The 57,671-nt window shown below is 64.8% G+C and carries 52 protein-coding genes, 1 tRNA gene and 2 riboswitches (1 of these 55 running past the window's edge); of the genes, 31 read left to right on the top strand and 22 right to left on the bottom strand.

The window, feature by feature from the left end; all coding sequences use genetic code 11:
- From HHL27_RS18305 to HHL27_RS18270, 8 genes are all read left to right on the top strand, one after another.
- Positions 1–948: the 3' portion of an FAD-dependent oxidoreductase gene (locus tag HHL27_RS18305; protein ID WP_206069696.1), read on the top strand. 294 nt of this gene lie to the left of the window's left edge; only the last 948 of its 1,242 coding nucleotides appear in the window; the start codon falls outside the window, past its left edge; it ends in the stop codon at positions 946–948.
- A complete protein-coding gene (locus tag HHL27_RS18300) occupies positions 936–1,559 on the top strand; it encodes a sigma-70 family RNA polymerase sigma factor (protein WP_338114945.1) in 624 nt (207 codons plus the stop codon). Before HHL27_RS18305 ends, HHL27_RS18300 begins: the two co-directional genes overlap by 13 nt.
- Positions 1,556–1,765: an anti-sigma factor family protein gene (locus HHL27_RS18295; RefSeq protein ID WP_169494834.1), complete on the top strand. Its 210-nt coding sequence runs from the start codon at positions 1,556–1,558 to the stop codon at positions 1,763–1,765. Before HHL27_RS18300 ends, HHL27_RS18295 begins: the two co-directional genes overlap by 4 nt.
- Complete coding sequence (locus HHL27_RS18290; protein ID WP_169494833.1) at positions 1,762–3,912, top strand: FAD-dependent oxidoreductase; 2,151 nt, start codon at positions 1,762–1,764, stop codon at positions 3,910–3,912. Before HHL27_RS18295 ends, HHL27_RS18290 begins: the two co-directional genes overlap by 4 nt.
- Positions 3,913–4,030: 118 nt before the next feature.
- A complete protein-coding gene (locus HHL27_RS18285; protein WP_169494832.1) occupies positions 4,031–5,743 on the top strand; it encodes an MFS transporter in 1,713 nt (570 codons plus the stop codon).
- Entirely contained in the window at positions 5,740–6,858 is a 1,119-nt protein-coding gene (locus HHL27_RS18280; protein ID WP_169494831.1) for an HlyD family secretion protein, read from the top strand. Before HHL27_RS18285 ends, HHL27_RS18280 begins: the two co-directional genes overlap by 4 nt.
- Entirely contained in the window at positions 6,855–8,228 is a 1,374-nt protein-coding gene (locus tag HHL27_RS18275) for an efflux transporter outer membrane subunit (RefSeq protein ID WP_169494830.1), read from the top strand. Before HHL27_RS18280 ends, HHL27_RS18275 begins: the two co-directional genes overlap by 4 nt.
- 82 nt (positions 8,229–8,310) lie before the next feature.
- Positions 8,311–9,000, top strand: coding sequence for an aspartate/glutamate racemase family protein (locus HHL27_RS18270; RefSeq protein ID WP_169494829.1), 690 nt, complete (start codon positions 8,311–8,313; stop codon positions 8,998–9,000).
- Here HHL27_RS18270 and egtB read toward each other — a convergent pair whose 3' ends face one another.
- On the bottom strand, positions 9,001–10,206 hold the full coding sequence (gene egtB, locus HHL27_RS18265; RefSeq protein ID WP_420874079.1) for an ergothioneine biosynthesis protein EgtB: 1,206 nt from the start codon (positions 10,204–10,206) through the stop codon (positions 9,001–9,003).
- Positions 10,203–11,156: an L-histidine N(alpha)-methyltransferase gene (egtD, locus tag HHL27_RS18260; protein ID WP_169494828.1), complete on the bottom strand. Its 954-nt coding sequence runs from the start codon at positions 11,154–11,156 to the stop codon at positions 10,203–10,205. The genes egtB and egtD overlap by 4 nt, the downstream gene beginning before the upstream one ends.
- Positions 11,157–11,372: 216 nt before the next feature.
- On the opposite strand from egtD, the gene HHL27_RS18255 reads away from it, so the two are divergent.
- Positions 11,373–12,626: an MFS transporter gene (locus tag HHL27_RS18255; RefSeq protein ID WP_206069703.1), complete on the top strand. Its 1,254-nt coding sequence runs from the start codon at positions 11,373–11,375 to the stop codon at positions 12,624–12,626.
- Positions 12,627–12,674: 48 nt separating this feature from the next.
- Here HHL27_RS18255 and HHL27_RS18250 read toward each other — a convergent pair whose 3' ends face one another.
- Positions 12,675–14,696 (bottom strand): M13 family metallopeptidase, encoded by a 2,022-nt coding sequence (locus tag HHL27_RS18250; RefSeq protein WP_169494826.1) that lies wholly within the window; start codon positions 14,694–14,696, stop codon positions 12,675–12,677.
- 135 nt (positions 14,697–14,831) lie between these two features.
- On the opposite strand from HHL27_RS18250, the gene HHL27_RS18245 reads away from it, so the two are divergent.
- Positions 14,832–15,782, top strand: coding sequence for a hypothetical protein (locus HHL27_RS18245; RefSeq protein ID WP_169494825.1), 951 nt, complete (start codon positions 14,832–14,834; stop codon positions 15,780–15,782).
- Positions 15,783–15,795: 13 nt separating this feature from the next.
- Here HHL27_RS18245 and HHL27_RS18240 read toward each other — a convergent pair whose 3' ends face one another.
- From HHL27_RS18240 to HHL27_RS18230, 3 genes are all read right to left on the bottom strand, one after another.
- Positions 15,796–16,608, bottom strand: a complete 813-nt coding sequence (locus HHL27_RS18240; protein ID WP_169494824.1) for a ChbG/HpnK family deacetylase — start codon at positions 16,606–16,608, stop codon at positions 15,796–15,798.
- Complete coding sequence (locus tag HHL27_RS18235; RefSeq protein WP_338114944.1) at positions 16,580–17,494, bottom strand: glycosyltransferase family 2 protein; 915 nt, start codon at positions 17,492–17,494, stop codon at positions 16,580–16,582. The genes HHL27_RS18240 and HHL27_RS18235 overlap by 29 nt, the downstream gene beginning before the upstream one ends.
- A gap of 186 nt (positions 17,495–17,680) precedes the next feature.
- Positions 17,681–18,370, bottom strand: coding sequence for a response regulator transcription factor (locus tag HHL27_RS18230; protein WP_206069695.1), 690 nt, complete (start codon positions 18,368–18,370; stop codon positions 17,681–17,683).
- Between the two features lie 208 nt (positions 18,371–18,578).
- Between HHL27_RS18230 and HHL27_RS18225 the strand changes: the two genes are divergently transcribed.
- From HHL27_RS18225 to HHL27_RS18210, 4 genes are all read left to right on the top strand, one after another.
- Positions 18,579–19,844 (top strand): efflux RND transporter periplasmic adaptor subunit, encoded by a 1,266-nt coding sequence (locus HHL27_RS18225; protein ID WP_169494822.1) that lies wholly within the window; start codon positions 18,579–18,581, stop codon positions 19,842–19,844.
- Entirely contained in the window at positions 19,841–23,026 is a 3,186-nt protein-coding gene (locus HHL27_RS18220; RefSeq protein WP_169494821.1) for an efflux RND transporter permease subunit, read from the top strand. Before HHL27_RS18225 ends, HHL27_RS18220 begins: the two co-directional genes overlap by 4 nt.
- Positions 23,026–24,480, top strand: a complete 1,455-nt coding sequence (locus tag HHL27_RS18215) for an efflux transporter outer membrane subunit (RefSeq protein ID WP_169494820.1) — start codon at positions 23,026–23,028, stop codon at positions 24,478–24,480. The genes HHL27_RS18220 and HHL27_RS18215 overlap by 1 nt, the downstream gene beginning before the upstream one ends.
- A gap of 89 nt (positions 24,481–24,569) precedes the next feature.
- Complete coding sequence (locus tag HHL27_RS18210) at positions 24,570–24,890, top strand: hypothetical protein (protein ID WP_169494819.1); 321 nt, start codon at positions 24,570–24,572, stop codon at positions 24,888–24,890.
- 103 nt (positions 24,891–24,993) lie between these two features.
- Here HHL27_RS18210 and katG read toward each other — a convergent pair whose 3' ends face one another.
- The 12 genes from katG to HHL27_RS18150 all read right to left on the bottom strand — a co-directional run bounded on the left by katG (position 24,994) and on the right by HHL27_RS18150 (position 36,747).
- Positions 24,994–27,186, bottom strand: coding sequence for a catalase/peroxidase HPI (gene katG / locus HHL27_RS18205; protein WP_169494818.1), 2,193 nt, complete (start codon positions 27,184–27,186; stop codon positions 24,994–24,996).
- A gap of 82 nt (positions 27,187–27,268) precedes the next feature.
- Entirely contained in the window at positions 27,269–27,841 is a 573-nt protein-coding gene (locus HHL27_RS18200; RefSeq protein ID WP_169494817.1) for an NAD(P)H-dependent oxidoreductase, read from the bottom strand.
- Positions 27,838–28,176, bottom strand: coding sequence for a GNAT family N-acetyltransferase (locus HHL27_RS18195; RefSeq protein WP_169494816.1), 339 nt, complete (start codon positions 28,174–28,176; stop codon positions 27,838–27,840). The genes HHL27_RS18200 and HHL27_RS18195 overlap by 4 nt, the downstream gene beginning before the upstream one ends.
- Positions 28,177–28,251: 75 nt before the next feature.
- A complete protein-coding gene (cobU, locus tag HHL27_RS18190; RefSeq protein WP_169494815.1) occupies positions 28,252–28,761 on the bottom strand; it encodes a bifunctional adenosylcobinamide kinase/adenosylcobinamide-phosphate guanylyltransferase in 510 nt (169 codons plus the stop codon).
- A complete protein-coding gene (locus HHL27_RS18185) occupies positions 28,758–30,215 on the bottom strand; it encodes a cobyric acid synthase (RefSeq protein WP_169494814.1) in 1,458 nt (485 codons plus the stop codon). Before HHL27_RS18185 ends, cobU begins: the two co-directional genes overlap by 4 nt.
- Positions 30,203–31,117, bottom strand: a complete 915-nt coding sequence (gene cbiB / locus HHL27_RS18180) for an adenosylcobinamide-phosphate synthase CbiB (protein WP_169494813.1) — start codon at positions 31,115–31,117, stop codon at positions 30,203–30,205. Before cbiB ends, HHL27_RS18185 begins: the two co-directional genes overlap by 13 nt.
- The gene (cobD, locus tag HHL27_RS18175) at positions 31,110–32,093 is read right to left on the bottom strand and encodes a threonine-phosphate decarboxylase CobD (protein ID WP_169494812.1); all 984 of its coding nucleotides are present in this window, start codon (positions 32,091–32,093) and stop codon (positions 31,110–31,112) included. Before cobD ends, cbiB begins: the two co-directional genes overlap by 8 nt.
- A complete protein-coding gene (cobS, locus tag HHL27_RS18170; RefSeq protein ID WP_169494811.1) occupies positions 32,090–32,812 on the bottom strand; it encodes an adenosylcobinamide-GDP ribazoletransferase in 723 nt (240 codons plus the stop codon). Before cobS ends, cobD begins: the two co-directional genes overlap by 4 nt.
- Complete coding sequence (locus tag HHL27_RS18165) at positions 32,809–33,375, bottom strand: histidine phosphatase family protein (RefSeq protein ID WP_169494810.1); 567 nt, start codon at positions 33,373–33,375, stop codon at positions 32,809–32,811. Before HHL27_RS18165 ends, cobS begins: the two co-directional genes overlap by 4 nt.
- Before the next feature lie 2 nt (positions 33,376–33,377).
- Complete coding sequence (gene cobT, locus HHL27_RS18160) at positions 33,378–34,397, bottom strand: nicotinate-nucleotide--dimethylbenzimidazole phosphoribosyltransferase (RefSeq protein ID WP_169494809.1); 1,020 nt, start codon at positions 34,395–34,397, stop codon at positions 33,378–33,380.
- Complete coding sequence (locus HHL27_RS18155; RefSeq protein ID WP_169494808.1) at positions 34,394–34,801, bottom strand: DUF1636 domain-containing protein; 408 nt, start codon at positions 34,799–34,801, stop codon at positions 34,394–34,396. The genes cobT and HHL27_RS18155 overlap by 4 nt, the downstream gene beginning before the upstream one ends.
- A complete protein-coding gene (locus tag HHL27_RS18150; protein WP_169494807.1) occupies positions 34,801–36,747 on the bottom strand; it encodes a TonB-dependent receptor plug domain-containing protein in 1,947 nt (648 codons plus the stop codon). Before HHL27_RS18150 ends, HHL27_RS18155 begins: the two co-directional genes overlap by 1 nt.
- Positions 36,748–36,959: 212 nt before the next feature.
- Positions 36,960–37,151: riboswitch (cobalamin riboswitch) on the bottom strand.
- Between the two features lie 58 nt (positions 37,152–37,209).
- Positions 37,210–37,411: riboswitch (cobalamin riboswitch) on the top strand.
- Positions 37,412–37,628: 217 nt separating this feature from the next.
- On the opposite strand from HHL27_RS18150, the gene HHL27_RS18145 reads away from it, so the two are divergent.
- Genes HHL27_RS18145 through HHL27_RS18135 form a run of 3 tightly spaced genes read left to right on the top strand, consistent with a single transcriptional unit; the run spans position 37,629 to position 40,104 of the window.
- The gene (locus HHL27_RS18145) at positions 37,629–38,198 is read left to right on the top strand and encodes a hypothetical protein (RefSeq protein WP_169494806.1); all 570 of its coding nucleotides are present in this window, start codon (positions 37,629–37,631) and stop codon (positions 38,196–38,198) included.
- The gene (gene cobO, locus HHL27_RS18140) at positions 38,195–38,809 is read left to right on the top strand and encodes a cob(I)yrinic acid a,c-diamide adenosyltransferase (protein ID WP_169494805.1); all 615 of its coding nucleotides are present in this window, start codon (positions 38,195–38,197) and stop codon (positions 38,807–38,809) included. Before HHL27_RS18145 ends, cobO begins: the two co-directional genes overlap by 4 nt.
- A 2-nt stretch (positions 38,810–38,811) precedes the next feature.
- The gene (locus HHL27_RS18135; RefSeq protein ID WP_169494804.1) at positions 38,812–40,104 is read left to right on the top strand and encodes a cobyrinic acid a,c-diamide synthase CobB; all 1,293 of its coding nucleotides are present in this window, start codon (positions 38,812–38,814) and stop codon (positions 40,102–40,104) included.
- A 12-nt stretch (positions 40,105–40,116) separates the two neighbouring features.
- On the opposite strand, the gene HHL27_RS18130 is transcribed toward HHL27_RS18135, so the two are convergent.
- On the bottom strand, positions 40,117–40,791 hold the full coding sequence (locus HHL27_RS18130) for an anti-sigma factor (RefSeq protein WP_169494803.1): 675 nt from the start codon (positions 40,789–40,791) through the stop codon (positions 40,117–40,119).
- Positions 40,788–41,216, bottom strand: coding sequence for an RNA polymerase sigma factor (locus HHL27_RS18125; protein WP_338114943.1), 429 nt, complete (start codon positions 41,214–41,216; stop codon positions 40,788–40,790). The genes HHL27_RS18130 and HHL27_RS18125 overlap by 4 nt, the downstream gene beginning before the upstream one ends.
- Before the next feature lie 143 nt (positions 41,217–41,359).
- On the opposite strand from HHL27_RS18125, the gene HHL27_RS18120 reads away from it, so the two are divergent.
- The 5 genes from HHL27_RS18120 to HHL27_RS18100 all read left to right on the top strand — a co-directional run bounded on the left by HHL27_RS18120 (position 41,360) and on the right by HHL27_RS18100 (position 47,669).
- Complete coding sequence (locus HHL27_RS18120) at positions 41,360–42,604, top strand: S8 family serine peptidase (protein WP_169494802.1); 1,245 nt, start codon at positions 41,360–41,362, stop codon at positions 42,602–42,604.
- A gap of 99 nt (positions 42,605–42,703) precedes the next feature.
- Positions 42,704–43,564 (top strand): hypothetical protein, encoded by an 861-nt coding sequence (locus HHL27_RS18115; protein WP_206069692.1) that lies wholly within the window; start codon positions 42,704–42,706, stop codon positions 43,562–43,564.
- A 102-nt stretch (positions 43,565–43,666) separates the two neighbouring features.
- Positions 43,667–44,479, top strand: a complete 813-nt coding sequence (gene otsB, locus HHL27_RS18110; RefSeq protein ID WP_169494801.1) for a trehalose-phosphatase — start codon at positions 43,667–43,669, stop codon at positions 44,477–44,479.
- Complete coding sequence (locus tag HHL27_RS18105) at positions 44,476–46,260, top strand: glycoside hydrolase family 15 protein (RefSeq protein WP_169494800.1); 1,785 nt, start codon at positions 44,476–44,478, stop codon at positions 46,258–46,260. Before otsB ends, HHL27_RS18105 begins: the two co-directional genes overlap by 4 nt.
- Positions 46,257–47,669: an alpha,alpha-trehalose-phosphate synthase (UDP-forming) gene (locus HHL27_RS18100; RefSeq protein WP_169494799.1), complete on the top strand. Its 1,413-nt coding sequence runs from the start codon at positions 46,257–46,259 to the stop codon at positions 47,667–47,669. The genes HHL27_RS18105 and HHL27_RS18100 overlap by 4 nt, the downstream gene beginning before the upstream one ends.
- On the opposite strand, the gene HHL27_RS22815 is transcribed toward HHL27_RS18100, so the two are convergent.
- Both HHL27_RS22815 and HHL27_RS18090 read right to left on the bottom strand, forming a co-directional pair.
- A complete protein-coding gene (locus tag HHL27_RS22815; protein WP_169494798.1) occupies positions 47,655–49,235 on the bottom strand; it encodes an HWE histidine kinase domain-containing protein in 1,581 nt (526 codons plus the stop codon). The genes HHL27_RS18100 and HHL27_RS22815 overlap by 15 nt on opposite strands.
- Positions 49,208–49,297, bottom strand: a tRNA-Ser gene (locus HHL27_RS18090). Before HHL27_RS18090 ends, HHL27_RS22815 begins: the two co-directional genes overlap by 28 nt.
- A 185-nt stretch (positions 49,298–49,482) precedes the next feature.
- Here HHL27_RS18090 and HHL27_RS18085 point away from each other — a divergent pair.
- Genes HHL27_RS18085 through HHL27_RS18045 form a run of 9 tightly spaced genes read left to right on the top strand, consistent with a single transcriptional unit; the run spans position 49,483 to position 57,549 of the window.
- Positions 49,483–50,463: a lytic murein transglycosylase gene (locus HHL27_RS18085; protein WP_338114941.1), complete on the top strand. Its 981-nt coding sequence runs from the start codon at positions 49,483–49,485 to the stop codon at positions 50,461–50,463.
- Positions 50,447–51,421, top strand: coding sequence for an SPOR domain-containing protein (locus tag HHL27_RS18080; protein ID WP_169494796.1), 975 nt, complete (start codon positions 50,447–50,449; stop codon positions 51,419–51,421). The genes HHL27_RS18085 and HHL27_RS18080 overlap by 17 nt, the downstream gene beginning before the upstream one ends.
- A gap of 34 nt (positions 51,422–51,455) precedes the next feature.
- On the top strand, positions 51,456–52,643 hold the full coding sequence (locus HHL27_RS18075; RefSeq protein ID WP_240959996.1) for a D-alanyl-D-alanine carboxypeptidase family protein: 1,188 nt from the start codon (positions 51,456–51,458) through the stop codon (positions 52,641–52,643).
- Entirely contained in the window at positions 52,643–53,272 is a 630-nt protein-coding gene (gene tmk / locus HHL27_RS18070; protein ID WP_169494795.1) for a dTMP kinase, read from the top strand. The genes HHL27_RS18075 and tmk overlap by 1 nt, the downstream gene beginning before the upstream one ends.
- Positions 53,269–54,237 carry a DNA polymerase III subunit delta' gene (locus HHL27_RS18065; RefSeq protein WP_338114940.1) on the top strand — a complete coding sequence of 323 codons (969 nt, stop codon included), beginning with the start codon at positions 53,269–53,271 and terminating at the stop codon, positions 54,235–54,237. Before tmk ends, HHL27_RS18065 begins: the two co-directional genes overlap by 4 nt.
- 33 nt (positions 54,238–54,270) lie before the next feature.
- Entirely contained in the window at positions 54,271–55,833 is a 1,563-nt protein-coding gene (gene metG, locus HHL27_RS18060; protein ID WP_169494794.1) for a methionine--tRNA ligase, read from the top strand.
- A complete protein-coding gene (locus HHL27_RS18055) occupies positions 55,833–56,609 on the top strand; it encodes a TatD family hydrolase (protein ID WP_169494793.1) in 777 nt (258 codons plus the stop codon). The genes metG and HHL27_RS18055 overlap by 1 nt, the downstream gene beginning before the upstream one ends.
- On the top strand, positions 56,606–57,373 hold the full coding sequence (locus tag HHL27_RS18050; RefSeq protein WP_169494792.1) for an MBL fold metallo-hydrolase: 768 nt from the start codon (positions 56,606–56,608) through the stop codon (positions 57,371–57,373). The genes HHL27_RS18055 and HHL27_RS18050 overlap by 4 nt, the downstream gene beginning before the upstream one ends.
- Positions 57,370–57,549 (top strand): hypothetical protein, encoded by a 180-nt coding sequence (locus tag HHL27_RS18045; protein ID WP_169494791.1) that lies wholly within the window; start codon positions 57,370–57,372, stop codon positions 57,547–57,549. Before HHL27_RS18050 ends, HHL27_RS18045 begins: the two co-directional genes overlap by 4 nt.
- The last annotated feature ends 122 nt before the right edge of the window (positions 57,550–57,671 follow it).

Genomic DNA, 57,671 nt, shown 5'->3' with positions numbered 1-57,671 from the left:
GCCGGGATCGACTGCATCATTGGCTCGGTGGTGGGGATGGATGCGAACCAGCGCGAGGTCGTTCTGAACAATGGCGAGCGCTTGTCGTTCGACCTGTTGTCGATCGCGACCGGTGGAGAGATCGACACGTCGACCCTGGCCGATCTCGGCCCGAGACTGCTGCCCGTGCGGCCGATGCCCGATCTTGTGCGACGATGGCCCTTGGTTCGCGACACGGCGACAAGGACGCCGGGATTTCGCGTTGCGGTTGTTGGCGGCGGAGCGGCAGGAGTCGAATTGGCGCTTGCGATCAGTTCCACCCTTGCGGGCAGCTGCGCCGCGCCGGTGATGCTTGTTTCGGATACGGAGGCGCTGTTGCCAGGGCATTCAAGTCGTGCGCGTCGTCTGGCGCAAGAGCGATTGGCACATGCCGGTGTCGAGCTTGTGGAAGGGCATGCCTCCGCAACGCCCGATGGCCTGTTGCTGGATAGCGGCCGGCGCATCCCGGCAGGGTGTGTCGTTGCCGCGACCGGAACACGAGCGCCACGCTGGCTTCGCAATTCGGGCCTGCAACTTGACGGGCAGGGGTTCGTTTCGGTTGGCCCGGACCTGCGCAGCCAGTCGCATCCCCATGTGTTTGCCGCGGGAGATATTGCTAGCTGGCGGGATCGTCGGGGCGGTCGAACGGTGGCGCGGTCCGGCGTCCATGCCGTGCATATGGGGCCCGTGCTCGCGGAAAACCTGCGCCGAACTTTGCGCGATGCCGGTGCGCGGCTTCGCGTCTATCGCCCCCGCCGCCGGAGCCTGTATCTGCTTTCAACGGGTGATAGCCGTGCCATCCTGTCGTGGGGAAGCGTTGCGATGGCCGGGCGCTGGGCCCAGCGGTTGAAGAACCATATCGATCGGCGGTTCGTCAGGGAATGGGCAAGGCTCGGCTCCGGCGCGAAGGGCATGGCGTGGAGCAACTGATCGCAAGGCAGGCATCCGCTGGTGCGATGCAGATCGTGATCGACGATACTTTTGTGCGCGCGGTGCGTCCCGATCTTGTGCGCTTTGCCCGGCTCCAGCTTGGTAATGACGACGAAGCCGAGGATGCGGTGCAGGAAGCGATCGCGGGCGCCCTGCGCAATGCGCGGGCGTTCCGGGCGGAAGCCGCTCTCAAGACGTGGCTGATCGCGATCCTGAAGAACAAGGTGGCCGACATTCTGCGCCAGAGGCGTCGCGGGCCCCTGCCGGCAAGCCAGCTTGAACAGGAACCTGCGGACGAGCCCTTGCCCGATCTGTTCAACCGCTTCGGCGTGTGGCGCAATGCCGCGCGACCCGCGTCATGGGAAGATCCGGAAGCCGCCATTCACAGCCGCCAGTTCCTGAGAATGTTCGATGCATGCCTCAATTGCCTGCCCCCGCAGCAGGGCCGCGTTTTCCTGATGCGTGAAGTCGTGGAGCTTCCCGTCGACGACATCTGTGACGAACTCGGTCTGTCGACTGCCAATGTCTATGTCATCCTCCATCGCGCGCGCCTGGCCTTGCGCGATTGCATGGAGAAGCGCTGGTTTTCCAGGAAAGCGCCAACGCCATGAACTGCCACGATGCGACCTTCCTTCTTTCGCAGCAGCGCGAACGCAATCTGACCCGGCTCGAACGGCTGCGGGTCAAGATCCACGGTGTGGTCTGCCCGGCCTGCGCGCGCTTTGGCGAGCATGTCGACATGCTTGGAGAGGCGGCGCGCAACTACGCCACGATTGCCGAAGACGACGATCATCACTGCAACGGAACCGCAGCATGAAACGCATCGCTATCCTGCTCGCACTCGTCGTGGCGATTGCGGCATTCGTTCACTTCGATGTGGCCCAGATGCTGACGCTGGCGAATCTGAAGGCGCAGCAGGGTGCGATCGATGCGGCCTATCAGGCGTCGCCTGCCAAGGTCGCCGGGCTGTTCGTCCTGCTCTACGTCGTGCTTACGGCGATCTCGTTTCCCGGCGCCGCGATCCTTACGCTGGCTGCTGGCGCCATTTTCGGCCTGGGCGTCGGCCTCGTCCTGTCGTCAGTGGCTTCGACCGTGGGGGCGACGCTCTCGTTCCTGTCCTCACGGTACCTTTTCCGTGATGCGGTCCAGGCGCGCTTTGGCGACAAACTCAAGGCGCTCAATGCCGGGATAGAGCGCGACGGAGCTTTCTACCTGTTCTCGCTGAGGCTGGTGCCGGTCTTCCCGTTCTTCGTGATCAACCTAGCCATGGGGCTGACACCCATCCGCGTGTGGACGTTCTTCTGGGTCAGCCAGGTCGGCATGCTGCTAGGCACGGCGGTCTATGTGAATGCGGGGACGAGGCTTGCCGAGATTCAGAGCCTGAAGGACGTTGCATCGCCTGCGCTGCTGCTGTCGTTCGCTGCCCTGGGATTGCTGCCGTGGGCGGGCAGGGCGATCATGAACGCGATCAAGCGGCGCAGGGTCTATGCAGGTTTCAGCCGGCCAAAGCGCTATGATCGCAACATGGTGGTGATCGGCGCTGGCGCAGCTGGTCTTGTCACTTCGATCATCGGTGCGACGGTGAAGGCGAAGGTAACGCTGGTCGAAGCCCACAAGATGGGCGGTGATTGCCTTAACTATGGCTGCGTCCCAAGCAAGGCGCTGATCAAGAGCGCGTCCGTTGCCGATACCATCCGTCATGCCGATGCCTACGGTATTGCGGGTGCGGAGCCCCGGGTGGATTTCCGCGGCGTGATGGCGCGGGTACGCGATGTGATCACCAAGATCGAGCCGCATGACAGCGTAGAGCGCTACACGGGGCTGGGTGTCGACGTTGTTCAGGGATACGCGCGGATCGTCGATCCCTGGAGAGTGGAGATCAAGTGCGCCGATGGTTCGGTTCAGTTTCTGACGACCCGTTCGATCGTGATTGCCGCCGGCGCCGAACCGGTCGTTCCCCCGCTGCCCGGGCTTGAAGGCTCGGGATATCTCACCAGCGATACGCTGTGGGACGCTTTCTCTAAGCTCGATCGCGTACCCGAGAAAATCGTGGTGCTCGGCGGTGGCGCGATTGGCTGCGAGCTGGCGCAGGCGATGGCCCGGCTGGGCGGGAAGGTGGTGCAGGTCGAAATGGCCGAGCGTGTTCTTGCCAGCGAAGACGACGACGTTTCCGCCTTGGCAAAAGCCGCGCTTGAACAGAGCGGGATCGAGGTGCTGACCAGCCATGCCGCCGTGCGGGTCGAAGGGGCAGGTGATGCGCGCAGCCTGATCGTCAAGGGCCCGCAGGGCGAGCGGACGATTGGGTTCGACGCGCTGATCGTTGCGGTTGGTCGCAAGGCGCGGTTGTCTGGCTATGGTCTGGAAGAGCTTGGCATTTCGACCGACCGCACTGTGGTGACCGACGAATATCTCGCGACCGAATTTCCGAACATCTTTGCAGCGGGCGACGTCGCAGGGCCCTTCCAGTTCACCCATACCGCATCGCATCAGGCCTGGTACGCGGCCGTGAACGCGCTGTTCGGTCAGTTCCGGAAGTTCAAGGCCGACTACCGCGTCATTCCGCGAACGACCTACATCGACCCGGAGATTGCCCGCGTCGGGCTGAACGAGCGCGAGGCGAAGGGGCAGGGGATCGCGCACGAGGTGACGATCTACCATCTCGACCACTTCGAGCGTGCGATCATCGAAGGCGCGACCACCGGCTTCGTCAAGGTGCTCAGCGTTCCCGGCAAGGACCGTATCCTTGGCGTCACCATCGTTGGCGAACACGCGGGTGAATTGCTGGGCGAGTACGTGCTGGCGATGAAGCACGGGCTCGGGCTGAAGAAGATCATGGGGACGATCCACGCCTATCCGACGATGATCGAGGCGAATAAGTTCGCAGCCGGCGAATGGCGCAAAGCGCATGTGCCGCACCGCGTGCTGGGCTTCGTCGAAAGATACCATGCCTGGCGCAGGGGATGATGAGCCGCGCGATGCAAACATTCCGGGAACCGAGAAGCGACATCTGAGTATTCCGCGCGACGACGCTCCCGGCCCCATATGACGGCCGGGCGCCGGGCACGCTGGGGATCGGAAATACATGGCGCAGGCTGCGGCCTATGAGTTCAAGCCGCATGAGCGGCCGACTCTTCCGGGATCGCCGGCCAATCCGGATCATCCAAAGGCGCGGCGTATCGCGTACTTTGGGATCGGCGTTCTGATAGGGCTGGCAGGCGGTCTTGGCAGTGCGCTGGTGGCAGTCAACCTGCCTTTCGCACAAGGAACGCTGGGCCTCGGACCTGACGAGGCGACCTGGCTGACGGCCGCGTACCTGATGACCAACACGTCGGCCAACCTGGTGCTCGTGAAATACCGCCAGCAATTCGGATTGCAGCCGTTCATACGCTGGATGCTGGGCATCTATGTCGTTGCGACCATATTCCATCTATTCGTTCACGGGTTCTGGTCGGCAATCGCGGTACGTGCGGCCGGTGGGCTTGCGGGAAGCGCGCTATCGTCGCTGACGGTGCTTTATCTCATGCAGGCCATGCCGGCGACCAAGCGCCTGGCCGGCCTCATGATCGGCATATCCGTTCCCCAGATTGCGACACCGCTGGCGCGCGCGCTATCTCCCAGCCTGCTTTTGTCGGGCGACTGGCACATGCTCTACTGGTTCGAACTTGGGCTGGGCCTCTCTTGCCTAGCCGCGATCGTCGCTTTGCCCTTGCCGCCAAGTGAGCGTGTCAAGGCGTTCGAGAAGGGAGACATCATCAGCGTGCTGTTGCTCGTGCCGGGAATGGCGATGCTGATCGCCGTACTCAGCCAGGGGCGGATCGAGTGGTGGACCTCGCGCCCGTGGATGGGATACGCGCTGGCCGGCGGTTTGGTGATGGTGACCACCGCCTTCGTGTTCGAGCATTTCCGCAAGAGCCCACTGATCAACACCCGGTGGCTGGGCACCCGTGAGATGCTGCGGCTGATGTCGATCGCTGCGGCCGTGCGCATCCTGCTTTCCGAACAGGCGTTCGGATCGGTCGGCCTGCTGACGGCGGTCGGCATGACCAACGAACAGATGGTCGGACTGAACCTCATCATCATTGCAGCCTCGATTGCGGGGCTGGTCACGGCGCTGGTCACGCTCAATCCTGCCAACGTCACCCGCCCGATCACGATATCGCTGGTCTTGATCGCGATCGGCGCATTTCTCGATGCGGACGCTACGAACTTAACCAGGCCCGAGAACTTCTACCTCAGCCAGGCGCTGATCGGGTTTGCCAGCGTGCTGTTCCTGAGCCAGGCGATGGTGATCGGCCTTGCGCGCACGCTGCTGGCCGGCCCGCGCAACTTCGTCAGTTTCATTGTGCTGTTCAGCATGAGCCAGTCGCTTGGCGGGCTTGTTGGCGGTGCACTGCTAGGCACCTTCCAGACGGTGCGCGAGAAGATGCATTCGGCCGAGATCGTGCAAGGCATCGTGATGACCGATCCGCAGGTTGCGGCGCGCATCGCGGCGGGCGGGCGGCTTGTTGCAAGAACCATCGGCGATCCGGTTTTGCGCAGCGCCGAGGGCGCCGCGATACTTTCGCAACAGGCAACGCGCGAAGCCAATATCCTGGCCTTCAACGACGTGTTCCTACTGCTTGGCATTCTGGCCGTATGTGCGGTGGCGTGGTCGATCCTGATCCGCTGGCGCATCGTCCGGTCGGGCGAGGAATCGCCGCTGGTCAGGCTGCAGCGCATGCAGCAGGCAGCGGCAGCAGCGGCTACATCCCCTTCGCCAGCTGCGGACCCCACACCTTCAAGGACTTCCGAATGACACAACCGGCGATCGGTGCAGATGCGTCCACGCCCACCCCTCCTGCGGCCGCGGATCCGGGTCCGTCTGACAGTTGGCGACCGCAGCGGCCGACTGGGGCGCGGCTGGTGCTGGTGGTGGTGGCGCTGCTCGGATCGGTGGCGGCGATCCTCTATGCCTGGCATTTGCCGCCGTTTGCGAGCCTGTCCCAATCGACCGACAACGCGTATGTCCGCGGCAAGGTCACGGTGATCAGCCCGCAAGTCAGCGGCTATGTGACGCAAGTGCTCGTCAAGGATTTCGCCCGTGTCCGCAAGGGACAGGCGATCGCCGTCGTGGATGACCGCCAGTATCGCGCCAAGGTAGAGCAGGCGCAGGCAAACCTGGCCGCACAGGAAGCGGCACTGGCCAATTCGCAACAGAGCGAGAAATCGCGCAAGGCTGCCATTGGCGGCCAGGATGCCGCAATCGCCAGTGCGCAGGCGCAACTGGTGAAGGCGCGGGCGGACATGGATCGCGCAAGCGCGCTTGTTCGGGACGGCTCCATCTCCGAGCGCGAAAGGGACCAGACGCGCGCGGCGCTGCTGGCGGCCCAGGCGGCCGTTCAACAGGCACAGGCGGCAAGGGGCGTTGGCGAACAGGACGTCCGCAGTGTCTTGGTCGGCCGCGGCGGGCTTGCGGCCAGCGTGGAAGCCGCGCGCGCGCAGCTTCACGCCGCGCAGGTCGATCTTGAAAACACCGTGATCCGCGCACCGGAAGATGGCCAGCTTTCGGAGATCGGCGTCCGGCTTGGCGCATTCGTGACCGCCGGCACGCAGTTGCTGTTCCTGGTTCCCAACGACATCTGGGTCATCGCCAATTTCAAGGAGGCGCAGACCGCCCGAATGGCGGTTGGCCAGCCGGCCCGGTTTACCGTTGATGCGCTTGCCGGAGAGGAGCTGACCGGCCACGTCGAGAATATTTCCCCCGCTGCCGGTTCGGAATTTGCCGTGCTGAAGGCGGACAACGCAACGGGCAACTTCGTCAAGGTCGCCCAGCGCATTGCCGTGCGCATCCGGGTCGATCCGGGCCAGACGGCGGCACGCAGGCTGCGCCCTGGCATGTCTGTCGAGGCCCGCGTGGACACCTCGAAATGATCCGCGGGATCGCGCTTGTTCTCCCCTTGCTCGCGACGGCCTGCGCAGGGCCGAACGTGGAGACCGCAAAGATACCTCCGGTAGTTCCACCGCAGGGCTGGCGGCTTGACCTTGGTCCCGGCGTTCCAATCGATGCCGAATGGTGGCGAGGATTCGGGGACCCTCAGCTATCGTCACTCGTCGAGCAAGCTCTCGCCCGGAACGCGGATGTCGCGATCGCGGCGGCGCGGGTGCGCGAAGCGCGTGCGCAGCAGGATCTTGCCCGGTCCGCCCTCCTGCCGACGCTCGACACCGGCGTTGGCGCATCGGATTCGCGCAGCGTCAACGCGTTTGGCCAGCCGGTCGAACAGCGCGCGGCCCAGCCACAACTCCAGGCGGCATGGGAGATCGACCTGTTCGGCCGGCTTTCGGATCAGGTCAGCGCCGCGCGGTCGGCCTGGCTGGCAAGCGCGGCGGCGCGAGATGCGGCGCGGCTGTCGGTCGCATCGGCAACGGCTAGTGCGTACGTGGCGCTGCTGGCGCTGGACGACAGGCTCGCACTCGCGCGCCGCACTTCGGATATCCGCAAGGGCGCGCGCGATCTGATCGCGCGACGGGTCGAGACCGGCTATTCGCCCAAGCTGGAGCTTCAGCAGGCCGAAGTGGACTATCAGTCCGCGCTGCTGCTGATTCCGGCGATCGAGCAGGCGAGGGCTCGCCAGGAAAACGCGCTGAGCGTGCTGGTCGGCAGGGTGCCGGGACCGGTGGAGCGGGGGCGCGGGCTTGATGCCCTTTCCCGTCCGCCGTTGCCGGGTTCGCTACCGTCCGAACTCCTGCGACGCCGCCCGGATGTGGCTCAGGCCGAATATCAGCTCGCGGCCAGCGACAGCAATCTCGCCGCCGCGCGCAAGCGCTTCCTCCCACAAGTGAAGCTTTCGGCGTCGACCGGTGCAGCGTTCTCCTCGCTGCTGTCAGGGCCCATCGCGCTTTGGTCGGTGGGCGGAAGCATCCTTGCTCCGCTGTTCGAGGGTGGGCGACTGCGGGCGGGCGTTGGGACAGCCGCAGCCCAGCGCGACGCGGCTGCCTTCGCTTACCGCAAGGCGGCCCTTACCGCCTTCCGCGAGGTGAACGATGCGCTTGCCGCCGTCGACGGACAGGATCGTCAGGTCCATATCCAGACACGACAGCGCGATACACTTGCCGAAGCCAATCGATTGGCCACCAACCGCTATCGCGAAGGGTATTCGCCCTTGCTGGAACAGCTCGACACGCAGCGCGGGTTGCTGTCGGCAGAGCTTGCGCTGATCCAGACGAAGGCCGACGCCTATTCGGCGCGAATCAGCCTGTATCAGGCGCTCGGTGGAGGGTGGTCGCCATCGGAGGGGCCGTGATGGCGGCGACTGCCTGCAGACCGGCACTGGAACGGGCGTGCGAGCGGCAGCGCCTGTTGCGGAGCGCTGCAAAGGAAACGCTATGAAGTTGATCGGCGTGCTGGGCGGAACCAACTGGCCTTCGACCATCCTGCCATATCGGTTGCTCAACGAGGAGGTTGAGAGCCGCCTGGGTGAGAGGCATTCGGCGCGGATCGTGCTTTACAGCATCGACTATCACCACATCCGAAGTGCCTATTCGGCGGACTGGAGCGTGATCCCTTCACTGTTGCGGCGCGAGATCGATACGTTGATGCGCTTTGCCCCGGATTGCTGGATGATCGCCAACAACACCCTGCACAAGATCTATGACCAGCTGGCCCCCGGCTTGCCAGCAGCTCCGCCGATGTTTCACGCCATAATGCTCGTGCGCGCGCACTTGCTGGAAAGTCGTACGCACAAAGCGCTGCTGCTGGGCACACGCTTCACCATGGAGGACGGCTATTATGCCGACCCGTTGGTGGCTGCCGGCATCGAGGTGGTCATCCCGCAAGAGGAAGACCGCATCCGCATCGGCGCAATCCAGACCCGTCTTGCCAATGGCGAGATGGATGCAGCATTCACCAGCTATTTCGCGCAGTTGATAGAAGCCCACGCTGCACAAGGTTGCGAGGCAGTGATCCTGGGGTGCACCGAACTGCCGCTGGCGATCACCACAGCGTCTTCAGTGTTGCCGCTGGTCGATCCACTGGTGCTGCAATGCCGCGCCTGCGTCGACTTCGCCCTGCGCTGATCACCGGGCCAGACGGATGCCGCTGAAAGCCCAGCGGGCAGAGGCAGGGAAGAAGTTCCGGTAGGTTGCCCGCGCATGGCCGTCTGGTGTCGCCAGCGATCCCCCGCGCAGCACCATCTGGTTGCTCATGAATTTGCCGTTGTATTCGCCTACCGCGCCTTCAGGCGGCATAAAGCCCGGATAGCCAAGATAGGCTGAGGCAGTCCATTGCCAGGCGTGGTTGTAGAGGCCATGCAGCCCGCCGTGAACGCTCGCGACTTCCCATTCGGCTTCCGTCGGCAAGCGCGCGCCTGCCCAGCGGGCGTAGGCGTCTGCCTCGAATTGGCTGACGTGGAGCACGGCCTGATCTGGATCGACAGGGCGCCGGCCGCACAGCGTGAACCGGCTCCAGCCATCGGCCTCTTCTTGCCAGTAAAGCGGCGCGGTCCATCCTTCGCGCTGGACCAGGTCCCAACCTTCTGACAGCCACAGCTCTGGCCGGTGATAGCCGCCATCGGCGATAAACGCCGTGTATTCACCCGCCTTTACCAGCCGCGTCGCCATCTCGAATGGTTCCAGCCAGACACGATGGCGCGGTGTCTCGTTGTCGAAGTGAAAGCCTGCTCCGCCATGCCCGATCTCGTAAAGGCCGCCCGGCTGCTCCCGCCAGCCGAACGCCTCACCCAGCGGCTGCAGTTCGAAGGTATCCGCATAAGCGGGTTGCAGCGGATTGCTGGACAGCACGTGCTTGATGTCCATCAGGATCAACTCCTGATGCTGCTGTTCGTGCTGGCAGCCAAGTTCCACCAGCGGCCCCCAAGCCGACGGTGCCAGCTGTTCCATCAGATGTTCCATCGCGCGATTGACGTACGCGCGATAGTCCATGACTTCGTTCAGGCGGGGGCGAGTAAGAAGGCCACGATGGGCGCGCGGGTGCCGCTCTCCCACGCCGACGTAGTACGAGTTGAACAAAACCGCATAGGCCGGATCGAAAGGCCGGTAATTTGGCAGTAGCGGCTGCAGCAGGAACGTCTCGAAGAACCACGTCGTGTGGGCGAGGTGCCACTTAGCCGGGCTGACGTCGGGCATTGACTGCACCTGGCAGTCCTCTGGCGATAGCGGCGCGACTAGTGCCTCAGTGTAGGCGCGAACTTCGCGGAAGCGCCGCAACACTTGCGTCGCGCATTCATAGAGCGTGGCCGCACCTGCAGGGACGGGCCCGCTCACGGCTGCATGTCGTCCTTGGCCGTGGTCCAGACGTGCAGCCCGAACATCTCGCGCTCGTCCGTCCAGAAGGCCAGAGGCTCCCACCCGGCGGTTCGCGCCAGCAGACGCGCTTCTGGCAGGGTGTACTTGTAGCTATTCTCGGTGTGGATCGTCTCGCCCCCGCGCATGGCGAAATGTTCGCCCGCTGCCTCGAACGTCACATCCTCGCGCGCGACCAAATGCATCTCGATCCGGCCCAGTCCGTCGTGCCAAATGGCGCGATGTTCGAATGCCTCGACGGGGATCGTGCCTTCCAATTCGCGGTTGATCCGCCGCAGCAGGTTGAGGTTGAATTCGGCCGTAACGCCGGCGGCATCGTCGTATGCGGCTTCGAGCAGGTGCGGGTTTTTGCGCGTGTCGATCGCAATCACCAGCAGGGCATCCTCGCCGAGCGTCGCGCGGAACGAGCGCAGCAGATCGACGGCTGCGCGATGTTCGAAATTGCCAATGGTTGAGCCGGAGAAAAATCCGATCCGCTCCCCCTTCAGTGGAGGAAGATCAAGCGCGTGGGTGAAATCGCCGGGCACAGCAACAACCTCCAGCCCCGGACGCGAGGCAGATAGTGCGGCGGTCGATTCTTCCAGGAAGTCGGCCGAAATATCGATGCCCACGTACGTCTGCGCCGCGACCGCATCCAGCAGCAACGGGGTCTTGGTGGCAGAGCCCGCGCCGAATTCAATCACCGTCGGATGGCGGCCCGCGAACCGCGCCAGATCGGCGGCATGGTCGCGCAGCAGGCCGAGCTCGGTGCGCGTGGGGTAATATTCGGGAAGCTGGGTGATTTCCTCGAACAGCTCGGAGCCGCGCATGTCGTAGAAATAGCGCGCAGGGATCGTCTTGCGGTGCTGGGCAAGCCCGCGCACCACATCGCGTGCGAAGGGACTGTCGAGGCGGGTAAGCGTTTCGGTCATAGTCGGCCTTCCTGCTGCAGCGGACATTTCCTGCCCGAGCGGACGGCGCAAAGTCGGCGAAGTGCTGTTCGGACTGGCCCGGTGGCCTTTTCAACACAGCCCGCGCGGCATCCTCAATTCCCCCACACCGTATTATCGCGTGAACCAGCAAAGCCTGTGTTAGTTCCTCAAGCGATGAACAGACGAGGACGAGGCGTGAACGCCCAATCATCCGTAATGTCGCGCGCCTCGCAGGGCATCGCGGCGCTTTCAACCATCGTCGAATGGTACGATTTCACGCTTTACCTCTATCTTGCTGCGGTGCTGTCGCGCGTATTCTTCGGTGCCGGGCAGTCGGGGGTGCTGGTCACGCTGGGAGGCTTTGCAGTCGCCTACCTGATGCGGCCGATCGGGGCGATCGTGTTCGGCCACGTCGGCGATCGGTTCGGCCGTCGGCGCTCAATGCTGGCATCGATGCTGCTCATGACCGTCGCCATGCTGGTAACCGCGCTGCTTCCGACACGCGATCAGGCCGGCGACATTGCCGGTGGCCTGCTCTTGCTCATCCGGTGTCTGATGGGCTTCTCGGTCGGTGGCGAATACACCGGCGTCGTCGCCTACCTGATGGAGGGGGCGCGACCGCATCGGCGCGGTCTTGTCACTTCGATTGCTTCCGCCGCAAGCGAGGTCGGCGCGCTTCTCGCCGCCGGTATCTCGGCGCTCACCGTCAGCCTGCTTAGCGACGCCGATCTCGTCGCGTGGGGTTGGCGTATACCCTTTCTGTTCGGCGCAGTCCTAGCAGGCGCGTTACTGGCAGCCCGGTTCGCGATGGAGGAATCGCCCGAATTCGAACGCCAGAGCCGTGCCGGTACGGTGCCTGTCCAGCCATTGCGGCACGCTCTTGTCCATCACCGCGCCGGCATCGTGCGCGGGTTTGCCATTTCCGCCCTTGGATCGATCACCTACTACGTCGGCATCACTTACGTGCCGGTGTTCCTGACCTCTACCGGAGCGTTGCAGGAAGCGCAGACGCTGCAGTTGGCGACGATCGCCGCCGCTGCGGTGATCGTGGTAACGCCGCCCATTGGCGCGCTGTCCGATCGGATCGGACGAAAGCCGGTGCTGATCGCCTGCGCGCTTGCGGCCGCGGTTCTGCCGGCGTCGCTCTTCGGCCTGATGACCCATGCCTCGCTTGCGCTGGCCACCACCGCAGCCGTGGTGCTCGCTGCGCTGGCTGGCGCAGTCAGCGCGGTGGGCGCGGTGGCAACGGCCGAACAGTTTCCCGGTGAGGGGCGCCTGAGCGGCCTTGCTTTCGGCGCGACCACCGCAACTGCGATCTTCGGGGGCCTTGCCCCGTGGGTTGCCCAGACGCTGCTCGGTCGCACGGGATGGGCACCGCTGCCGGGGGCCATGATCGCGGTCGTCGCGCTGTGCATTTTGCCTGTGCTTCTGACCATGCCTGAAACAGCCCGTCCGGATAAGCAGGACTGATCGCCATCAGTGGGGTGCACAAGCGACTGGTCTCCGCCAAATCAAAGCCTACCAGATGCTGACCCGCTGATCTGGGGGAAGGTACATCGCGTCGCCCGGCTTGATGCCGAACGCCTGGTACCACGGCGCAAAGTTCCGGACGATGCCGTTCACCCGGTACTTGTCCGGCGAGTGAGGATCGCTGAGCAACTGCTGGCGCACCGCTTCGTCCCGTCGCTTGCCTTGCCACGCGTGGGCGTAGGCGAGGAAGAAGCGCTGATCGCCGGTCATGCCGTTCAGCACCGGCGGTTCACCATGGCGGGCGACGTAGCGGCGATAAGCGGCATAGGCGGTTTCCAAGCCGCCGAGATCCGCAAGGTTCTCGCCCAGTGTCAGACGGCCTTTGATCTTGACTCCCGGGATCGGCTCGTACTGGTCGAACTGCTCGGCAAGGCGGTCAGCCTTGACCGTGTACTGGGCCGCCGTTTCCTTGGACCACCAGTCGCGCAGTCGTCCCTTCGCGTCGAACTGGCGCCCCTCATCGTCGAAACCGTGGCCCATTTCGTGGCCGATCGTGGTTGCACCCGTTTCGGCATAATTGACGGCGGGGTCGGCATTGGGATCGAAGAACGGCGGTTGCAGGATCGCCGCCGGCAACGTGATCTGGTTCATCGTGGGATCGTAGTAGGCGTTCACCGTCTGGGGCGTCATGTACCACAGACCCCGGTCCACCGGCTTGGGGAAGCGCTTCAACTGAAGCTGCCACTGGAAGTCGGCGACGGCCATCTGGTTCGCCAGCGGATCGGTGCGGCTGACGGCGAGCGTGGTGTAATCTATCCATTTGGCGGGGTGTCCCACGCGCGGATCGAACGTGCCGAGTTTTTCCAGCGCCGCCTTTCGCGTGGCTTCGTCCATCCACGTCGCGACTTGGATCTTTTCCTTGTAGGCCGCCTTCATGTCGCTGACGAGTTCGTCGGCCTTGGCCTGCGTTACGGGCGACCAATAGCGCTGGACGTAGATTGCCCCGACCGCTTCTCCAAGCGCATCGTCGATCAGGGCCATCCCGCGCTTCCAGCGGGCGCGTTGCTCGGCGACGCCGCGCAGCGTCTTGCTATAGAAATCGAAGTTCGCCTGGTCGAACGGCTTGGGCAGGAACGGCGCGACTTCCGAAATGAAGCGGGCCGTCATCCACTCCTTCCACGTCGAAAGCGGCACGTCACCCAACCGCTTGGCCGTGGCCGCCACCGCGCTCGGTTCAGAGACATTGACCTTGGCGGCGCTGGAAAGTCCCATCGACGCAAGCGTCGCATTCCAGTCAAGTTCCGGCGCGAACTTGGCAAGTTGGGCGCGCGACATCGGGTTGTGCGTCTTTACCGGGTCGCGGAGCTGTTCCGGCGTCCACTGGTCCTGGCTGATCCGCGTTTCCAGCGCGATGATCCGATCAGCCTTGGCGGCAGCGTCCGGAATGCCAGCCAGTTGCTGGATCTTGATCAGATAGGCGCGATAGGCCTCGCGTATGGCGTCGTACTTCTCACCCTTCAGGAGGTAATAATCACGGGTAGGCAAGCCGAGGCGAGCTTGACCGGAATCCGCCATGTACCGGGTCGGATCATCCACATCGGCCGAGATGCCGATGTTGACGGGGGACGGATAGCCCGGCCGCATCATCAGGCGGACGAGTTCAGGCCTCGTGCGGATCGCATCGATCCTGGCGAGCCATGGCTTGAGAGGTTGCGTGCCGTGCGCCTCGACGGCGGCTTCGTCCATCCATGCTGCGTAGAAATCGCCGACCTTCTTTTCGGTGGCTGTTGCAGGCTTCGCCGCGGATTCTTCCACGATCCGCCGAACCTGCCCCTCAATCTCGTCAGGCAGGTCATAGTTGTAGCCGGTACCAACCTTGTCGGCGGCGATTGGCTGATTCTTCAACCAGGTCCCGAGAGCGTAGACGTAGAAATCGTCACCGGGCTTCACGCTGGTATCGAGATGCTGCAGTTCCAGGCCCCATGGTTGGTAGCGGGGCGTGGCGGATTGTGCGGCAACCAGCGCGGGGATCGATACGAGGACAAGAGCAGGCAGAAGTTTCAGGCGCATCGATGACTCCGGCTTTGGATCGCGAGATGCTAGGCGTGAACCAATGCCCTGCCAAGGCACCCGCGTCTTGACTCGTCCGACGCGTTCGCGCTGGGGATAAGGCCACAGGCGAAATGGGGCATCTGGAGTAGCTGGTTGGCATCGGTCGACAATTCCGGGGGGCGTAGACGGATCGTCAGCGCTGGTGAATGGGTAAAGGAGACCTTCGCTCGGGTCCTGGTGCGGATCGCCGGCCCCGTCATATCGATCGGCGTGCTGGTTGCGGCCTTTATCGCTGTCAGCGAGATCGACTTCGTGCAAGCCAGCGCGCTTGTGCCCCATGGCACGATGTTCTGGTGCGTTTTCGGGATTGGGTATCTGGCGCTGCCGGTTGGCGACTGGCTCATTTTTCGACGGCTGTTCGGACTTGATATCTCAGGCTTCGAGCCCTTGCTGCGCAAGCTCGTCGCCAACGAGGTTCTTCTCGGGTATTCGGGCGAGGTCTATTTCTACAGCTGGATCCGGCGTAACCTGCCGCTAGCCGTGGCACCGTCGCGGGCGATCAAGGATGTCGGCATCCTGTCCGCACTCGTCGGAAATGCTGCCACGCTGCTGGCGCTGGTTGCCGCCCTGCCGGTTGCGGATCGTGTCGGCATAGATCGCATCGATCCAATTGCCATCGGCGGATCGGCAGCGGTCCTTCTGCTGGTGACTTGCGCGTCGCTTTGGTTCAGCCGCCGGATATTCAGCCTCCCGGCATCCGACCTGCGCTTCGCCACGCAGGTTCACGTTTGCCGCTTCGTCTTGGCCACCGTTGCCACGATCTTGCTCTGGCATTTTTGCCTGCCAGCTGTTTCGTGGGGAGTGTGGACCGTGCTGATGGGGTTGCGCCTTCTGCTGGCACGTCTGCCATTCGTCGCGAATGCAGACGTGGTCTTCGCCGGATGCGCCGCCGCGCTGCTGGGTCACGACGTGCCGGTGGTGGGTGTCATCGCCATGCTCGCCACGATCACGGTTTGCGCGCACCTGCTGGTCGGGCTTGCTTTGGGGGTTTCGGCAATGTGGGCTCAGGTCCGCAGAAGGGCGCCGGAGCCACCGACAGTCTGACGCCGTCAACACGTCAGGGCGTGTGATCAATACCCCAAGACTGCAGCCTTGCCTGCAGCGGCTGTCTCCGCAAAACAGCCGCCTCCGCGATGCGCGCGTCTGCGATCGCGTCGCCGGCAAGATGTCCAGCACCGGGATGACACATCACCAGATGACGCGGACCGGATGCGGCAAAGAACCGGGGCAAAAGCTGTTCGTAGCCACCGCGGAAGTCGTAATGTCCGCCAAATCCAACATTCGTGGAGAGGCCGGCCCTCGCGATCTGGCGACGCAGGCCAAGCGCGTGAAACGCGGAACCAAGTGCCTTGCCGGCAAAGGGGCGTTGCGCCATCGAACGCAGGGCATCGGCGGGATTGCGGATCCATGCGTGCGGCGCGTGTCGCCGTGTTGCCGCAATTACCAGTGCGCGCACGCCGGGATGGACATGAACGTGCTGGTGCGCATCGACGAAGTCGGGAGGACGCCCGATCCTCTCGATGAACGCAACGATCTGAGCGTCGATTTCATCGGCGAGTTCGATGGCGTCGAGCTTGCCAAGATAGGAGAGCGCCATCATCCGGTCGGGCGAGGGCAGCCTTCCCCGGCTGTCCTGCAGCGACAGGCGGGTGAGGGGGAGTTCGTCCGACAGGACGAGGTGCAGGCCGATCTGCACGCCGGATTCCGGGACTGCAAGCGGGGCAATCAGGGCCGCGTCTTCCGTCCATCCGGGCAGGCTTGCCATGCAACTCACAGCATTGATGCAGCGCCGTTCGGCGAGATCGGCGATGGTTTCGCTGATCCCGCGCGAGAGGGCGAAGTCATCCGCGCAAAGGGTGTAGCTGGGCAATTTCGCTCGACCCTCTGGTCTGGTTCATTCCATCGCGGCGAAGGCGCTCGCTGGTCAGCTTGCGATCTCGAAGGCGCACGGCCAGGTATTCGTGGAAAAAGGCAAGGCGACTGTGCTGCGTGGTCAGGTGATAGCGCAGGCGTTCGGGAAGATTCCAGCCCGTGCTGCTGATCGTACGCGGGCGCGAGATCGGTGCGCATTCGAAGCCTGCATCGTAGGCTATCCGTCCCTGGTGCTCGATCCTGGCCATGACCTCGTGATCTTCCAGGACCCAGTTCCAGACCGCCGGGTCGAATCCTCCTGCCCGCTCAAGCATAGAGCTGCGAAAGACCTGTCCGGCGCCTCCGTTGAGACATTGCTGCGGCAGAAGCCGCGCCATGAGTGCCATGCGCAGTCCGGCTACGCGCCTGGTCAGCGCGGAGGCGCCGGGCTCAGACGTTGCCGCAACCGCGGCGGCCACCCCGGGCTGGTCGAGCAGCGCCTCAGCCCGCGAGAGATAATCGCGTGGGTAGACGGTGTCGGCATCGCAGGTGGCGACGAAGTCTGTGCAGACGAAGGTCATGCCGCGGGCGAGAGCGGCGACCTTGCCCGGTTGCATCTCGTTCGCGAACGTGACGTCGAGCCCCAGCCTGCGCGCGAGATCGAGTGCCTCAGTTCCGCCGCCGTCGGTTGATGCATTGTCCACCAAGATGAGGCGAAAGGGGCGATCCTGCTGCGCCAGACTGTGCAGGCTGATCGGAAGATAGCCGCGTTCGTTGTGAAAAGGCAGGACCACCGTCCAGCGACAGCGTTCCGGACTTGGCGGGTCTTTGGTTTCCGCCAGGCATGCCCAGCTGCGCGCCGGGTCGATCCCGGCGCTGATGGACTTCTGCGCGATCGCGTTCACTCCTTGCTACTCCCCCTGCTCGGATCAGCATTGGCTTGCCCGGCAGGAATCCCTGCCGGCGTCGGATCGGCCAACTCCCCTTGGCCGGGTGCCTTCTCGGGCACCGTCGTCACCACTCGCAAAGATTGACTGCCAACGGCGTAGCCGGCAGATTAAATCGCGTTCATTCGCTGGCGCCGTCACGGCTCACGCAAGAACGCTCGCGGCAGACGCAATCTTGTATCCCAGTCCGCGCACGTTCTCGATGGTCAGGCCGCAACCCTTGTTTGCCAATTTCTTGCGCAGACGGTGAACGCATACTTCGAGCGCATTGGTGCTGATGAGATCATTCAGCCCGCAAAGATGGTCCTGGATCGTGCCTATCGGAACCACCCGTTCCTTACGACGCAACAGCAATTCCAGCAGCTTGCGCTCGCGGGGCGATAGCGCGAGGACGCCGCCGTCCACGGTCGCGATGCCGCTATCCAGGTCGTAGGAGACATTGCCTGCGCTGATGCACGGACCGAGGCGATCGTCGACGCGGCGCATGACCGCTTCGATCCGGGCCACAAGCTCGTCGAACAGGAAGGGCTTGCTGAGATAGTCATCGGCTCCAGCCTTCAGTCCTTCGACGCGGGCGTAGGGATCTACGCGATCGCTCAGCACCACCATCGGCGTCTTGTTGCCGGCCTTGCGCAGCTTGCGAAGAAGGGCGATGCCGTCTTCCTCGCGCGGTTCGTCAAGATCGAGAACCACGGCGTCGAAAGCATAGCTCGACAACAGTTCTTCCGCCTCGGCGACGGTCCGCGCCGATTCCGGCGTCAGGTCGGCACGAGCCAGTGCGCAGGCCATGGCGCTGGCCAGCATCCTCGTCTCTTCAACAACCAACATGCGCATGCGTGAAAGCCATCCCTGGTAAGCTGGTGCGGGGAAGAAGCACGCAAGTCCTATCGGATCGGCGAAATGCCAGAGGCTTTGCCGGAACATTAAATTTTGGCTGGGGTCGAAGAAGGGCGGCTTCCGGGCGTCGACACGTAAGCGGACTGTAAGCGGCGATGGCTAGCGGGCTTGGCGGGCGGACCCCCACCAAATTCATGGCTTTCCGATGAACTTCCTCAATACCGTCCCGGAACTGAGCCGGAAGCAGCAGCTGCGGTTACTCGCGCTGGCAGTCGCGGCTGTGGCCGCCATGTTCGCGGCGTTCGCCGGCATTCGGGCGCTCGTTCGTCCGAAGCCTGTTCCGGTCGCCTCGCTGCCGCAGGGCGAAGTTCAACTGACGCGCCAGCAGATGGCGAGCGTGACGATCGCAACGGCGCGCGCGGACGACGGCGTAGAGCGCACCGGTGCCAGCGGCCAGATCGCCGCAGACGAAACGCGCAGCACGCCCGTGTTCCTGCCGTATTCGGGGCAAGTGCTGAAGGTCATGGTCCAGAACGGGGACCGGGTAGCGCCCGGCGCCGTGCTCTTGCGGATCAGGACGAGCGATATCGTCGATGCGCGCAATGCGCTGTTCGCGGCTGAAGCACAGCGCGCCGGGGCAGCAGCGCAAGCGCGGACGGCAGCGGACAATGCCCGTCGCGCCGAGGAAGTCTATCGGGAAGCGGGCGGCGCGCTCAAGGATCTGCAGCAGGCCCGCAGCGATCTCGCCAACGCGCAGGCTGCCTTGCGCATTGCCGATTCCGCGGCCGCCGCCGCCAGAGACAAGCTGGTCGTGTTCGGCAAGACTCCGGGCGAGATATCAAGGTTGGGCCGGGCAAGCGACATCGGCGGGCTTCACGCCGACACCAACCTGCGGGCGCCGATCGGGGGTGTCGTGGTCACCCGGTCCGTTGCCGATGGACAATATGTCACGAGCGGAGGGACCCAACCGGCCTTCGTCATCGCGGACCTGTCCCGCGTCTGGCTGGTGGCGCAGGTGCCCGAAACCAGCGCGGCACGGATCCATGCTGGCGATCGCGTGGAAGTTCGCACGACCGCGCTGCCCGGCCAGACGTTCGACGCAGTGGTGGACAATGTGGCGGCCCAGATCGATCCGGTGTCTCATCGCCTTACGGTGCGCGCCACCATCCCCAATCCGCAAGGTCTGCTCAAGCCGCAGATGTTTGCCGACTTCGTGATCAAGTCGCCGGGTTTGAAAGTCTCGGGCCAGCAACCGGCGGGCGGCGCTTCGGTACCCGACGTTGCGGTTATCCATGAAGGCGATTCCGCGCGCGTGTGGGTCTATCTCGGCAACGGCAGGGTTGTGGCGCGGCCGGTGATCACTGGACCCAGCCACGATGGCGTCGTCACCATCATTTCAGGCTTGAGACCAGGCGAAAGGATCGTCACGAGCGGCGCGCTGTTCGTCAACGAGGCGGGGCTGCACGGATGATCGGGCTCGTCCGGCTCGCGCTTCGCCAGCGCCTTACCATCGTCGGCTTCTTTGTCGCGATGGTGCTTGCGGGCGGCATAGCCTTCTACAACCTCAACATCGAAGCCTATCCCGACCCGGTCCCGCCGATGGTGGAGATCGTGACCCAGAGCTCGGGCCTGTCTGCCGAGGAGATGGAGCGCGGCGTGACCGTGCCGATCGAGGTGCAGATGGCCGGCCTGCCGCACATGACGGCGATCCGGGCGATCTCGCTGTTCGGGCTATCCGACGTGAAGATCCAGTTCACGTACGACTTCAATTACGATCAGGCACAGCAGCAGGTCATCAACCGCCTGTCGCAGCTGCCACCTTTGCCTGGTGGTGTCGTCCCGGCCATCTCGCCGACGAGCCCCGTGGGCGAGATCTATCGCTACCAGATCAAGGCGCCGCCGGGATATTCGGTAGAGGATCTCAAGACGTTGCAGGACTGGGTGCTGCAGCGCCGCTTCAAGGCGATCCCCGGCGTGATCGACGTGACGGGATGGGGCGGCAAGCTGCGCAGCTATGACGTGGTTGTCGATCGGGACAAGCTCGCCGCGCATCACACCACGGTCGGCCAGGTCATTTCGGCCCTCTCGCGCGCGAACGCCAACGTCGGCGGGCAAACGATCAACTTCGGCGCGCAGAGCGCGATCGTCAGGGGGATCGGCCTGATCCAGTCACCTGACCAGATCGGCTCGACGCTGGTGAGCCGTGATGGCGACGTACCGGTGCTGGTACGCGACGTGGCCGCGATCAAGATCGGCAACCTGCCGCGCAACGGCATAGCCGGGCTGAACGATCAGGACGATATTGTCCAGGGCATTGTCCTTATGCGCCGTGGCGCGGAGTCCATGCCGACGATCAAGGCGGTCAAGGCCGAGATCGATCATATCAATTCAAGCGGCATTCTGCCGCCGGGCGTCAGCCTCGAGCGCATCTATGATCGCTCCGACCTGATCGGCGTGACCACCCACACGGTCATGGAGAACCTGGTCGCCGGCGTGCTGCTCATCTTCTTCCTGCAGTGGGCTTTTCTGGGCAATCTCAGGAGCGCGCTGATCGTGGCAGCGACAATCCCCTTTGCTCTCGCGTTCGCAGTGCTGATCCTCACGCTGCAGGGGGAATCGGCCAATCTGCTGTCGGTGGGCGCGCTCGATTTCGGCCTCGTCGTGGATGCCACGGTGATCATGGTCGAAAACATATTCCGCCACATGGCCGAGCGATCGCATCACGTGACAAACCATGAAGGCGAAGGCGCACACTTCACCTTCGCCAGCCGCATATCCGCTGTGCTCGCCGCTTCGATCGAGGTCAGCCGCGGTATCTTCTTTGCAGCGGCGATCATTATTGCGAGCTTCCTGCCGCTGTTCACACTCACCGGCGTAGAAGGGCACATCTTCGGCCCGATGGCCAAGACATATGCTTACGCCATCCTCGGCGGCCTGATCGCGACATTCACCGTTGCTCCGGTGCTGGCAACGATGCTCCTGCCCGACCGGTTAAGCGAAGTCGAAACGTGGATCGTAAGCCGTCTGCGCCGGATCTACGAACCCGCGGCAAGTTTCGCCTGGCGCAACCAGGTGCTTGCGATCGGCGGCGGAGTGGTGCTGGTGGTGGGGGCGCTCATTGGAGTGCGCTCGCTCGGTGTCGAATTCCTTCCCCATCTCGAGGAAGGGAACCTCTACATCCGCGCTTCACTGCCGGCATCGATCTCGCTGGAGGCCGGCGAGCCGATGGCGCGGGCCATCCGCCGCGACATCATGCGCAATCCCGAAGTCCTGGCGGTACTATCCGCCCATGGTCGTCCGGATGATGGCACCGATGCCACCGGCTTCTTCAACGTCGAATACTTCGTCCCGCTCAAGCCCTTCGACGAATGGCCTTCCGGCATGGACAAGGAAAAGCTCGTGGCGGACATGTCGCACAAGCTGGCCGACAAGTATCCCGGCGTGGACTTCTCCTTCTCCCAGATCATCGAGGACAACGTCGAGGAGGCGGCCTCCGGGGTAAAGGGCGCGAACTCGGTCAAGCTGTTCGGCCCCGACCTCGCGACATTGGAGAACCTGGCGGGCCAGATCCGTAACCAGATGGCCAAGGTGCACGGCATCGTCGACCTTGGCATCTTCCAGTCGCTGGGGCAGCCGACCGTCCGGGTCGACGTCGACCGGATCAAGGCCGCGCGCTATGGCCTGACGGTCGATGACGTGAACCAGACGGTGCAAGCCGCGATCGGCGGTGCCAGCCCGGGGGATCTTTACGAAACGCACACCGACCGCCACTTCCCGATCATGGTTCGCCTGAAATCGGACCAGCGTGACAGTCTGGAAGCGGTCAAGCGCATCACGGTCGGTGCCACCGCAAGCGATGGCAGCACGATCCAGGTGCCGCTGTCCGATCTCGCCAGCGTGACGCTGACCAGCGGCGCATCATTCATCTATCGCGAGCACCAATCGCGATATATCCCGATCAAGTTCTCGGTGCGCGACCGCGATCTCGGCAGCGCCGTGGCAGAAGCACAGCGCAACATCGCCCGCAATGTGACTTTGCCACCCGGCTATACGCTCGAATGGGCGGGCGAACTCGCCAACCTAGAGAACGCGGTCCATCGTCTTGAAATCGTCGTGCCGATCAGCCTGCTGCTGATGCTGGGCCTGCTCTACGCAAACTTCGGCAACCTGCGCGACACGCTGCTTTCGTTCAGCGTGATCCCAATGGCGATCGTTGGGGGCGTGCTCGGGCTTCTGCTCACAGGCACCGCGTTCTCGATCTCTGCCGCGATCGGCTTTGTCGCGCTGTTCGGCATTTCGGTCATGGACGGCATCCTTGTCGTGACCAACTTCAACCAGGCCATGGACGAAGGCGCAGAGCGCGAAGATGCATTGCGGACGGCGACAACGAACTCGCTACGCCCGGTGGTGATGACGTGCCTTGTGGCAGCCATCGGTCTGCTGCCGGCCGCACTGTCGACGGGCATCGGCAGCCAGGTGCAGAAGCCGCTCGCCTTGGTGGTTGTTGGTGGCATGACGCTTTCGCCGGTGCTTATCCTGCTGGTCCTGCCCCTGCTGATCGCGCGCTTTTCGAGCCGGCTTCACGGTGGCAGCCCTGGTGAAAGGCGTTCGGACGAGCCTGACGGTGCAGAGCTGGGCGAGGGGGCTGTCTGATGCGCGCCTACCTCACGCCATTGGCGTTGGTTTGCCTCGCCAGCCCAGCCTTTGCCGCCAAAGGGGACAGCACCAATGTTCCCATGCCACCGACCTTGGTGGGGAACGCGTCCGAAGCCGTGCTCAGCAAGCCGATTGCACCTGCCAGTGGACCTGCGCAGACAGTCGTGGCCGGGGAACGGGTAGCGCTGTCTTGGTGGCACGCCTTCGGAAGTGTGGCGCTCGATACGCTGGTCGATCGCGCGCTCCTTGCCAACAACGAAATTGCTGTTGCCAAGGCCAATCTGGCGCAGGCGCACGAGCTTGCCCGTGCAGCCCGTGGCGGAGCCCTGCCTCAGGCCGATCTGGGTTACAACGTAGTGCGCCAGCGCCTTTCGCGAACGCTTTCCTCTCCGTTGAACGATCCGGCGCCGACGATATTCTCGCTCCATACCGCGCAAGTCAGCGTCAGCTATGCCCCTGATCTGTTCGGCGGCAACGCAGCAAGGGTCCGCTCTGCGAAGGCTGCAGAACGCGTGGCGGCTGAGCGGCTCGCCGGACAGCGCAACATGATTGTCGCGAACACAATCCTCGCCGTGATCCAGAACGCCATGCTCGAAGCGCAGGAAAAAGCGGCCAGGACAGCGCTTAACAGCAATCGCGAACTGCTTGACCTCACCCGCCGGCGCGAAGCACTCGGAGCCGTCGGTAAGGCCGACGTCGCGGCGCAGGAACTTGCCCTCGCATCGGCCGAAACCACGCTCGCCGGGCTCGAACGGGTGCGCAGGACGAACCTTGCCGTGCTGTCGGTACTGCTTGGGGAGGACCCGGGTACAAGCCTGCCCTCATTGCCCGCGTTGGCCGATCTGCGCCTCCCGGATCGTCTGCCGCTGGCCCTGCCATCCGATTTGCTGGCGCAGCGGCCCGATGTTGCGGCGGCAGCAGCGACGCTCGAAGGGGCAGGGGCCGACGTCAAGGTAGCCATCGCCGCGCGGCTACCCGTCCTCTCGCTCAGCGCGACAGCGGGCGGCACCGCGCAGACCTTCTCCGACATGTTCCGGGTTGGCAATCCGTTCTGGACGCTGCTCGGTGGGTTGACCGCCCCACTGTTTCACGGCGGCGCTCTGAAGCACCAGCAGAAGGCAGCCGAGGCGGCCCTGGAAGCGGCAAAGGCAAGTTACCGCGCCACCGCGCTTCAGTCGTTCGCCGACGTATCGAACGCGTTGACGGCGCTCGCCACCGATGGCGATGCGCTGGATGCAGCCAAGCGCGCGGACGACGCCGCGAGCCGCAACCTCGACTATGCCCAGCGGCGCCTCAGAATCGGTGTCGGCGGAACGTTCGATGTATACGTGGCGAACGCAGCCGCCCAATCCGCGCGAAGCCAGGCGATCAGCGCCATCGCCATGCGGCTGTCGGATTCGGTCGCCCTGTTCACCGCGTTGGGCGGCAATGTGCAGGCAGAGCCAAAGTGACGCACCGGCCGACCATGAACAGATTCCACGCTTTTGCAGCGCTTGCGGCGCTGGCCCTATGCTCTTGCGCGCCCGAGGTTGCCGTCCCCGTGAAGCTTGAGGCGGGCGCTGCCGATCCGTTGCATCTTCATCACGTCAAGGCGCGATCTGATCGCGATGGCGTCCTTGTCTCGGGACAGGCCGATGGCCCGCGTCTTGGGTACGCACATCGCGGCAGCGTGGTCATCACGCTCGACGCGGGCTCGGAAATGCCATTTCAGCAGCGCTGTGTTGAAGAGCCGATCTCTCGCCGCAAGGATCCCGTGGGCTCGTTCGCGGTGCGCTTTATGAACGTCCCGCCGGAACAGGTCCGTGGCGTCACGGTAGATGTCCGCGCTGAATGCCCCAAATTATCCCGTCTCCCGAATTGAAATCGGTACAACCGAGCTTGAATGGTCGCCTGGCTCAAGCGCAAATGACCCCGGGGAGGAGATCCCCGGGGTCATCACCTTTACATGGAGTTCTTGAAGACGGTCAGGCGATGTCGAACCTGTCGGCATTCATCACCTTCACCCAGGCGGCGATGAAGTCGTCCACGAACTTCTGCTCGTTCCCGATCTCCGCGTAGACTTCGGACACGGCGCGAAGCTGCGAATTCGATCCGAAGACGAGGTCGGTCCGCGTCGCCCGCCAGCGCTCCTCGCCCGTTGCGCGATCTGTGCCGACGAATTCCTCGTCCCCGCTTTCGTCCACCGTCTTCCACTTGGTCCCCATGTCGAGCAGGTTGACGAAGAAGTCGTTGGTCAGCAGCCCGGGCCGGTCGGTCAGCACGCCTTTGCGGCTGTTGCCGGCATTGGCGCCGAGCACCCGCAATCCACCCACGAGCACGGCCATCTGTGGGATCGACAGTCCCAGCAGATGCGCGCGATCGAGCATGATTTCCTCGGTCTTTACTGTCTGCTTGGTCGCGAGGTAGTTGCGGAAGGCATCGGCGCGCGGTTCGAGTACGGCGAAGCTGTCCGCATCGGTCTGCGCCTCGCTCGCATCGCCGCGACCGCCTGTGAACGGCACCGTAACGTCGAACCCGGCGTCGCGTGCCGCCTTCTCGACTGCTGCCGACCCAGCGAGCACAATCGCATCAGCCATCGAAAGGCTGCCGCGCAATTCTTCGATCCGGGAGAGGACGCCTGCGAGTTCCTGCGGATCGTTAACCGCCCAATCCTTCTGCGGCGCCAAGCGAATGCGTGCACCATTGGCACCGCCGCGGTGGTCCGATCGGCGGTAGGTCGATGCCGAGGCCCAGGACGCCTTGACCAGGGCCGAGATCGGGAAGCCGCTTGCAAGGATTGCGCTCTTGAACGCTGCGACATCGTCTTCAGAGGGTGTTGTCCCTGCTGGCACGGGATCCTGCCAGATCAGGTCTTCAGCCGGAACCTCAGGGCCGAGGTATCGGGCCTTGGGCCCCATGTCGCGATGGCACAGCTTGAACCAGGCGCGCGCGAAAGCATCATCGAGTGCCGCCTGGTCGTCACGAAAGCGCTCGGAGATCTTGCGATATTCCGGGTCCATCTTCAGCGCCATGTCCGCGGTGGTCATCATCGTCGGCACGCGTCGGGATGGATCACGGGCGTCGGGGGCCATGTCCTCCGGGTCCGGGTTGATCGGCTGCCACTGATGCGCGCCGGCAGGGCTGCGAACCAGTTCGAACTCGTACTTGAACAGCAGGCGGAAGTAGTCGCCGCCCCATTGCGTCGGGTTCGGCGTCCACGCACCCTCGATGCCGGAGGTCGTGATGTGTCCCTTTTCGATCTGGTCGGCATCCGTCGCCCAGCCAAAGCCCATCAGCTCCATAGCTTCGGATTCTGGCGCGCCGCTCAGCTGGTCGGCCGGCACCGCGCCGTGTGCCTTGCCAAACGCATGACCACCAGCGGTCAGGGCAACGGTTTCCTCGTCGTTCATGCCCATCCGCTCGAACGTGACGCGCATGTCGCGGGCCGATTGGAACGGATTGGGGATGCCGCCGGGTCCTTCCGGGTTCACATAGATCAGGCCCATCTGGATCGCGGCGAGGGGGGATTCTAGCTCCCAACCCTTGTCGGGCTGGATACGGGTCTGGGCACCGGTGTCGACCCAGGCTTCTTCGGTACCCCAGTAGATGTCGCGCTCCGGCTCGAAGCTGTCGGGGCGCCCACCGCCGAACCCGAAGACCGGGCCGCCCATCGATTCAATCGCCACGTTTCCGGCCAGGATGAACAGGTCGGCCCAGCTGATGTTCTTGCCGTACTTGCGCTTGATCGGCCATAGCAAGCGGCGCGCCTTGTCCAGGTTGCCATTGTCTGGCCAGGAATTGAGTGGCGCAAAGCGCTGCTGCCCGCTTCCCGAGCCGCCGCGACCGTCGGCCGTGCGGTAAGTGCCGGCCGAGTGCCAAGCCATGCGGATGAAGAACGGGCCATAGTGCCCGTAGTCTGCCGGCCACCAGCTTTGTGAATCGGTCATCAGCGCGCGAAGGTCGGCCTTGAGAGCTTGATAGTCCAGCTTCTTGAACGCGTCGGCGTATTTGAATTCCGTGCCCATCGGATCGGGGGAAGCGCCATTCTGCGTCAGGATGTCGAGCTGCAGGGCATCGGGCCACCAGTCCTTGTTGGTTCGCCCCAGCAAGGCACGCACGCCGCCATCTGCGGCATGGAACGGGCACTGCCCGCGCATTTGTCCGGTCGTCTCGTTCATCGCGCTTCTCCACTCTATTTGCAGCGAAGGTAACGGGGCGCCCGTGATCTGAGAAACGACTAAAGATGGATATAATAATTGATTACGTCGATTTAGCGCTCCCGCGATCCGCCACATGGCTGACAAAGCCGGCGATAAATCGCTCGATCTTGTCTCGGGTGTCCTGATCGATGACTTTGCCATCTTCACCGATCACCTTCCCGGCATGCGAGACGAGTAGCCGCCCTCCCCGCCACAGATCGACGCCCAGCGTGCGCAGCACCGGGAGCCAGTGGTTCTGCGACAGAATCGTCCCGAATCCTCCCGGAGAAGCGCCGATGATCGCGAAGGGGCGATCCTTGAATACGCGCGCCGAATCCTCCGGTGGACGCGATGCCCAGTCGATGGCGTTCTTGAACACGCCGGGAATGCCATTGTTGTATTCGGGCGTCCCCAGGATCACCCCGTCCGCGGTTGCGATCGCCTCCTTCAGCGCCGCCACCGGTCCCGGGATGCCATCAGCCTCTTCGAAATCTGCATCATACAGCGGAACGCCATGCAGCGTGTGCACGTCAAGAGTAGCGCCAGCCGGCATCAGCTCGGCCGCTGTTCTCAGCAGGGCGGTGTTGAAAGACGCACTTCGCAGGCTTCCGGAAATGCCGATCAGGTGGATCACGATGCATGCCCTTTCTGAATGGAGGGGACTTCGCCTGGGCCGACGGTCATTACCTCCTGCCATTCGAGATGATTCAGGTACCGCGCCCGTACATACGGGCACAGCGGGATGATGCGAAACCCGCTGCTGCGGGCGTCGTCGATCAGGAATTCGACTAGCGCGGCGGCCGCTCCCGTACCGCGCAGCTCATCCGGCGCGCCGGTGTGGTCGGCGCTAATGAGCCCGGGCCCGCGATGGGTGAATGTCAGTTCGGCTTCGGCCGAAATGCCGGCCACTTTCGCCACGTACCGGCCGTGACGGCCGTCGTCTTCCTTGGAAATGGTGATTTCGGTCATCGTGCACTCCGGTCTATGTCACCCATCGCACAAGTCGCCGACGCATAATCGAGTTGTGTCCCGCTGGACTGGCGCTCACTTGATCTGGAGTGGAATGCCCGCGACGGTCAACACCACCGAGCAGCAATGCCGGGCAATTTTCTGGTTCAGCATGCCTGCCTCGTCGCGAAACGCTCGGGCGAGCGGGTTGGTGGGTACGATGCCCATGCCGACTTCGTTGGCGACAAGTACCACCGGTCTCGGGCACCGGGTGATCGCCTGGACAAGTTCGTCGCCGGCAATGGCAACGTTGCGTTCGGCCAGCATGATGTTCGACAGCCATAGCGTCAGGCAATCGACAAGGATCGCACCGTAATCCGGTCCGATGCTCTCAAGCGTCGCAGGCATTTCGAGCGGAGCTTCGAAAGTGCACCATCGCGGACCACGATCTGCCTGATGTCTGGCGATCCGGTTCGCCATCTCTTCGTCGAAGGCCTCCGCCGTCGCGACATAGGCAAGCGGCCCGTGATGCTTCTCTGCCAAAGTCTGCGCATGCGCGCTCTTGCCCGACCGCACGCCCCCAACCACAAGCACTGCTTCGCTCATCGCCGATATCCTGCGATGTTCAGCAAGGCAGGAATATCGAGGTGTCGTTCCAGCGCGTCGGCCAGCTCGTCTAGCGCGGTGTCGATGCGATGGGTGTGATCGACCCCGTCACTGCCGGCCTTGAGCAGCGTCAGAAGCTGGCCGCGAAAGCCGGGCGCCGAAAGCAGGCCGTGGCAATATGTGCCGAACACGCGCCTGTCGGCCGCCATGGCGCCATCCCGCCGTCCGTCATCCAGCACGGCGAACGGGCGGTCGCAGTCTGGTCCCGCGGTCACGCCCATGTGCATTTCGTATCCGTCGAATGTGCCTCCCATTGCGGCCCCCGATACCGGCATCAGTGCTTTGCGGGACGTCAGCGTCGTTTCGACGTCGAGCAGAGCCAGGCCCTCGGCAGCCCCGTTCTCACCTTCGATACCGGTGGGGTCGGCAATGCGGCGGCCGAGCATCTGGTATCCCCCGCAGATCCCGAGGATGACGCCTCCGGCACGATGGTGGGCGATTACGTCGATGTCCCAGCCCTGGGCGCGCAGGAAGGCCAGATCGGCAAGAGTCGCTTTTGAGCCGGGCAGGACGATAAGGTCCACCTCCCTTGGGATTGGCATCCCCGGGGGCACCATAGCGACATCGACATCAGGCTCCTGTCTAAGGGGGTCGAGATCATCGAAGTTCGAGATCCGGGGAAGGATAGGACAGGCAACAAGACAGCGTCCGCTCGCTACAGAAAGTCCCCTTTCCAGGATCACCGCGTCTTCGCTCGGCAACCGGGCAACAGCCGGTAGCCACGGGACGACGCCCAGCCCTGGCCAGTCGGTCAGACGTTCAATGGCCTGATATCCATCGGCGAACAGCGCCGGATCGCCGCGGAACTTGTTGATGATGAAGCCGCGGATCATCGCCGCATCCTCGGGATTGATCACCGCCCGTGTGCCGGCGATCGCGGCGATGACGCCACCCCGGTCGATGTCGCCGACCAGGACTACCGGAACGTTTGCCGCGCGCGCGAAGCCCATGTTGGCAATGTCGCCCGCGCGCAGGTTGATCTCTGCCGGACTTCCTGCTCCTTCGACCACCACGATGTCCGCACGGGCGCAAAGGCGCGCATGGCTTTCCAGCACCTCGGGCAGAAGCGGGCGCCGACCTTCGAGGAAGTTCGCGCTGCCAAGCGTGCCGCGAACCTTGCCTTGGACCACCAGTTGCGCGGTCCGGTCCGCCTGTGGTTTCAGCAGAACCGGATTCATGTCGGTATGGGCCTGCGCTCGGCACGCCATCGCCTGCAACGCCTGCGCGCGCCCGATTTCCCCGCCGTCGATTGTCACAGCGGCGTTGTTGGACATGTTCTGCGGCTTGAATGGCAGGACGCGAAGCCCGCGGTTGGCAAGCGCACGGCACAAGCCTGCGACCAGCACGGACTTGCCGACGTCTGAGCCGGTTCCCTGCAGCATCACCGAAACCATAGCGCTCCTATCCCTGTCATGATTGCAAGCGCGATCCACGCGCGCCGGTAAATCGAGATGGCACGGGCAAGATCGGCCATGCCGGGCGCGACGCCATCGCCGATCCACGGCTTGTCGTACACCACTCCGTCATAGCGAGCCGGTCCTGCAAGCCGAACGCCAAGAGCTCCCGCCATGGCAGCTTCGGGCCATCCCGCATTGGGCGATGCGTGTTGCCCATGGTCGCGGCACAATACTCTCGCGCCCTTGCCAGCCACCACGACGATCAGCAGCGCGGAAAGGCGGGCAGGGATCAGGTTGGCCAGATCGTCGAAACGCGCGGCGGCCCAGCCATAGGCGCGATAGGGTTCCTCGATGTGGCCAACCATGCTGTCGGCCGTGTTCGCAGCCTTGTACGCAAACGCTAGCGGCAGCCCGCCAACGGCGAGCCAGAACAGGGGGGCGATGACGCCATCACAAAGGCTTTCTGCGAGGCTTTCGATGGCGGCGCGGGCAATGCCATCTTCGCCAAGTTCATGCGTATCGCGACCGACGATCCTGCCGAGCGCAGCACAGGCGGCGGGGAGATCGCCGGCGCGCAGGGCGGCGAGGATCGGGCGGAGGTGATCGTCGAGGCTGCGGGCGGCGAGCGTGGGCCAGGCGGCGAGAGCGAGCAGCAGAGGAGAATCCAGCAGCGCCTGAAGGAGCAGCCCAAGCCCAGCCGCCGCGCCGATCAGGAAGATCTGCGCCACGATGCCAAGCGTGCGGCGCGGCAGCCCGACGCGGTTGAAGCGTATGTCGCAGGCCGCGATGAGCCGCGCGGCGAGACCCACCGGATGCCCGACGAGGTGGTAGAGCCATCGTGGCCAGCCCAGCACTGCTTCGAGGGCGAAGGCGAGTGCGATGGCGAGCGGGTCAGCCATCGCGCAGTGCCCGGTCGAGCCGCGCGAGCGCGAGGCCATCGGCGGGGACGCCGAAGCGCAAGTGGTTCGGCTTGTCGGCGAAGGGACGGACGAGGATGCGGGCGCGGGCAAGCCGTTCAAACAGCGCAGCCGCATCCGGCGTGACGACTAAGCGGAACAGCGGGCTGGCACCCATTCCGATCAACCCGTGGCGGTCCAGCATGGCATCGAGCGCAACCGCCCGCGCCGCCAGATAGATGCGTGCCTGCGCGATCCAGCTCTGGTCCCGGTATGCCGCCGACGCGATCCTGAGCGCTGCGGCGTGAAGCGGCCAATCCCCCATGGCTCTGCGCAGCGATGCGATCAGCAGCGGCGGCGCGATAGCGAAACCGAGGCGCAGGCCGGCGAGCCCGAAGAACTTCCCGAAAGAGCGCAGCACGACGAGGTTGGCTCGTGCAGCGACGTTGCCCGCGACGCTTTGCGCAGGGGTTGCATCGGCAAAGGCTTCATCGACGACGAGCCAGCCATCCCGTGCCGCGATCCGGTCGTGCCACGCCAGAAGAGCCGAGCCGTCGCGCAAGGTTCCATCCGGGTTGGCCGGGTTGGCGATCATCACAGTGGCCGCAGCACCGGGATCTTCGCCGAACAGAATGGGAGCACTTTCGGCGAAGGCATCGACATGGGTGCGATAGGTTGGCGGAACGGCCCGGCCGGGAAGCCCGATCAACCGCGCGAGCAGACGCATGCCCGCTTCGCTTCCCGGCATGGCGCAGCACAATTCCGGAGCACATCCGAAGTGTGCGGCCGCCGCAGCCTCCAGCTCCACCAGCGTTTCGGGGGAGGGTAGATTCGCCCATTCGACATGCCCCGCTTTGGCAACAGGCCACGGCCGGGGATTGATCCCGGTGGAAAGGTCGAGCCAATCCCTGCGTGAACCGCCATAGCGGCGCGCGGCCGCATCAACCCGACCGCCGTGCTGAAGAAGCGCGAAAGTCATCGGGCCAGGACCAGCGCGAGCAGGAGCGCAGTTTCGACGAGTTCGATGCCCGCGCCGTGGCCGTCGCCCGAGATACCGCCGAGCCTGCGCCTAAGCCACAAACCCCAGCCCCAAGCGACGACCGGTGCGATCAGCAACGCGGGCGCGACAAGCACGCTTGCCGACAGCAGCAGTGCCGCCCACGCTGCAATGTCTCGCCAGCGCACCGCAGACCCGAACAAGGTTCCAAGTCCCTTGTGAAGCGGTGGCAGGGCAAGCGCCCAGCCGAGTGGTGCGGTTCGTGCGATCATCGGCACAAGGATCAGGGCTGGTGCCGAGAGGGTAACACCAGGGGCGGCAAGAGCGTGGAGCAGCACAAGCTTGGCAAGGCATTGCTGGACGATCGCGACGACACCGAAACTTCCGATATGCGGATCGGCCAGCACCTGTGACAGGCGGGACTTGTCGGCATGGCTCGCCCCTGCCGCATCGGCGATGTCGCCCAGACCATCGAGATGAAGGGCGCCGGTGAAAAATATCCATGACGCCAGCCCCACGCACGCCGCGACCCATGGATCTACCATCGATCCGACGAAGAAGGCTGCGACAAGGCAAAGCCCAACCGGCAATCCCGCAAGCGGAAACCATGGAAATGCACGCGCAAAATCACCTTCGTCCGGAACGGAGTGGGGCAACGGCAACCGGGTCAGGAAGCGGACCGCCAGAAGGGGGCCGTTCACGTCTGCAAACCCGTGACCTGCGCGGTGGGGATGCTGCCCTGCCATAGGCGAAGGCTTACCAACGCGGCATAAGGCAGATCGAAAGCCCACACCTGTCGGTGATCGAGGCCAAGCAGGAGTGAGAGCGCGGCCCGGATCGAGCCGCCATGCGCGACGACCAGCGTCGGTCGATCGATTTCGGCCAGCGCGGCTGCAACCCGGCTGCGAAGGTGTGACCAGCGTTCACCATCTGGCGGGGGGTTACGATCTGGGTCTTGCCAGAACCGGGCGAGGGCTTCGCGCGGCAGGCGTTCCGGCGTCTGTCCATCCCAGTGGCCGAAATCGAGTTCGCGCCAACGAGCGTCGAAGTTCGGCACCAGCCCAATAGAGGCGGCGATACGGGCGGCGGGAAGGGCCGCGCGGGCCAGATCCGACGCAACGACGGCAGCGATGTCCAGCCCTTCTGCCCGAGCGAAGCATCGATCGATCCCGGAAGGCAGTGGCGCTTCGTCGGTGCGGCCAAGCATCAACCCTTCGCGGATCGGTGCGCCGTGACGAAGGAGGTGAACAGTAATCTCTCGCATCGTCAGCTGGTCCCCGCGCTTACCGCGGCTTCTGCAAAGGTTGCCATTTCCCCGTGCGTGGCGAGCGCTGCGCGCACGATGTGCGCCGCCACGGCAGCGCCCGAACCTTCGCCCAACCGCATGCCGAGATCGAGCAACGGGACAAGCCCGAGACGCTCCAGCAAGGCGCCGTGCGCGCCTTCGGCCGACCGGTGCGCAGCAAGGCAATGGTCGACCACGGCGGGATGCGCTGCCGCAAGGGTTGCCAAGGCCGCGCTGGCGATGAAGCCGTCAAGCAGGACGGGGATGCGCGCGTGGCGGGCAGCGAGCATGGCGCCCGCCATGGCGGCAATTTCCCGCCCGCCCAGCCGACGCAGCGTTTCGAAGGGTTCGGTGCAATGGGGCCCGTGAAGCGCCAGCGCCTGCGCCACGGCGCGGGCCTTGCGATCGAGCGCCTCCGCGCCGACGCCTGAGCCGCGCCCCACCCAATCCTGCGCGCTACCGCCATAGGCGATGGCAGCCAGGGCCGCTGCCGGTGTGGTGTTGGCGATACCCATTTCGCCCACGATAAGCAGTTGCGCATCCGCCGGGACGGATGCCGCGCCGGCGGTCAGCGCGGCCAGGCATTCTTCCGTTGTCATTGCCGGGCCCTCGGCGATGTCTTCCGTCGGTCGGTCGAGATTGAGTGCATGAACGGCAAACGAGGCGCTCAAGGCGCGCGCCAGCGCGTTGATTGCCGCGCCCCCTGCCTGGAAGTTGGCGACCATCTGCGCGGTGACGTCGGCCGGGAAGGCGCTGACACCTCGGGCGGCGACGCCGTGGTTGCCGGCAAAGACCGCGATATGGATGCGATCAACCCCGGGGCAGGCAGTCCCCTGCCAACCGGCCATGAACAGCGCGATATCTTCGAGCCGCCCGAGCGATCCCGATGGCTTCGTCAGCTCAGCCTGACGCTCCGCAGCATTCACGATGGCGTCTGCATCGGGCGCGGGCAGGTTGCGCAAGGCGTCCCCGAAGGCCGCAGGATCGGTAAAGGCGATCATGCGCAGACGTATCCTTCGGGTGGCGTGCGAGTGATGAAGTGTCCTTTCACCCCGTCAGGCCATTGCGCGTAGGCAACGACGCCCTCTTCGCTCTGCGCATGGCGCGCCGCGTAACCGAGGATGGCCTTGGCCGCTTCGGCATCGGGGGTGAAGCCGCCGAGGACATAGCCGATCTTGCCGGCTTCGCGGATGTGGACGACGCAATGGCGGGTGCAAGCGAACAGGCAGGGCATTTCCTGCACCGCAACGCCGGCGAGCGTGGGGTCTTCCTCCTGCGCCTGGCGCAAGGCCCGGGCGAGCAGCGCGCCACCGCGCTGCCCGCCTTCGTCCTCGCGCGCGTCGGCGGACAGGCGGCAGGTGTTGCACACGACCACCGCCGGACCCGTTTCGACCGCGCGCAGCATCAGAAGCGACTCCGCACGCCGAGGTACGCCACACGGCCAAGGCTGCCGTAGCCGCTGGCGGTTTCGTAGCGCACGTCGCCCACGTTTTCGACCCTGCCATAGAAAGTCAGGCCGAATGCCGCCTGCCATTCCGCGCGCAGATCGGTCAGCCAGTAGCCATCGAGCGTGGTAGTCCCGGTCGCGCGGTCGAACGTCTGCCCGGCATGCCGCACGGCGACGCTGGCGCGGAGGCCCTTGAAGGCGCCTTGGGCAAGGTCGATGCCCGCCTCTGCATTGGCGAGATGGCGCGGCACGCGCGCAAGCTGGCGGCCGAACGAGGCGCTGCCGCTGGTGCGGTCCTGCGCTTCGATCCAGCTGTAGTTGCCTTCGGCGAAAAACACGCCCAGGCGCGCCGAGGCGGCGATTTCCAGTCCGCGCGCGTGTGCCTTGCGGACATTGGCGTAGTAGCCGAACCGGGTTGTGGTGGTGCCGGGCACATAGCAGGCCACCGGCAGCGTTCCGCTGGTGGGGCAGAATGCGAAGTCGATCAGGTCGTCGGTATCGCGTTCGAACCACGTGGCCGATGCGCGCAATGCCTGGCCCAGCGCCTGTTCGGCGCCCACTTCCCATCCGCGTGCTTTTTCGGGCTGAAGATCGGCCGCACCGTACAAGCTGAACAGCTGGTAGAGCGAGGGCGCCTTGTACCCCTCGTCATAGCTGGCGCGCAGGATCGTCTGTCCCTTGTTGGGCGTATAGACCGCGCCCGCGCTTGCCACGGTATTGCCGCCGAAGCGCGACTGGTCATCGTGTCGCAGGCCACCGTTGAGGGTAAGGCCGGAGAGCGGGGTCAGGCGCAGTTCGCCGTAGACGCTGTTGGTATCTGCCTTGTTCGGCGTGAGCGCGTAGGGCCTTGCATTGTCTCCCGGCGATGCGGTCGTCATGCGCTGCTCTTCGCGTTCTGCCCCGAACACGACCTGCGCAGCGGGCGAGAAGGCGAACGTGCCCTGGTATTCGTAGCGCCGAATGCGCCCGTGGGCATCGAAGTTCAGCTGGCGAATTTTGCGCGCCGGATCGTAGTTGGTGCGGTCGGTCTCGGTCTGGAGGAAGGCGACGCGGTTGGTGAAGCGGCCATCGGCCAGCGCGAAGTTGAGTCCGGCGTAGCCCGACCATTCGCTGGTCAGGCCAAAGGCCGCACTGTCTCCCGACGTGCCGTCGAAATCGTTGCGGGAATCCGACCAGTAGCCGCGCAGGTCAAGGCTGACTGCAGGGGCAAGGTGGACGCGCGCGGTGCCGTTGGCGGCGGTGCGGCGATAGCCGTCGGGCTCGGTGCCGTTGGAGCGGGCTGAGATGCCGTCGGTTGTGAAAGTCGATCCAGACAGGCGCCAGTCCACGAGAGCGGATGCACCGCCGATGCCGGCCTTGGCGGACACGGTCTGAAGCCCGCCGGCTTCTGCGGCAAAGCTGCCCTCGAGCGGCTTTTCTGGCGAACGCGTCGTCACGTTGACCACGCCACCGATGGCATCGCTGCCCCACAGGATCGACTGGGGGCCGCGCAGGATCTCGATGCGGTCGAGATCGTCGATGAACAGGTTGGAATACCCGTACCCCGCGGCGGTGGAGGACGGATCGGCAAGGCGCATGCCGTCGATCACCATGACCGACTGGCCCGCATCGGCGCCGCGGATGCGGATCGAGGTGGCGGTGCCATAGCCGCCATTGCGAGTGATGCTGATGCCGGGCGTGCGGACGAGGATGTCGGTGAGGGCGATGGGCTGTTCCTGCCGGATCGCCGCTTCGTCGAGCACGGTGACGCTGGAGGAGACGCGATCGCGCTCCACCGGGGTGCGCAGGGCGGTGACGACGATGTCGGGGCCGGGGGCGACCTCTTCCGGGGCGTGCTGGGCATGGGCGGCAGCGGGCGAAAGGAGAGCGGCTGCGAACAGGGTACGGGTAATGATGCGAGACATGATGGTCCCTTCTGGCAAACGGCACGGGGCCGCGCCTTTTCGGGACGCAACGGGGCGACGCCATGTCGCGGATCGCCGGGCAGGATGCCGGCGCGACAGGACGCAGCCCGCGCGGCACGAGCCGGCGAGGCGGTTGCTGTCGTTGCGCGAGGGATGGTCCGCCTGGATGAGCTGGGCGGCAACCTCGAACACCCGGTGCACCCTGCCCGGATGAAGAACGACTGCGGCAGGCAGGTCTCCTGGCTCACGGGTCGGCGCCGGTCCGGCCGCCTTCTCAGGACCGTGAAGTCCCAATGGCATAGTGGCCGGATGGCTCGCCGCTTACAGTTGCAGGGGCAGCCCGGGGCTTTCACCCGAGTTCCCTTTTGATCCCCTTGCGGGGAACCTGTCGCGAGGCGGGCAACTATCGTGCGTTGCACCATTGCGCAAGGCATCTTGCTTGCGCGATCGGCACTTTGCGCTTATCCCTTGACCCGCAACGGGTGCCCGAGAGGGCTTAATCGGGAAGTCCGGGCGGCGGTAATCCGCCACAATCCGGCACTGCTCCCGCAACTGTAACCGGTGAGCGCATCGCCATCATGCCATTGGGGCCACGGCCCTGAGAAGGCGGCGAAAAGCGCGGCGATCCGGAAGTCAGGAAACCGGCCCTTGCCGTCGTTCCTTCGCGCGGGCGGGATGTACCGGGCGGACGAGGGACCTGCCGCGTGCCGTGGCAGGATCAGCCCTTGGCGGACGACACCAGTGTGTTGTGTCGACAAGGGGAGCCAAACCCGTGTGCCAGTCCTGATCGCATTACCCGCGCAAGGCGGCGCGCAAACGCGCGTGCGGCTCCCTGGCGTTCGACGCCGTCCCTTCCATTCCATCACGAGGAACTTCTGACGATGGTCCGTCAAAACCGATTCGATCTTGCCGTCTGGGCCGCGCTTGCCATGGTCATGCTCGTCACGCGTACGCATTCGCTGAGCAATGTGATGCACTTGCCTGACACCAGCCTCGCCAGCTTCCTTGCACTGGGATACTTGGTGCGCAACCGCATCGCATTCGCCGGACTGTTCGGCCTTGCCTTCGCCATCGACGTGGTGGTGATCTATGTGATGGGCGGCTCGGGCTTCTGCTTCACCCCGGCCTACGCGATGCTGCTGCCCGCCTATGGCGTAATGTGGGCTGCGGGACGCCTTGCGGCCCGGAAGCTGCCGATCACGGCAAGTTCGATTGCGCCCGCCGCGCTGCTGGTGGCGTTGGCCACGCTGGTGTCCGAGCTGATGTCGAGCGGCGGTTTCTACTTCCTTGGCGGCCGGTTCGAGGATCTCACGCTGACGGGCTTCGCACCGCGCCTGCTGCGCTATTTCCCGCCGACGTTGTTCGGCACGCTGGTGTGGGCGTCGGCCGCTGCCGCGGCGGTCGCTTTGGTTCCGGCGCTGCGCCCGGCAGCGCGTGAAGCCGCGCAATGAGCGAGAACGACGACGTCGCGCGCGATCTTGCCCACAAGGCGCGCGCGCAAAAGCACAAGCAGGTGGTCGACGCGAAGATCGCGGCGGCCACCCGCGACAAGGGGCTGCTGCTGGTTCTGACCGGCAACGGCAAGGGCAAGTCGTCCAGCGCGTTCGGCATGGTCGCGCGCACGCTCGGCTATGGCCGCAAGGCCGCCGTGTTCCAGTTCATCAAGGGGGCGGAGAACGTGGGCGAGCGTACCTTTTTCGCCAGTCATCCCAACGTGATCTGGGAAAAGTGCGGCGAAGGCTTCACCTGGGAGACGCAGGACCGCACGCGAGACATCGCCGCGGCGCGTGCCGGTTGGGAAAAGGCCAAGGCGGCGCTGGCCGATCCCGACATCAGCCTGGTCGTGCTCGACGAGCTGACCTACCTCGTGACCTACCGATACCTGTCGCTGGATGAGATCATGCCCGCGATCGAGGCACGGCCAGAGATGCAGCACGTCGTCATCACCGGCCGCGCCGCCGATGAGGCGCTGATCGCGGCCGCCGATACCGTCAGCGCGATCCGCGACGTGAAGCATGCCTTCCGCGATGGCGTTCGTGCGCAGGAAGGAATCGACCGGTGAACATGGCCGCATCTTGCCCTGCGCTGATGGTCGCCGCGCCCTCGTCGGGGCAGGGCAAGACGCTCGTCACCGCCGCGCTCGCCCGTGCCCATGTTCGGGCCGGGCGGCGCGTGCGCGTGTTCAAGTGCGGGCCGGATTTCCTCGACCCGATGATACTGGAAGCGGCGAGCGGAGCACCGGTTCACCAGCTGGACCTGTTCATGGTGGGAGAGGGCGCATGTCGCGCGCTGCTGCATCATGCGGCCGGGGATGCCGACCTGATCCTGATCGAAGGCGTGATGGGGCTGTTCGATGGCGCTCCATCTGCCGCCGATCTTGCCGCGATGTTCGGCGTGCCGGTGCTGGCCGTGATCGACGCATCCGCCATGGCGCAGACGTTCGGAGCCCTTGTGCATGGCCTCGCGACATGGCGCGATGATCTCGCGGTTGCAGCGGTGCTGGCCAATCGCGTCGGCAGCGAACGGCATGCCGAAATGCTGGCAGAGAGCACACCCGAAGGCTGCCAGTGGCTGGGCGCGCTGCCACGCGATCCTGCGATCGGTCTGCCCGAGCGGCACCTCGGCCTTGTCCAGGCCGAGGAGATTGGCGATCTGCAGGCAAGGCTAGATCGTGCCGCTGACCTGCTGCCCATCGATGCGCTGTGGTTGCCCATGCCAGTTACGTTCGCTGCATCGGAGCAGAGCCCGATCCCGCGTCTGCTGGATGGGCGAACCATCGCCGTGGCCCGTGACGAGGCCTTTGCCTTTCTGTATCCGGCCAACATCGCCTTGCTGGAAGCGATGGGGGCGAGACTTGCCTACTTTTCGCCGCTGCGCGCATCCGCGCTGCCGGCCTGCGACGCGATCTGGCTCCCCGGTGGCTATCCCGAGCTCCACGCGGCACAACTTGCTGCGAATGCACCCATGCTACAGGCCATTCGGGCGCATCATGAAGCGGGCAAGCCCATCGTCGCCGAATGCGGGGGCATGCTGTTTTGTGCAGAAAGCCTGACTGACGGTGCGGGGATCAGCCACGCCCTGCTTGGTATCCTGCCGGGACAAGCTGCCATGCAACCGCGTCTCGCTGCGCTGGGCCTGCAAGCCTTGCCGGCTGCAGGAGGAGACCTGCGGGGCCACACGTTCCACTATGCCCAATTGGAAACGCCACTTGCGCCGCAAGCGGTCGCACGCAGTCCGGATGGCCGCGCGGGAGAGCCCGTGTTTCAGATGGGGTCGCTATGGGCGAGTTTCCTGCACGGGTATTTTCCGTCTGCACCGCACGCGGTTGCAGCAATGTTTGGCGGGCAGGGCTCCTGAACTATCAACCGATCAGCGCCTGCTCTGCCAGCGATCAGCGCGCGCCCGCGTCTCACCCGCTGCATCGAGCGCAGGACCGTCGGCCATTTCCTGCACGAACTGCATGATCTCGGCCGGCGAAGCCGCCTGGCGATACTCGGAAGCGGGCCCTTCGCCTTGTCCCATGTGTTCGAGCTTCCAGCCCAGATCATCGCGGCAGGCTATGCCATTGCGATCAGGCGCGGCAAAAGCGCGGCAGTACCGCCCGTCATGCGCGCGAAAGCTGAGCAGGATACGGCTCGGTTCGTTTCCGCCTTGCTGCGTGGCAAGGCGCTGATCGAGCATCGTTGCAAGCTCCGGCGAGGCGTAGCCCTGCTGCGGAGTGGCCGGGCGGATCAGAATGGCGGCAGCGATCGACGCCGCGAGGGCAGGGGCAGCGATCCATGTCCAGCGCCGCCGCTTTGCCTTTGCCGCGGCGAAATCAACCACGTTCGAGCTTTCCTGCAGCAGGCGCAGGTGCTGCGGGTTCGCCGGTTCTTCGATCAGCGCGCCGAAATGCGCCGATAGCCGGGCACGAAGCGCCTGGTGCGCGGCGATTTGCGCCTTGATTTCGGGCGATCCTTCCACCGCGCGGGCGACTTCATCCGCATCAATGCCGGTGAGCTGTCCGTCGGCGAAGGCGGCGACCTGTTCGGGGGTGGGCGTCATGCGGTTTCTCCCAGTCGCGCCAGCAGCGCATCGCGCCCCCTGACGAGCCGTGAATTGAGCGTGCCGACCGGGCAGCCGATGATGTCGGCCGCCTCCTTGTAGGAATAACCCTCTACCATGACGAGGATGACCGCCTCGCGCTGCTCGTCGGGCAGGTGCGCGAGCGCGCGATCGACGTCCGAGAGCATCGCGGTCGCCTCCTGCCCGCCGTCGCTGCCGATATCGCCCCCCAGCTCCTCGGCCATGAACGTCTGCCCGCGCCGCGTTCTGGCGCGCACTTCGTCGATCCACATGTTCCGCATCATCCGGTACACCCAACTGTCGAGGCGAGAGCCATCCTGCCATTTCGTCCGGTTGCGCAAGGCGCGCTCGAGCGTTGCCTGGCACAGGTCGTCCGCTTCGGAACGGTCACGCGACAGGCCCACCGCGAAGCGTCTGAGCCGCGGCAGCAGTTCGAGCAGGGCACTTGCAAATGGATCAGACAGGGCTTTCGACCTTTCTGCAGGATGCAACGGACAAGGCCGTACGTTTCATCCATAGCCAAGCGAAAATGTGAGATTGACGAGGCATGTACAAGAACCTGATCCTTGCCGCGCTGTTCCTTGCCACGGCCTCGGCACCCGTCGCAGCGCAGATCGCGATGCCAGTGACAGGGCCTGTCTCCGGCGGCGCGCTCGATTCCGCGATCAGAACGGTCGCGCAGACGGCAAGGCGGGCGCTTGACGGCTCGATCGGCGGGCTTGAAAGCGTGCCGGAGCGGGCATCGCGGATGGCGCAGGATCGGGTCGAGCGCTTGTCGCAGTTCGTGCGGGAACGGCGCGACGCGGTGGAGCGAGACAGCCACGGGGAACCCGCTCGCAAAGGCGTACTTCTGATCACGGACCCGCCCGCGGATCTTTCGCAAAGATTGGCAGGTTCGGGATTCAGCGTGACCGGGATCGATCGATTTGGCGATGTCGGGATCGCCGTGGCGGCAGTGGGTGTTCCGGAGGGCTTGCCGCTCGCCAAAGCCGAAGCGGCGCTGCGCCGCCTGATGCCTGATAGCGAGATTTCGGCCGATACGCTTTCCTTCCAGAGCGGCTCGGCTGCGGTAGCGCGTAGCGGTTCTCCCGGACGTCTGACGGCAGCGCCCGAGATTGCGGCGCCGGTCGGCATTGTGGACGGAGGCACCGCCGGCGCGGTTGCCGAACAGCGGGGGTTTGCGCTGGGCGCACCGATGCCGAGCGCCCATGGCAGCGCCGTGGCATCCCTTCTGCAGGGCGCCGGGGTGCGGCGCGTGCTAGTGGCGGATGTCTATGGCAAGGACCGCGCCGGTGGATCGGCCTTGGCGATCGCACGGGCGTTCGACTGGCTAGTCGGCCGCGGGGTGCGTACGATCAACATCAGCCTTGTCGGGCCCGCCAATCCTGTTCTGGCAAAGGTCGTCGCCGCTGCCCAGCGGCGCGGCGTCGTCGTCGTGGCGCCGGTCGGCAACGACGGCCCGGCTGCGCCGCCAGCCTATCCCGCATCCTATCCGCTGGTGCTGGCAGTGACCGGGGTGGATGCGCGCAACCGTCCGCTCATCGAGGCGGGGCGAGCGCTTCATCTCGATTACGCAGCGCCCGGGGCAGACATGCGGGCGGCAAACGCTGCCGGGCAGATGGTGCCGGTGCGCGGCACTTCGTTCGCGGCACCGCTCGTCGCGGCCCGCGCGGCCGCGGCCACGGGGCAAGACGTGCGCCAGGTGCTGGATCGCGAGGCAGTGGATCTGGGCCCGCGCGGGGCCGACGGCAGTTTCGGACGCGGCCTGATCTGCGGCCAGTGCAGGCGGTGAAAAAATCGTGCGGGCGATGGATTAAGCGCACCCCGGCATCCGTTTCTCCTTTCGAAGGACACAAGCGACGTGTCCGCCAATCGATGAAAGGATGATCTGATGCGTACCATTCTTGCAGCTTCGGCCGCGATGCTGATCGTTGCCACGCCGGCCCATGCGCAACTGCTGGGCGGTGGCGGACTTGGCGGTGGGCTGGGCGGTGGTCTGGCCGGTGGTCTGGGCAGCACGCTAAGCGGCGCTACGGGCGGCACGCTCAATGGCGGTCCCCTTGGCTCGACCATGGACTCGGTCGAAAGCTCGACCACGGGCCGCGTTCGCGGATCGGGTTCGGCTTCGGCGCACAAGTCGGTTGATCGCAAGAGCGGCAAGGTCCACGCCGATGGCAGCGCGGACGGCTCGCTTGCTTCGACGGCGAACACCAGCCTTGCCACGACGACGGGACCGCTGAACGCGGCGTCCTCAATCACCGGCTCGCAGTCCGCTTCGGGCAGTGGCTCGGGATCGATCGACGGCCAGCTTGTCGGCACCGACGCCGTAAAGTCTGCCGCCGGTTCGGCCCGCAGCACCGCGACCGGCACCGGACAGGCGCTCGCTTCAGGCATGCGGAACGCCGCAGGTTCGGTTGCCAGCACCGCGCAGGGCAGTGCGAGCGGAGCCGGTTCCTCGGCGGCTAACCTGAGCGGCAACAGCCTGGCGCTGGCAGGTAGCGCGGCCTCGTCGGCCGAGGGCGCATTCTCGGTGAGCAAGGGCATGAGCGTGCTGGGCCCCGATGCCACCAAGCTCGGGACCGTAACCCAGGTGGTCAGCGACGCGCGCGGCTATGTCGAAGCGCTGGTGGTGAAGGTGCGCGGGCAGAAGGCCACGCTGCCCACGAGCAACTTCAGCGCGAGCGGCAATGGACTGGTCTCGGCCATGAGCGCCGCCCAGATCACCAAGTCGGCGTCGGGATCGACCAACTGACGCAGGACATCGCCAGCAAACGCGAGTGACGGGAAGGGGTGTCATGACGGCACCCCTTCTTCGTTGCGGACGGGCGGGGAGGATAAAAAGGGCGGGACCCCGATGCAGGGTAATGGGTTGGTCCACCATGCCGGGAGCCGCTGCCCCGTCGCAAGGAGATCCGAGATTACCGATGCCCTGACCACGCTTCCCCCGCCGCCGGCGAACGCGCTGAAGGGGGCCAGCCTGTTCCTCGACCTCGACGGTACGCTGCTGGACCTTGTCGACGAGCCGGACGAGGTGCGCTTCGATCCGGAGACAGAGACGCTGCTGGCGACGCTGATAGCGCGGCTCGATGGCCGGGTAGCGATCGTGAGCGGGCGGTCGCTAGAACAGATCGACAGGATCCTGGGCCCCTGCGCGGCGGATCTGGCGATCTCGGCAAGTCATGGCAGCGAGCATCGCTGGCAAGGCGTTCATGCGCATCCGGCGCGGCCGGCGAGCCTGGACGAAGTCGCCGGGCTGTTCCGACGGTTCGCCGCCGAGCATCCGGGAACGCTTGTCGAGGACAAGAGCTTCGGTGTGGCGCTGCACTATCGCAAGGAGCCCGGTGCGGAACCGCAGGCACTTGAGTTGGCGACATCGCTGGCTTATTCGTTCGACCTCCATCTTCAGCGCGGCAAGATGGTGGTCGAACTGCGCGTTGCGGGCGGTGACAAGGGCGCCGCAGTGCGCCGGCTGATGAGCCGCAGCGCGATGGCAGGGACCGTGCCGATCTTTGCAGGCGACGATCTGACCGACGAGCCGGGCTTCGTTGCCGTGCGTGAACTGGCCGGCATCGCGGTGCTTGTCGGTGACCAGCGCGCGACGGCGGCCAACTTCCGCCTTCCATCGCCTGAGCACCTGCGCCGCTGGCTGGCGGAGGCGGCGCGATGACGGGGACGCTTGATCTCTGGCCGATCGGCAATTGCCAGGTTTCCGCGCTCGTCGATGCCGATGGCCGCTTCGTGTGGGGTTGTGTGCCGCGCGTCGATGGCGACCCGCTGTTCTCAGCGCTGCTGGCGGGGGAGGCGCCCCAGACCGGCTTCTGGTCGATCGACATCGAAGATCGCGTCGAGAGGCGCCAGCAATACCTGCGCAACACCCCCATCCTGGTCACCCGGCACCGGGACGCCAATGGCGGTGAGATCGAGATCATCGATTTCTGCCCCTATTTTCGGCGCAATGGCCGCTCGTACAGACCCGTGGCCTTCGCGCGAATCGTCCGCCCGCTGGCAGGATCACCGCGGATCACCGTGCGCCTTCGCCCCACACAGGAATGGGGCAAGGCGCGCGAGATCTCCGCGGGCGGGTCGAACCACATCCGCTTTCCCGCCGATGCCATGACGATGCGGCTGACGACCACGGCGCCGGTCGGTCTGGTGCTGGAGGAACGGACCTTCCGGCTGGAGCAGGCGCATACCTTTTTCCTGGGTCCGGACGAGAGCTTTGCCGGCGATCTTTCGGCGACGGTCGACCAGATGCTGACCGACACCACTGCCGAATGGCAGGAATGGGTGCGCGGCCTTGCCATCCCGGTGGAATGGCAGGACGTGGTGATCCGCTCGGCCATCACGCTCAAGCTGTGCCAGCACGAGGAGACCGGCGCGATCGTCGCCGCGATGACCACCTCGATCCCCGAACATGCCGGATCGCAGCGGAACTGGGACTATCGCTATTGCTGGATCCGCGATGCTTATTACACCGTTCAGGCACTGAACCGCCTTGGCGCGCTGGATGTGCTGGAAAGCTATCTCGCCTTCCTGCGCAACATCGTCGATGATGCCAAGGGCGGCCATATCCAGCCCCTGTACGGCGTGCTGGGCGAACCAGAGATCGAGGAGCGCGAGGCCGCGCGGCTGACCGGCTATCGCGGGATGGGTCCGGTGCGCGTGGGCAATGCGGCCTATTCTCAGGTCCAGCACGACGCCTATGGCCAGATCGTGCTGTGCAATACGCAAGCCTTCATCGACCAAAGATTGCTGCGCATGTCCGGCCTCTCGGATTTCGAGGCGCTCGAGAAAGTGGGAGAGCGTGCCTGGCAGCTGTTCGATCAGCCGGACGCAGGGCTGTGGGAACTGCGGACACGCCAATCGGTCCACACCTATTCGGCAGCTATGTGCTGGGCGGCGTGCGACCGGCTCGGCAATGCAGCAGCTGCCCTGCACCTGAACGAACGCGCCGAGTTCTGGGGGCAACGCGCAGCAGCGATGCGCGCACGGATCGAATCGGCAGCGTGGCGCGAGGATACGCAGCGCATGTCGGCCACATTCGAGGGCGACGATCTGGACGCCAGCGTCATCCAGCTGCTCGATCTGCGGTTCCTCACGCCCGACGATGCGCGCTTCACCTCGACGCTCGCCGCGATCGAGCAAGGTCTTCGCCGTGGATCGCACATGCTGCGCTACGCGACCGAGGACGATTTCGGCCTGCCCGAAACCGCTTTCAACGTCTGCACGTTCTGGCTGATCGAAGCCCTTCACCTAACCGGTCGGAGCAGCGAAGCCCGCGCGCTTTATGAAGAAATGCTAGCGCGTTGCACCAAGGCGGGGCTGCTGTCCGAGGACATCGATCCGGTGACCGGCGAACTCTGGGGCAATTACCCGCAAACCTACTCGCTTGTCGGTCTTATCAACTGTGCCGTCCTGCTGAGCAAGCCATGGAATTCGGTACGATGAGCAGACTGATTGTCATTTCCAACCGCGTGAGTACTGGCGGTGGTGCGCAAGGGGGTCTTGCCGTCGCCCTGTCGGCTGCGCTGCGCGAGCATGGCGGGATCTGGTTCGGCTGGTCCGGCAACGAGACGAGCGAGTTTTCCGGCCAAATCTCGCTAGAGCGGATCGACGGCGTGACCACCGCAACGGTCGATCTCGAAGAGCAGGATATCGAGGAATACTATAACGGCTACGCCAACAGGACGCTGTGGCCCCTGTTCCACTATCGCATCGACCTTGCCGAATACGAGCGCAGCTTTGCCGGTGGCTACCAGCGCGCCAACGAACGCTTTGCCGATACCGTACGCCCGCTGATCGAGCCCGACGACCTTGTCTGGGTGCAGGATTACCACATGTTCCCGCTGGGCCGGGAACTTCGCGATCGTGGCATCGCTAACCGGATCGGGTTCTTCCTGCACATTCCTTGGCCGCCAAGGCGCCTGCTCGCGACACTGCCGGAAGCGCGCGCCCTCGTCGAAGGGCTGCTCGACTACGACCTGATCGGCTTTCACACCGAGGAATGGCTGCAATCGTTTTGCGACTATGCCCGCGACGAACTGGGGGGGATCGTGGATGAGGATAACGTGCTCTCCGCGCTTGGCCGCAAGGTGCGCCTGATCGCTTGCCCGGTCGGCATCGATGCGACCGAATTCGCCGCCCTCAGCCAGAACGACAAGGCCCGCCAGACGTTCGAGCGCTTGCAGGAAAGCGCCGTCGGGCGGACTTTGATCGTCGGTGTCGATCGTTTGGACTACTCCAAGGGGCTGGAGGAGCGCTTTCTCGGCTACGAGAGGTTCCTGACCGAGCATCCAGCGGAGCGCAAGGAGGTGGTCCTGCTGCAGATCGCGCCGCCGTCCCGTGGCACGGTGGATAGCTACCAGCGGATCCGCAGTACGCTCGAAGGGCTGGCTGGGCGCATCAATGGCGCCCATGCGGCGCTTGACTGGGTGCCGATCCGCTATGTGAACCAGGGATACCCGCGCGAGATGCTCGCCGGCGTATACCGCGCGAGCAAGGTCGGGCTGGTGACGCCGCTTCGCGACGGCATGAACCTTGTCGCCAAGGAATATGTCGCCGCGCAGGATCCGGACGATCCGGGCGTCCTGATCCTGTCCCGCTTCGCCGGTGCTGCCGAACAGATGCAGGAGGCCATTCTGATCAATCCGCACAGCGCCGAAGAGATTTCGGACGCGCTGCGCCAGGCGATCTCGATGCCGCGCGAGGAACGGATCGAGCGCTGGCGAAAGTTGATGAACACGGTCGTCGAACAGGATGTTATGTGGTGGCTGAAGCGCTTCACCGATGCGCTGGAAGCCATCCCAGCGTCGCAAAGCGCCTTTATCGACGCTGAAGGGCAATCAGGCGGAGTTTGATTCGGCCGTTCGGCTCGATGCCGCCGATCGGGGAAAGCAAATTTCGCAGCGCAGCCCTTCGGGTCTGAGGTCGTAGTCGAGCTGCCCCGATAGGGTGCCCGTAACCGCCGTTGCCAACAGTTTCGTGCCAAAACCTTTTGGGCGGCCCTCGACGGGGGCGGGGCCGTCCAGCTCCAGCCACCGCAGCTCGACGTCGCTCGAATCCGGGCCGGCGCTGTTTAATGACAGCTCGACTCGGCCAGATGCCGAAAGGGCACCGTATTTCACGGAATTCGTCAGGAGTTCGTGCAGGATCATGCTCAGCGCCTGTGCCGCACCGGGATTGAGCTGCAGCGGCTGGTCGAGGTGGTGGACCGTGATCGCATCGCCAAAGGGCGCGAGTTCCTGCGCGATTATCTCGTCCAGCGCCACCCCGGACCAGCGGTGTGCGGCGAGCAGCGCATGAACGCGGCCCAGCGCCTGGATGCGATCGACGATGGATGCCTTGAACGCGGCAGGATCGCCATGGAAGCGGGTCAGCTGAACAACTGACTGGACAACAGCCAGCAGGTTCTTGGCGCGATGATCTACTTCGCCCATCAGCAGGGCCTCGCGCTCTTGCGACTGCTTCTGGTCGGTCACGTCCTCGCAAAGGATGCCAATCCCGCTGGTACGCCCTTCGAGACCGCGCACCGGATAGAACATTTCCTTCCAGTAGCGCGATGTACCCGGGTTAGCGGCGGTTTCGCCCGAAATTTCAACGTCCCTGATCGCCTCACCCGTATCGAGCACGCTGCGCAGGATGGGCTCGGCCGATGATCGCAGATCGGGCACCAGGTCCCAGGCCGACTTTCCGACATGGTCCTCAATGCTGTAGCCGTTCATTTCCGCCAGCGCGGAATTGAGCCGCACGAAGCGCATCTGGTCGTCCAGCAGGCCAAGGCCGATCGGTGCCTGCTCGTAAATCGCTTCAAGTTCGGCAAGCCGTTCGACCGAGGCGTGCTCCCGCCGCATCAGATCTTCGGCTTGCGCCAGAAGGACGACCTCGCGAGCGCGCAGCGCATCGGCAAGGCTGGTCAGCCGCACGAGAATTTCGATGACGGTAAGCGCAACCAACGCAAACATCGCAAGCGCAACGGGCACGTTCGTGGCCTCTGCGTTGCCTGACAGATAATAGAAGAAATAGGCTGCGCACGCCAGAGACAGGGCGAGCGAGAGGTTGGCAGCCAGCCGTCCGCCGATCAGCGTGCTGACCAGGATCGCTGGATAGAATGGGATGAACGGAGCCGGATACCACGGCCCGAGCAGATATCGCGCCGCTGCAGAAAGCGCGACCATCGTGACCGGAAGCAGTATCCGCAGCAACGGATGGGTGCGAAAACGCGCGCGCAGCGCAAACCACCAGGACGCCGTTGGCGTGCGTTGTTCTGCAGCCGTGAGAGATGACACCCCAGCACTTCCTTCGCCCAAGATCCTGACGGTAGGACGATCCGCGCGCGTACGCAATTTCCGATGGAAATAGGGTCTAACCCTGCGGGAAAGCACGGCAAAGGAAGCGGTGGCGGACAGGGTGGGATTCGAACCCACGGTGAGCTTGCACCCACGGCGGTTTTCAAGACCGCTGCCTTAAACCACTCGGCCACCTGTCCGTTTGCTCCACTGCCGTTAGCGATGGCCGGGCCTGTCGGGAAGGGGAATTGTTGCGGCGGGGCATTCCCAAGACCTGCGCGGCTGTGCGACAAGCTATCCGATGATGTTTTTCCTGCAAGCTCTTCGCCGCCGTTTCCCGTGCTCCATGCTCATCGCCTGCGCCCTTGCCGGAATGGTCGGGACAATGCCGGTTGCCCGGGCCCAGACCGCCGAGGATGAGGCGGGCTTTCCGGGGTATCTGCAACTCCTCGCCGCGCGTGCCCGGGCCGCCGGCGTGCGGGAATCGACGATAAACAGTGTCATCCCGACGCTGACCTTCAGCCCACGCGTCATCCAGCTCGACCGCAGCCAGCCAGGCGGCGGACCCAGCACCGGTTTCAGCCCGTTTGCGCCCTATCGCCGCACGCACGTCGATGCGGCGCGGATTGCGGGCGGCAGGCGCCAGTACGCAGCCAATTCGGCGCTGCTTGCCCAGATCGAGCGACAGTACGGCGTGCCGGGAAAGATCGTGCTCGCCATCTGGGGGCACGAAAGCAACTACGGCAGCTATACCGGCGACTTCGACCTTGCCCGGTCGCTGGCGACACTGGCCTATGAAGGACGCCGGCGCGAGCTTTTCGCCGACGAGTTCGTCGCGCTGCTCAAGATGATCGACCGGGGCGTACCGCGGTCGAAGCTGGTTGGCAGCTGGGCCGGCGCCTTCGGCAACCCGCAGTTCCTGCCCAGTGTCTACCTCCGCGTGGCGCAGGATGCTGACGGCAGCGGCCTCGCCGACATCTGGTCCAGCACGCCCGACACGCTGGCATCGATCGCGAACTATTTCCGCGATGCAGGCTGGCGACCGGGTCAACCGTGGGGCGTGGCCGTGGACGTGCCTGCCTCGCTCGACAGGGCGAGCCTTGCCACAACGTTGATCAGCCCGCGTTGCCCGCAGGTTTTCGCGCGGCATTCGGGCTGGAAGACAATGCGCGAATGGCGCGTGCTCGGCGTAACGCCGCAGGGCGCGGGCCTTGCCGACGACGTTCAGGCAACCCTCATCGAACCCGATGGACAAGGGCGGACCGGCTATCTGCTAACCGGAAATTATCGAGTCATCCTCGATTATAACTGCTCGAACTTTTATGCCCTGTCCGTGGGATTGCTTGCTGATGAGATTGCCCGCTAACCGATTTGCACCGCTTCTTGCGCTTGCCCTGCTGGGCGCGGCGCCGCCGCCCGCGGTCGACCGGTTCGGGCCGGCGGGGGACTATCCGGTCACCGTTGGCGATCCGATTACGATCGATGGCGTCACCTACACCCCCGTCGACACGCTCAATTATGACGCGGTCGGCTATGCGGTGACGGCCGGTGGCGCTGGCGTGGCAGCGGGCCACCACACGTTGCCTTATCCCTCCTACGTCGAAGTGACGGCGCTGGATTCGGGCAAGACCACGCTGGTCCGCATCGATCGCCGCGGGCCGATGACGGGGGATGCCCTGATCGAATTGACCCCCATGGCACGCGCGCAGCTGGGGCTTGCCGAAGGATCGCGCGCGGCGGTTCGGGTCCGCCGGGTCAACCCACCGGAAAACGAGCGCGCCCTGCTGCGCACCGGGCAGGAAGTGCCGCCGCGCATGGATACGCCGCCAGGACTGCTCGCGGCGCTCAAGCGCAAGCTCGGCATCGTGCCGGTCGCACCTTTGGCCGCCGCGCCTTCGGCCCCGGTCCTGCCGCCACCGCCACAGGTTTCCACCCCGAAAAACCCGGTAGCGACCGTCAAGCCCGCTTTGCCGCGCCCCGTCGTCAGGCCCAGGCCTGCGACCACGGCGAAACCGGCCGTGAGCGAAGCAGCGGTTCAGCCGGTCACCCAGCCAGCCCCCGCGTCAACGGCAGAGCCCCGCAAGCCGGCGCAAAAGTCTTCGGAACAAACGACAGTCAAAAGCGCGCGCTTCGTCCAGGTCGGCGCCTTTTCGACCCGGGATCGCGCAGAAGCTGCAGCCAGGCAGGTTGGCGGCAGCGTTTCGGCGGCAGGCAAGTTGTGGCGGGTGCGGATTGCCGCTTCGTCCACGACGGACGCGCAGGCCGCTCTGGCGAAGGCGAAGCGGGCAGGCTATGCCGACGCCCGGGTTCTGATCGACAGGTAAGGCGTTCGGAACCCCCGATCCATGGGGTTGCTGCTTGTATCGTCCGATTGCTTTTCTTGGCGCGCTGACGCTCGCATCCGTTCCCGTTTCGGCCGCTGCACCCGGCAGTGCGCCCGCTTTGCCCGCAATCGCAGGCGCGGTTGCTCCGATGCCGGAAATCAGCGCACCGATCGGCTTGCTGATCGACGTGAATTCGGGCCGCGTGCTGTTCGAGCGCCAGTCGCACCGGCGCTTCGTCCCGGCATCGCTGACGAAGATCATGACCAGCTACGTCGCCTTCGAACTGATCGACCAGGGCAAGCTTCAGCTTGGCCAGACGTTCACGATGAAGCCCGAAACCTTTGCCAAGTGGCACGGCGTCGGCAGCACGATGTTCCTGGGCAAGAACAGTCAGACCACCGTCGCCGACCTGCTCGAAGGCATCGTAACCGTATCGGCGAACGATGGCTGCGTCGTGCTGGCTGAAGGCGTTGCCGGCTCGGTTCCCGGCTTCACTGCGATGATGAACGCTGAAGCCAAGAAGCTGGGCATGCGCGACACGCACTACAACACGCCCAATGGCTGGATGGATGAAGGGCAAACTTGGGTTTCGGCGGCCGACCTCGCCAAGCTGTCGATGGCGCTCATCACCCGCCATCCGGCGCTTTACCAGCGGTTCTACGGCCACCATCAGGCGACGCTGGGCGGCATCACGCAGAACAATCACAACCCCCTCTATGGCCATACCGAAGGCGCAGACGGGGTGAAGACGGGCTTCACCAACGAGGCTGGCTACGGCCTCGTCGGCTCTGCCACGCGCAACGGACGGCGGCTGATGATGGTGGTGGGCGGCTACGACCGCCCCAACGACCGGGCGCAACAATCGCGCGCGCTGATCGAATGGGGCTTTGCGGCGTGGTCGTCGCACCCTCTCTACAAGGCCGGTGCACGGCTTGGCAGCGCCGCTGTCCAAGGGGGCGAAGATACCGGGGTCGATCTCGTCGCGCCGCACGATTTCGCTTTGACCTTGCCGGCGGGCACAGCAGGCAAGCCGACGCTGGCGATCCGGTACAAGGGACCCTTGCGCGCGCCGATCGCGAAGGGACAGCAGGTGGCAACGCTGCTCGTGCGCATGCCGGGGCAGCCCGAAGAGGCCCTGCCGCTGGTGGCGGCGAACGACGTTGCCAAGGGGGGCGTCATTGCGCGGCTTCGCAACGGTTTTCTGTCCATGGCGGGCCGCTGATGTCGCCATCGGGCCTGTTCATTGCGCTCGAGGGCGGCGAGGGCGCGGGTAAGTCCACGCAGGCGCGCCTTCTGGGCGACGCGTTTCGCCAGAAGGGCCGCGAAGTTGTCCTGACCCGCGAACCCGGTGGCACATCCGGTGCAGAGGCGATCCGTTCGCTGCTCCTGTCCACCGAGGGGGATGGCTGGGGGCCGCGCGCCGAAGCCTTGCTATTCGCCGCCGCGCGCGCCGATCATGTCGACAAGCTGATTCGCCCGGCGCTGGCGCGCGGTGGGGTGGTGATCTGTGACCGGTATCTCGATTCCAGCAGAGCCTACCAGGGCGGCGGAGGGGGGCTTTCCGACGCTGACTTGCTGGACCTGCACCGCATCGGCAGCGAAGGGCTGCTCCCGGACGTAACGCTGCTGCTCACGCTTTCACCTGGGGAGGCGGCAGCCCGCCTTGCCTTGCGCGATCGCGGGAATACCGACCGGATCGGCGGTCGCGCTGCCGACTACCACGCGCGGGTCGCCGCCGCATTCGACCGTTTGGCACAAGCCGAGCCGGCGCGTTTCGCAACGGTCGAGGCTGCCGGGTCGCCCGAGGATGTGCACGCCCGCATCATTGCCGCGCTCGGAAGCCGCTTGTGACTGATTTGCTGGGCCACGAACAGCCGTGGACGGCGTGGCGCGCGGCGATGAACGGCCATCGCATGCACCATGCGTGGTTGTTGGCCGGGCGCGAAGGCTTGGGCAAGGCTACCTTTGCCATGGCAGCGGCGGCCGAACTGGTGGCCGAAGCCGGCATGCCGCAACCCTCGCCGGAGAGCCATCCTGATATACATCTGCTGATCCCGCTTCCCGCCAACGATGACGAGGCGAAGAAGATGGAGGATCGTCGGCCATATCAGAAAAAGCGCAGCATCAGCGTCGATCAGATCCGGGGCATCCAGCGCAGGCTCGTCACGCGGCCAACGCTCGGTGCCCGGCGCGCGGTGATCATCGACAGTGCTGACCTGCTGGAAAAGGCGGCCGTGAACGCCTTGCTCAAGAGCCTGGAGGAACCTCCGCAGGGGACGTTCTTCCTGCTGGTGACGCACCAGCCCGGGCGATTGCTGCCCACCGTGCGTTCGCGTTGCCAGGTGCTTCGGTTCCACACCCTCGATGACGATCAACTGGCGCGGGCGCTCGACATGGGGGCGCCCGGGCTGGATGAAGCCACGCGGCGCGCTGCGGTGGCCGTGGCGGCGGGATCGCCGGGCGCGGCGCTCCATTTTGCTGAGCAGGACCTGGGGCAGGTCTTCGCCGTGATGCAGCAGCTTGTCGAGCGGGGCGATCCGGACTTCGCCTTGCGCGGGCGGTTGACCGAGGTGATCGGCGCGCGACCCGATCGCGAACGGCAGATGGCGGCGATCGAGGCAGCGCGCATGGTGCTGGTGCTTGCACTTGGCGCAGCAGACGATGCGCGGCGCGTGCGGATTGCCGACGCGCATGCCCGGATCGTGAACCTCGCCGCGCAGGCTCCGATCTACAATTATGACCCCGGCCTGCTGGTGCTGGAAATCGGCGGGTTGCTGGCATCGGCCGCGCGCACTAGGGAAGCTGCAAGCCGATAGGCATGCAAAATCCATAAGGAAGCGACCGTCCCAATGGGCGAACCCTACTACATCACCACCGCCATCTCGTACCCCAACGGCAAGCCGCACATCGGCCACGCCTACGAAGCGATTGCCGCTGACGTCATCGCCCGTTTCCACAAGTCGATGGGCCGCGACGTGCGCTTCCAGACCGGGACCGACGAACACGGGCTCAAGATGGCACAGAAGGCGCGCGACCTGGGCATTGCACCGAAGCAACTTGCCGATGAAATGTCGCAGCATTTCATCGATATGTGCGCCACTTTGAATATCGATTACGATGTTTTCCTGCGCACCACCGAAGCGCGCCATCACGAAGCGAGCCAGGCCATCTGGCGCCGGATGGAAGCCAACGGCGACCTCTATCTCGATCGCTACGAGGGCTGGTACTCGGTCCGCGACGAAGCATACTACGACGAGAGCGAGCTGGTCGAAGGGGAAGGGGGCGCCAAGCTCTCGCCGCAGGGCACGCCGGTCGAATGGACGGTAGAGGAATCGTGGTTCTTCCGCCTGTCGAAGTATCAGGAGCCGCTGCTTGCGCTCTACCGGGAAAACCCCGAGTTCATCCAGCCCGACGCGCGCCGCAACGAGATGATCGCGTTCGTCAGCCAGGGCCTGCGCGATCTCTCTGTTTCGCGCACCAGCTTCGACTGGGGGGTGAAGGTTCCGGGAAGCGACAACCACGTCATGTACGTCTGGGTCGATGCGCTGACCAACTACCTGACCGGGTTGGGTTTCCCCGGGGAAACTTCTGCGGTTGAAAAGTACTGGCCCGCAAACCTGCACCTGATCGGGAAGGACATCGTCCGCTTCCACACGATCTACTGGCCGGCCTTCCTGATGAGCGCCGCCCTGCCGCTTCCCCGGCAGGTGTTCGGCCACGGTTTCCTGCTCAATCGCGGCCAGAAGGAATCCAAGAGCCTTGGCAACGTGACCGATCCGGTCGAGCTGGCCGGGCGGTTCGGCGTCGACGCGCTGCGCTACTTCCTGATGCGCGAAGTGGCGTTCGGGCAGGACGGCTCCTATTCGCCAGAGGCGATCGTCACGCGCTGCAATGCCGAGCTGGCGAACAGCTACGGCAACCTGGTCCAGCGCGTGCTGTCCATGATCTTCAAGAACATGGACGGCAAACTTGCCACCTTTTCGACGATCGAGGCGGACGACGTGCTGCTCGCCACGGTGCGCGAAGCGTGCGCGGTCGACCTTCCGCGTGAATTCGCCGCGCTGAACTTCTCCGCCGGGATCGATGCATGGATGCGCGCGGTGTTCGCCTGCAACGCCTATATCGATGAACAGGCGCCGTGGTCGCTGCGCAAGACCGATCCGGAACGCATGCGCGCCGTCCTGCTTTGTCTGTTCATGGCCATCCGCGACCTTACCATCGCCATTGCCCCGGTCGCGCCGGGCGCGGCCGCCAAGGTGCTTGATCAGCTCGGCATCCCGGCGGACCAGCGGCGGATCGCGGATCTCGGCCATGCCGAATGGTACATGGACCGGGTTAACGCCGGCGAACGCCTGTCCGCACCGGTCGGCGCGTTCCCGCGTCTGGAACTGCCGCAGGAAGACGCCGCCTGATGCTGATCGATTCGCATTGCCACCTCAACTACAAGGGCCTGATCGAAGAGCAGCAAGACGTGCTCGCACGCGCACGCGAAGCGGGCGTGCGGGGATTTCTCAACATCTCGACCCGCCAGCGCGAATGGGCCGACGTGGTGGCTACGGCGCATCGCGAGCCGGATGTCTGGGCGAGCGTCGGCATTCATCCGCACGAAGCCGACGGACACGCCGATCTGGGTGAAGCCGTGCTGCGCGAAGCGACGCAGGATCCGCGTGTGATCGCGATCGGCGAAACCGGGCTCGACTATTACTACGATCATTCGGATCGGCAGGTGCAGCAAGACCTGTTCCGCGTGCATATCCAGGTGGCACGCGAAACAGGGCTGCCATTGATCATCCACACGCGTGAGGCGGAGGACGATACGCTGCGGATCCTTGCCGAAGAGAAGGGGAAGGGCACTTTCCCCGCGCTTATCCATTGCTTCACCGCTTCGCCCGAATTCGGCCGCGCGGTGCTTGAGCTGGGCCTCACCATCTCGCTTTCAGGCATCGTCACGTTCAAGAACGCCAAAGATTTGCAGGCTTTTGCGGCCGAGGTGCCTGATGACCGGCTGCTGGTCGAAACCGACGCGCCGTTCCTTGCCCCCGTGCCGCACCGGGGCAAGACTTGCGAACCCGCATTCGTGTCCGACACGCTGCGCTTCGTCGCTGGCTTGCGGGGCACGGAACCTGAGAACCTGGCTGAGCTGACCGGTGCCAACTTCTTCAGGCTGTTTGCGAAGGCGGCGGCGTGAAACTGATCGTCCTGGGATCGGGCACGTCTACCGGCGTTCCGCGGATCGGCAATGATTGGGGCGATTGCGATCCCGAAGAACCGCGCAACCGGCGCACGCGAGTGGCGATCATGGTGGAAGGCGCTGATGGGGCGCGCATCCTGGTCGACACGCCGACGGACCTGCGCCACCAGCTTCTGTCAACTGGGATCGGCCGGATCGATGGCGTAGTGTGGACGCATGATCACGCCGACCATACCCATGGCATCGACGACTTGCGGCCGTTGCGGATGGGGCGCGGCGCGCCAATTCCGGGCTATGCCGCAGACGAGACGGTCCGGCGGCTGCGGCAGCGGTTCGGCTATGTCTTTGCCGGGCAACATGGCTATCCCACTATCTGCAATCTGGATAACCTTGACCGCGTGCGGATGATCGCCGGCATTGGCGTCAGTCATTGCCAGATGCTCCATGGTCCGGCGCAATCGACCGCATTCCGTTTCGACCAGAATGGGAAGTCCATCGGCTATGCGACGGATTTCAGCGAGATCAATGCCGAGATGGTGGCGCTGTTCGACAAGGTGGACGTACTGGTGGTCGACGCCTTGCGACGTCAGCCGCATCCGACGCACGCGCATCTGGGCATGGCGCTGGAACTGGTCGAAGCGAGCCGTGCCGGACGTGGCGTGCTGACGCATCTCGACAAGTCAATGGACTACCGCGCGTTGTGTGCGGAAACGCCGGCACATGTCGAGCCGGGCTATGACGGCATGGAGATCGAACTGTGAGCGGTGACAAGCTGATCGCGATCATCGGGATCGTCATGGCGCTCGTTCTCGTGGGCGCAAACGGCCGTATGCGCACGTTGCCGCGGCAGAGGATGCTGCTGATGGCGGCAGGCTGGATTGCCATCATCGTCGTGGTGGCGCTTGCCTTCGGATCCGCGCGTCCACCTGCCATTTAACATATATCAACACCAATTCGTGTCTTGTGTCCTAGTTTCAATGGTTTGCAGGCGATAAACCTGTCCATTGTGTTTCGCTCATAATTTGGACGATCAAGGGAGTTGGAAGTGCAAGACGCCGT

The organism is Novosphingobium olei (assembly GCF_012927405.1).
GTDB lineage: Bacteria > Pseudomonadota > Alphaproteobacteria > Sphingomonadales > Sphingomonadaceae > Novosphingobium > Novosphingobium olei.
This window is presented reverse-complemented; position numbering and strand designations above follow the sequence as displayed.

Coding starts and splice junctions, on each gene's coding strand:
- cobD (WP_169494812.1), bottom strand. CDS start 32,093: ATGACTTTCGCGCTTCTTCAGCACGGCGGTCGGGTTGATGCGGCCGCG.
- HHL27_RS18185 (WP_169494814.1), bottom strand. CDS start 30,215: ATGGTTTCGGTGATGCTGCAGGGAACCGGCTCAGACGTCGGCAAGTCC.
- HHL27_RS18080 (WP_169494796.1), top strand. CDS start 50,447: ATGAGATTGCCCGCTAACCGATTTGCACCGCTTCTTGCGCTTGCCCTG.
- HHL27_RS18275 (WP_169494830.1), top strand. CDS start 6,855: ATGATCCGCGGGATCGCGCTTGTTCTCCCCTTGCTCGCGACGGCCTGC.
- HHL27_RS18150 (WP_169494807.1), bottom strand. CDS start 36,747: ATGTCTCGCATCATTACCCGTACCCTGTTCGCAGCCGCTCTCCTTTCG.
- HHL27_RS18280 (WP_169494831.1), top strand. CDS start 5,740: ATGACACAACCGGCGATCGGTGCAGATGCGTCCACGCCCACCCCTCCT.
- katG (WP_169494818.1), bottom strand. CDS start 27,186: ATGAACGAGACGACCGGACAAATGCGCGGGCAGTGCCCGTTCCATGCC.
- HHL27_RS18135 (WP_169494804.1), top strand. CDS start 38,812: ATGGCCGCATCTTGCCCTGCGCTGATGGTCGCCGCGCCCTCGTCGGGG.
- cbiB (WP_169494813.1), bottom strand. CDS start 31,117: ATGGCTGACCCGCTCGCCATCGCACTCGCCTTCGCCCTCGAAGCAGTG.
- HHL27_RS18165 (WP_169494810.1), bottom strand. CDS start 33,375: ATGCGAGAGATTACTGTTCACCTCCTTCGTCACGGCGCACCGATCCGC.
- otsB (WP_169494801.1), top strand. CDS start 43,667: ATGCAGGGTAATGGGTTGGTCCACCATGCCGGGAGCCGCTGCCCCGTC.
- HHL27_RS18100 (WP_169494799.1), top strand. CDS start 46,257: ATGAGCAGACTGATTGTCATTTCCAACCGCGTGAGTACTGGCGGTGGT.
- HHL27_RS18220 (WP_169494821.1), top strand. CDS start 19,841: ATGATCGGGCTCGTCCGGCTCGCGCTTCGCCAGCGCCTTACCATCGTC.
- cobO (WP_169494805.1), top strand. CDS start 38,195: ATGAGCGAGAACGACGACGTCGCGCGCGATCTTGCCCACAAGGCGCGC.
- HHL27_RS18285 (WP_169494832.1), top strand. CDS start 4,031: ATGGCGCAGGCTGCGGCCTATGAGTTCAAGCCGCATGAGCGGCCGACT.
- HHL27_RS18195 (WP_169494816.1), bottom strand. CDS start 28,176: ATGACCGAAATCACCATTTCCAAGGAAGACGACGGCCGTCACGGCCGG.
- HHL27_RS18145 (WP_169494806.1), top strand. CDS start 37,629: ATGGTCCGTCAAAACCGATTCGATCTTGCCGTCTGGGCCGCGCTTGCC.
- HHL27_RS18230 (WP_206069695.1), bottom strand. CDS start 18,370: ATGCGCATGTTGGTTGTTGAAGAGACGAGGATGCTGGCCAGCGCCATG.
- HHL27_RS18295 (WP_169494834.1), top strand. CDS start 1,556: ATGAACTGCCACGATGCGACCTTCCTTCTTTCGCAGCAGCGCGAACGC.
- HHL27_RS18120 (WP_169494802.1), top strand. CDS start 41,360: ATGTACAAGAACCTGATCCTTGCCGCGCTGTTCCTTGCCACGGCCTCG.
- egtD (WP_169494828.1), bottom strand. CDS start 11,156: ATGACCGAAACGCTTACCCGCCTCGACAGTCCCTTCGCACGCGATGTG.
- metG (WP_169494794.1), top strand. CDS start 54,271: ATGGGCGAACCCTACTACATCACCACCGCCATCTCGTACCCCAACGGC.
- HHL27_RS18105 (WP_169494800.1), top strand. CDS start 44,476: ATGACGGGGACGCTTGATCTCTGGCCGATCGGCAATTGCCAGGTTTCC.
- HHL27_RS18055 (WP_169494793.1), top strand. CDS start 55,833: ATGCTGATCGATTCGCATTGCCACCTCAACTACAAGGGCCTGATCGAA.
- tmk (WP_169494795.1), top strand. CDS start 52,643: ATGTCGCCATCGGGCCTGTTCATTGCGCTCGAGGGCGGCGAGGGCGCG.
- cobT (WP_169494809.1), bottom strand. CDS start 34,397: ATGATCGCCTTTACCGATCCTGCGGCCTTCGGGGACGCCTTGCGCAAC.
- HHL27_RS18215 (WP_169494820.1), top strand. CDS start 23,026: ATGCGCGCCTACCTCACGCCATTGGCGTTGGTTTGCCTCGCCAGCCCA.
- HHL27_RS18130 (WP_169494803.1), bottom strand. CDS start 40,791: ATGACGCCCACCCCCGAACAGGTCGCCGCCTTCGCCGACGGACAGCTC.
- cobU (WP_169494815.1), bottom strand. CDS start 28,761: ATGAGCGAAGCAGTGCTTGTGGTTGGGGGCGTGCGGTCGGGCAAGAGC.
- HHL27_RS18270 (WP_169494829.1), top strand. CDS start 8,311: ATGAAGTTGATCGGCGTGCTGGGCGGAACCAACTGGCCTTCGACCATC.
- HHL27_RS18290 (WP_169494833.1), top strand. CDS start 1,762: ATGAAACGCATCGCTATCCTGCTCGCACTCGTCGTGGCGATTGCGGCA.
- HHL27_RS18255 (WP_206069703.1), top strand. CDS start 11,373: ATGTCGCGCGCCTCGCAGGGCATCGCGGCGCTTTCAACCATCGTCGAA.
- HHL27_RS18225 (WP_169494822.1), top strand. CDS start 18,579: ATGAACTTCCTCAATACCGTCCCGGAACTGAGCCGGAAGCAGCAGCTG.
- HHL27_RS18085 (WP_338114941.1), top strand. CDS start 49,483: ATGCCGGTTGCCCGGGCCCAGACCGCCGAGGATGAGGCGGGCTTTCCG.
- HHL27_RS18155 (WP_169494808.1), bottom strand. CDS start 34,801: ATGCTGCGCGCGGTCGAAACGGGTCCGGCGGTGGTCGTGTGCAACACC.
- HHL27_RS18115 (WP_206069692.1), top strand. CDS start 42,704: ATGCGTACCATTCTTGCAGCTTCGGCCGCGATGCTGATCGTTGCCACG.
- HHL27_RS18250 (WP_169494826.1), bottom strand. CDS start 14,696: ATGCGCCTGAAACTTCTGCCTGCTCTTGTCCTCGTATCGATCCCCGCG.